This window comes from Campylobacter concisus, assembly GCF_902460545.1.
Taxonomy (GTDB): domain Bacteria; phylum Campylobacterota; class Campylobacteria; order Campylobacterales; family Campylobacteraceae; genus Campylobacter_A; species Campylobacter_A concisus_AE.
In genome coordinates, this window is record NZ_CABPUE010000001.1 from 227,894 (window position 1) to 285,564 (window position 57,671).

Annotated in this window: 57 protein-coding genes and 1 pseudogene (1 of these 58 cut by a window edge); 14 read left to right on the plus strand and 44 right to left on the minus strand. The window is 37.3% G+C overall.

From position 1 onward, the window contains the following. The 4 genes and pseudogenes from FZ949_RS01100 to ftsZ form a co-directional block, all read left to right on the plus strand. A pseudogene (locus FZ949_RS01100) lies at window positions 1-202 on the plus strand (class II aldolase and adducin N-terminal domain-containing protein); the annotation flags it as partial. A 139-nt stretch (window positions 203-341) separates the two neighbouring features. Continuing rightward, window positions 342-1,799 carry a peptidylprolyl isomerase gene (locus FZ949_RS01105; protein WP_103579682.1) on the plus strand — a complete coding sequence of 486 codons (1,458 nt, stop codon included), beginning with the start codon at window positions 342-344 and terminating at the stop codon, window positions 1,797-1,799. A gap of 6 nt (window positions 1,800-1,805) precedes the next feature. Beyond that, window positions 1,806-3,233: a cell division protein FtsA gene (gene ftsA, locus FZ949_RS01110; RefSeq protein ID WP_021090773.1), complete on the plus strand. Its 1,428-nt coding sequence runs from the start codon at window positions 1,806-1,808 to the stop codon at window positions 3,231-3,233. 14 nt (window positions 3,234-3,247) lie between these two features. Then, window positions 3,248-4,387 carry a cell division protein FtsZ gene (gene ftsZ / locus FZ949_RS01115; protein WP_103579683.1) on the plus strand — a complete coding sequence of 380 codons (1,140 nt, stop codon included), beginning with the start codon at window positions 3,248-3,250 and terminating at the stop codon, window positions 4,385-4,387. An 88-nt stretch (window positions 4,388-4,475) separates the two neighbouring features. Here ftsZ and FZ949_RS01120 read toward each other — a convergent pair whose 3' ends face one another. The 16 genes from FZ949_RS01120 to rpmH form a co-directional block, all read right to left on the minus strand. Next, on the minus strand, window positions 4,476-4,769 hold the full coding sequence (locus tag FZ949_RS01120; protein WP_021091019.1) for a metal-sulfur cluster assembly factor: 294 nt from the start codon (window positions 4,767-4,769) through the stop codon (window positions 4,476-4,478). A gap of 3 nt (window positions 4,770-4,772) precedes the next feature. Then, window positions 4,773-5,963: a peptidase M50 gene (locus FZ949_RS01125; RefSeq protein WP_103579684.1), complete on the minus strand. Its 1,191-nt coding sequence runs from the start codon at window positions 5,961-5,963 to the stop codon at window positions 4,773-4,775. Between the two features lies 1 nt (window position 5,964). Continuing rightward, window positions 5,965-6,303: a hypothetical protein gene (locus FZ949_RS01130; RefSeq protein ID WP_021090578.1), complete on the minus strand. Its 339-nt coding sequence runs from the start codon at window positions 6,301-6,303 to the stop codon at window positions 5,965-5,967. 73 nt (window positions 6,304-6,376) lie between these two features. Further along, entirely contained in the window at window positions 6,377-7,417 is a 1,041-nt protein-coding gene (gene msrB / locus FZ949_RS01135) for a peptide-methionine (R)-S-oxide reductase MsrB (RefSeq protein ID WP_103579685.1), read from the minus strand. 80 nt (window positions 7,418-7,497) lie between these two features. Beyond that, complete coding sequence (gene purH, locus FZ949_RS01140) at window positions 7,498-9,030, minus strand: bifunctional phosphoribosylaminoimidazolecarboxamide formyltransferase/IMP cyclohydrolase (protein ID WP_103579686.1); 1,533 nt, start codon at window positions 9,028-9,030, stop codon at window positions 7,498-7,500. Window positions 9,031-9,051: 21 nt separating this feature from the next. Then, complete coding sequence (locus FZ949_RS01145; RefSeq protein ID WP_103579687.1) at window positions 9,052-9,624, minus strand: hypothetical protein; 573 nt, start codon at window positions 9,622-9,624, stop codon at window positions 9,052-9,054. Continuing rightward, window positions 9,625-10,359 (minus strand): TerB family tellurite resistance protein, encoded by a 735-nt coding sequence (locus tag FZ949_RS01150; RefSeq protein WP_103579688.1) that lies wholly within the window; start codon window positions 10,357-10,359, stop codon window positions 9,625-9,627. It abuts the gene before it with no gap. Between the two features lies 1 nt (window position 10,360). Next, window positions 10,361-11,422 carry an SDH family Clp fold serine proteinase gene (locus FZ949_RS01155; protein WP_103579689.1) on the minus strand — a complete coding sequence of 354 codons (1,062 nt, stop codon included), beginning with the start codon at window positions 11,420-11,422 and terminating at the stop codon, window positions 10,361-10,363. Window positions 11,423-11,424: 2 nt separating this feature from the next. After that, window positions 11,425-13,614: a phosphoribosylformylglycinamidine synthase subunit PurL gene (gene purL / locus FZ949_RS01160; RefSeq protein ID WP_148790023.1), complete on the minus strand. Its 2,190-nt coding sequence runs from the start codon at window positions 13,612-13,614 to the stop codon at window positions 11,425-11,427. A 272-nt stretch (window positions 13,615-13,886) separates the two neighbouring features. Next, the gene (locus FZ949_RS01165) at window positions 13,887-14,474 is read right to left on the minus strand and encodes an NAD(P)H-dependent oxidoreductase (RefSeq protein WP_148790024.1); all 588 of its coding nucleotides are present in this window, start codon (window positions 14,472-14,474) and stop codon (window positions 13,887-13,889) included. A gap of 42 nt (window positions 14,475-14,516) precedes the next feature. Beyond that, on the minus strand, window positions 14,517-15,842 hold the full coding sequence (mnmE, locus tag FZ949_RS01170; RefSeq protein ID WP_148790025.1) for a tRNA uridine-5-carboxymethylaminomethyl(34) synthesis GTPase MnmE: 1,326 nt from the start codon (window positions 15,840-15,842) through the stop codon (window positions 14,517-14,519). Then, the gene (locus FZ949_RS01175; RefSeq protein ID WP_148790026.1) at window positions 15,839-16,900 is read right to left on the minus strand and encodes a Jag N-terminal domain-containing protein; all 1,062 of its coding nucleotides are present in this window, start codon (window positions 16,898-16,900) and stop codon (window positions 15,839-15,841) included. The genes mnmE and FZ949_RS01175 overlap by 4 nt, the downstream gene beginning before the upstream one ends. Next, window positions 16,900-18,453 carry a membrane protein insertase YidC gene (yidC, locus tag FZ949_RS01180; RefSeq protein ID WP_148790027.1) on the minus strand — a complete coding sequence of 518 codons (1,554 nt, stop codon included), beginning with the start codon at window positions 18,451-18,453 and terminating at the stop codon, window positions 16,900-16,902. Before yidC ends, FZ949_RS01175 begins: the two co-directional genes overlap by 1 nt. 1 nt (window position 18,454) lies before the next feature. After that, a complete protein-coding gene (gene yidD / locus FZ949_RS01185) occupies window positions 18,455-18,796 on the minus strand; it encodes a membrane protein insertion efficiency factor YidD (RefSeq protein ID WP_087576887.1) in 342 nt (113 codons plus the stop codon). After that, window positions 18,793-19,128 (minus strand): ribonuclease P protein component, encoded by a 336-nt coding sequence (rnpA, locus tag FZ949_RS01190; protein WP_072594909.1) that lies wholly within the window; start codon window positions 19,126-19,128, stop codon window positions 18,793-18,795. The genes yidD and rnpA overlap by 4 nt, the downstream gene beginning before the upstream one ends. Beyond that, window positions 19,116-19,250 (minus strand): 50S ribosomal protein L34, encoded by a 135-nt coding sequence (gene rpmH, locus FZ949_RS01195; protein WP_002940373.1) that lies wholly within the window; start codon window positions 19,248-19,250, stop codon window positions 19,116-19,118. Before rpmH ends, rnpA begins: the two co-directional genes overlap by 13 nt. A gap of 122 nt (window positions 19,251-19,372) precedes the next feature. Between rpmH and FZ949_RS01200 the strand changes: the two genes are divergently transcribed. After that, window positions 19,373-20,026: a uracil-DNA glycosylase gene (locus FZ949_RS01200; RefSeq protein ID WP_148790028.1), complete on the plus strand. Its 654-nt coding sequence runs from the start codon at window positions 19,373-19,375 to the stop codon at window positions 20,024-20,026. Then, window positions 20,023-21,273 carry a hypothetical protein gene (locus FZ949_RS01205; RefSeq protein WP_148790029.1) on the plus strand — a complete coding sequence of 417 codons (1,251 nt, stop codon included), beginning with the start codon at window positions 20,023-20,025 and terminating at the stop codon, window positions 21,271-21,273. Before FZ949_RS01200 ends, FZ949_RS01205 begins: the two co-directional genes overlap by 4 nt. 44 nt (window positions 21,274-21,317) lie before the next feature. Here the strand turns inward: FZ949_RS01205 and FZ949_RS01210 are convergent, their stop codons facing one another. The 14 genes from FZ949_RS01210 to FZ949_RS01270 form a co-directional block, all read right to left on the minus strand. Continuing rightward, window positions 21,318-21,707 (minus strand): YbgC/FadM family acyl-CoA thioesterase, encoded by a 390-nt coding sequence (locus FZ949_RS01210; protein ID WP_148790030.1) that lies wholly within the window; start codon window positions 21,705-21,707, stop codon window positions 21,318-21,320. 9 nt (window positions 21,708-21,716) lie between these two features. Beyond that, window positions 21,717-21,869 carry a hypothetical protein gene (locus FZ949_RS09245; protein WP_180998610.1) on the minus strand — a complete coding sequence of 51 codons (153 nt, stop codon included), beginning with the start codon at window positions 21,867-21,869 and terminating at the stop codon, window positions 21,717-21,719. Between the two features lie 10 nt (window positions 21,870-21,879). Next, window positions 21,880-23,052, minus strand: coding sequence for a Cj0814 family flagellar-dependent secreted protein (locus tag FZ949_RS01215; protein ID WP_148790031.1), 1,173 nt, complete (start codon window positions 23,050-23,052; stop codon window positions 21,880-21,882). 116 nt (window positions 23,053-23,168) lie between these two features. Then, window positions 23,169-23,693, minus strand: a complete 525-nt coding sequence (locus FZ949_RS01220; RefSeq protein WP_103580548.1) for a threonine/serine exporter family protein — start codon at window positions 23,691-23,693, stop codon at window positions 23,169-23,171. Further along, window positions 23,686-24,468 (minus strand): threonine/serine exporter family protein, encoded by a 783-nt coding sequence (locus tag FZ949_RS01225; RefSeq protein WP_103580549.1) that lies wholly within the window; start codon window positions 24,466-24,468, stop codon window positions 23,686-23,688. Before FZ949_RS01225 ends, FZ949_RS01220 begins: the two co-directional genes overlap by 8 nt. Beyond that, the gene (locus FZ949_RS01230) at window positions 24,452-24,931 is read right to left on the minus strand and encodes a DUF4149 domain-containing protein (RefSeq protein WP_103580550.1); all 480 of its coding nucleotides are present in this window, start codon (window positions 24,929-24,931) and stop codon (window positions 24,452-24,454) included. The genes FZ949_RS01225 and FZ949_RS01230 overlap by 17 nt, the downstream gene beginning before the upstream one ends. Before the next feature lie 10 nt (window positions 24,932-24,941). After that, complete coding sequence (prmC, locus tag FZ949_RS01235; RefSeq protein ID WP_103580551.1) at window positions 24,942-25,754, minus strand: peptide chain release factor N(5)-glutamine methyltransferase; 813 nt, start codon at window positions 25,752-25,754, stop codon at window positions 24,942-24,944. Continuing rightward, window positions 25,744-26,946: a M48 family metallopeptidase gene (locus tag FZ949_RS01240; RefSeq protein ID WP_103580552.1), complete on the minus strand. Its 1,203-nt coding sequence runs from the start codon at window positions 26,944-26,946 to the stop codon at window positions 25,744-25,746. The genes prmC and FZ949_RS01240 overlap by 11 nt, the downstream gene beginning before the upstream one ends. Window positions 26,947-26,957: 11 nt before the next feature. Then, window positions 26,958-28,331, minus strand: coding sequence for a sodium-dependent transporter (locus FZ949_RS01245; protein WP_084108281.1), 1,374 nt, complete (start codon window positions 28,329-28,331; stop codon window positions 26,958-26,960). 176 nt (window positions 28,332-28,507) lie between these two features. Further along, window positions 28,508-28,951: a hypothetical protein gene (locus tag FZ949_RS01250; protein WP_107953367.1), complete on the minus strand. Its 444-nt coding sequence runs from the start codon at window positions 28,949-28,951 to the stop codon at window positions 28,508-28,510. A 106-nt stretch (window positions 28,952-29,057) separates the two neighbouring features. Further along, the gene (locus FZ949_RS01255; RefSeq protein ID WP_107953365.1) at window positions 29,058-29,858 is read right to left on the minus strand and encodes a 3'-5' exonuclease; all 801 of its coding nucleotides are present in this window, start codon (window positions 29,856-29,858) and stop codon (window positions 29,058-29,060) included. Beyond that, the gene (gene rpe, locus FZ949_RS01260; protein WP_107953363.1) at window positions 29,855-30,502 is read right to left on the minus strand and encodes a ribulose-phosphate 3-epimerase; all 648 of its coding nucleotides are present in this window, start codon (window positions 30,500-30,502) and stop codon (window positions 29,855-29,857) included. Before rpe ends, FZ949_RS01255 begins: the two co-directional genes overlap by 4 nt. Before the next feature lie 9 nt (window positions 30,503-30,511). After that, window positions 30,512-31,834 carry a hypothetical protein gene (locus tag FZ949_RS01265; RefSeq protein WP_187424697.1) on the minus strand — a complete coding sequence of 441 codons (1,323 nt, stop codon included), beginning with the start codon at window positions 31,832-31,834 and terminating at the stop codon, window positions 30,512-30,514. Between the two features lie 47 nt (window positions 31,835-31,881). Beyond that, window positions 31,882-32,628: a hypothetical protein gene (locus tag FZ949_RS01270; RefSeq protein ID WP_107953360.1), complete on the minus strand. Its 747-nt coding sequence runs from the start codon at window positions 32,626-32,628 to the stop codon at window positions 31,882-31,884. 173 nt (window positions 32,629-32,801) lie between these two features. On the opposite strand from FZ949_RS01270, the gene rpmB reads away from it, so the two are divergent. From rpmB to FZ949_RS01285, 3 genes are all read left to right on the plus strand, one after another. Next, window positions 32,802-32,993, plus strand: coding sequence for a 50S ribosomal protein L28 (rpmB, locus tag FZ949_RS01275; RefSeq protein WP_021090707.1), 192 nt, complete (start codon window positions 32,802-32,804; stop codon window positions 32,991-32,993). Window positions 32,994-33,016: 23 nt separating this feature from the next. Further along, window positions 33,017-34,147, plus strand: a complete 1,131-nt coding sequence (locus FZ949_RS01280; protein ID WP_021090478.1) for a potassium channel family protein — start codon at window positions 33,017-33,019, stop codon at window positions 34,145-34,147. Between the two features lie 115 nt (window positions 34,148-34,262). Beyond that, window positions 34,263-34,463 (plus strand): HP1242/YdcH family protein, encoded by a 201-nt coding sequence (locus tag FZ949_RS01285; RefSeq protein ID WP_103580558.1) that lies wholly within the window; start codon window positions 34,263-34,265, stop codon window positions 34,461-34,463. 25 nt (window positions 34,464-34,488) lie between these two features. Here FZ949_RS01285 and epsC read toward each other — a convergent pair whose 3' ends face one another. From epsC to yajC, 13 genes are all read right to left on the minus strand, one after another. After that, window positions 34,489-35,040, minus strand: a complete 552-nt coding sequence (gene epsC / locus FZ949_RS01290; protein WP_103580559.1) for a serine O-acetyltransferase EpsC — start codon at window positions 35,038-35,040, stop codon at window positions 34,489-34,491. A 4-nt stretch (window positions 35,041-35,044) separates the two neighbouring features. Then, window positions 35,045-35,950, minus strand: coding sequence for a cysteine synthase A (gene cysK / locus FZ949_RS01295; RefSeq protein ID WP_103580560.1), 906 nt, complete (start codon window positions 35,948-35,950; stop codon window positions 35,045-35,047). 118 nt (window positions 35,951-36,068) lie between these two features. Next, window positions 36,069-36,737: an endonuclease III domain-containing protein gene (locus FZ949_RS01300; RefSeq protein ID WP_148790033.1), complete on the minus strand. Its 669-nt coding sequence runs from the start codon at window positions 36,735-36,737 to the stop codon at window positions 36,069-36,071. Beyond that, window positions 36,734-37,498 carry an ATP-binding protein gene (locus FZ949_RS01305; RefSeq protein ID WP_002942073.1) on the minus strand — a complete coding sequence of 255 codons (765 nt, stop codon included), beginning with the start codon at window positions 37,496-37,498 and terminating at the stop codon, window positions 36,734-36,736. The genes FZ949_RS01300 and FZ949_RS01305 overlap by 4 nt, the downstream gene beginning before the upstream one ends. Continuing rightward, entirely contained in the window at window positions 37,495-40,440 is a 2,946-nt protein-coding gene (gene mfd, locus FZ949_RS01310) for a transcription-repair coupling factor (RefSeq protein WP_103580562.1), read from the minus strand. The genes FZ949_RS01305 and mfd overlap by 4 nt, the downstream gene beginning before the upstream one ends. Further along, window positions 40,421-41,623, minus strand: coding sequence for a Mur ligase family protein (locus FZ949_RS01315; RefSeq protein ID WP_103580563.1), 1,203 nt, complete (start codon window positions 41,621-41,623; stop codon window positions 40,421-40,423). The genes mfd and FZ949_RS01315 overlap by 20 nt, the downstream gene beginning before the upstream one ends. Further along, a complete protein-coding gene (locus tag FZ949_RS01320; RefSeq protein WP_103580564.1) occupies window positions 41,620-43,194 on the minus strand; it encodes a GGDEF domain-containing protein in 1,575 nt (524 codons plus the stop codon). The genes FZ949_RS01315 and FZ949_RS01320 overlap by 4 nt, the downstream gene beginning before the upstream one ends. Then, on the minus strand, window positions 43,175-43,714 hold the full coding sequence (gene lptE / locus FZ949_RS01325; RefSeq protein WP_148790034.1) for an LPS assembly lipoprotein LptE: 540 nt from the start codon (window positions 43,712-43,714) through the stop codon (window positions 43,175-43,177). The genes FZ949_RS01320 and lptE overlap by 20 nt, the downstream gene beginning before the upstream one ends. Before the next feature lie 3 nt (window positions 43,715-43,717). Next, window positions 43,718-46,183, minus strand: a complete 2,466-nt coding sequence (gene leuS / locus FZ949_RS01330; RefSeq protein ID WP_103580566.1) for a leucine--tRNA ligase — start codon at window positions 46,181-46,183, stop codon at window positions 43,718-43,720. Window positions 46,184-46,191: 8 nt separating this feature from the next. Further along, window positions 46,192-46,530, minus strand: a complete 339-nt coding sequence (locus FZ949_RS01335) for a DUF6394 family protein (RefSeq protein WP_021090699.1) — start codon at window positions 46,528-46,530, stop codon at window positions 46,192-46,194. A gap of 9 nt (window positions 46,531-46,539) precedes the next feature. Beyond that, window positions 46,540-47,511, minus strand: coding sequence for a protein translocase subunit SecF (gene secF, locus FZ949_RS01340; RefSeq protein ID WP_103580567.1), 972 nt, complete (start codon window positions 47,509-47,511; stop codon window positions 46,540-46,542). Window positions 47,512-47,513: 2 nt separating this feature from the next. Further along, entirely contained in the window at window positions 47,514-49,094 is a 1,581-nt protein-coding gene (gene secD, locus FZ949_RS01345; RefSeq protein WP_107956174.1) for a protein translocase subunit SecD, read from the minus strand. Continuing rightward, window positions 49,094-49,372, minus strand: coding sequence for a preprotein translocase subunit YajC (yajC, locus tag FZ949_RS01350; RefSeq protein ID WP_107953385.1), 279 nt, complete (start codon window positions 49,370-49,372; stop codon window positions 49,094-49,096). Before yajC ends, secD begins: the two co-directional genes overlap by 1 nt. Between yajC and FZ949_RS01355 the strand changes: the two genes are divergently transcribed. Continuing rightward, window positions 49,348-50,640 (plus strand): apolipoprotein N-acyltransferase, encoded by a 1,293-nt coding sequence (locus FZ949_RS01355; protein WP_107953351.1) that lies wholly within the window; start codon window positions 49,348-49,350, stop codon window positions 50,638-50,640. The two genes, yajC and FZ949_RS01355, sit on opposite strands and share 25 nt — an antisense overlap. Before the next feature lie 42 nt (window positions 50,641-50,682). Here FZ949_RS01355 and metK read toward each other — a convergent pair whose 3' ends face one another. Then, complete coding sequence (metK, locus tag FZ949_RS01360) at window positions 50,683-51,888, minus strand: methionine adenosyltransferase (RefSeq protein ID WP_021090477.1); 1,206 nt, start codon at window positions 51,886-51,888, stop codon at window positions 50,683-50,685. 138 nt (window positions 51,889-52,026) lie between these two features. Between metK and sstT the strand changes: the two genes are divergently transcribed. The 4 genes from sstT to FZ949_RS01380 form a co-directional block, all read left to right on the plus strand. After that, a complete protein-coding gene (gene sstT, locus FZ949_RS01365) occupies window positions 52,027-53,394 on the plus strand; it encodes a serine/threonine transporter SstT (protein ID WP_410369076.1) in 1,368 nt (455 codons plus the stop codon). 87 nt (window positions 53,395-53,481) lie between these two features. Continuing rightward, window positions 53,482-55,203: a M3 family oligoendopeptidase gene (locus tag FZ949_RS01370; protein WP_103580570.1), complete on the plus strand. Its 1,722-nt coding sequence runs from the start codon at window positions 53,482-53,484 to the stop codon at window positions 55,201-55,203. 1 nt (window position 55,204) lies between these two features. Next, window positions 55,205-55,654 (plus strand): hypothetical protein, encoded by a 450-nt coding sequence (locus FZ949_RS01375; protein WP_103580571.1) that lies wholly within the window; start codon window positions 55,205-55,207, stop codon window positions 55,652-55,654. 51 nt (window positions 55,655-55,705) lie between these two features. Then, on the plus strand, window positions 55,706-57,671 hold the 5' portion of the coding sequence (locus FZ949_RS01380) for an ATP-dependent helicase (RefSeq protein ID WP_103580572.1). Its footprint extends 104 nt past the window's final position; only the first 1,966 of its 2,070 coding nucleotides appear in the window; the start codon lies at window positions 55,706-55,708; its stop codon lies off the right edge, out of view.

Below are 57,671 nucleotides of genomic sequence, written 5' to 3' on the forward strand. Positions count from 1 at the left end.
ATATGATGACTGGTATGAACGTGCAGAAACTGAAATTTATAGATATATGCTAGAAAAAAACACAAATATTATTATCGTTAAAGGATATGGCATTTACGCATACAGTAGAAGCCCTCAGCTTCTTGCAAAAGAGATAGCTTTGCTAGAAAATAGCTGCAAATTGCTTCATTTAACTAGTGGTTATAGCGATTATAGTATTTAAAAATTTTGCTAACAATACTAAAAAATTGTTAGCAAAATTCTTCACAAAGGTATTTTTAAAGCCCCTATTTTAAGCTTATTTAAGGCAATTTTATATAATATATCATACAAATTTCGTTAGTCTTTTAAAGGAAAATTTAATGTTGTCTTGGATGCAAAAACATAAAAAATACCTAGTTGTTACCATTTGGGTAAGTACAATAGCCTTTGTTGGAGCAGGCTTTGTAGGCTGGGGAGCATATGATTTAAACAGCAATCGAGCCACTTCGGTAGCAAAAGTAGGACACAGAAATATAAGCATTCAAGAACTACAACAAAAATACGATAATTTGTATCAATACTACAATAATCTTTTTGATGGTAAATTAACACAAGAAAAGGCTAATGAGTTAGGATTACAAAATGCTGCACTTCAGGCTACAATTCAAGAGAATTTACTATTAAATTTTGCAGACGATATAGGTCTTAGTGTTAGCAAAGATGATATTTTAAAATATATAATCGCTGATCCAACATTTCAAAAAGATGGTGCTTTTGATAAAAATTTATACTACGATATTTTAAGAAGAGCTAGAATAAATCCAACTGATTTTGAAGAAAATTTAAAACTAACAATACTACTTGATAAGCTTAGAACTATTTTAAATTTACCAGCCAATAAAGAAGACATTGCAATGATGGAAGCAAGCTTTTTTATGCAAGACAAATTAGCAATACAGATAATAAATGCTAGTCAAAGTGATATAAAAATAGATGAAAAAGAGCTAAAGAATCTTTGGGAAACAAATAAAAACAACTATATGACAAAGACTATATACGGTCTAGAAACATACTTTATAGAGTCAAATAAAAATGATGTAAATCAAACTACTTTGAGTGACTACTATAACGAAAACAAGGAGAGATACAAAGGCTCTGATGATAAAATCAAATCATTTGACGAAGTAAAGACTGAAGTTATAAAAGACTACAATATCGAGAAAAGCAAGACTGATGCTTTAAAAAAATATACCTCTATCAAAAAAGCTGAGCTTGCAACAAATGAATTTGTTAGTATAAATGAAGATAATGCAACATTCTCACTTGATGAAATAAAAGGGGCAAAAGTTGGTGAGGTTATAAAACCATTTACATATAAAGATGGATATTTAATAGTTAGAGTAAAAAGTATAACTCCTCCACAACCTATGAGTTTTGAACAAGCAAGAGCAATGGTACTTGAAATTTATAAAGATAAAAAGAAAAAAGAAAACTTAACAACTATAGCAAAAGAGTCTTTACAAAATTTCAAAGGAACTGATATAGGCTTTATCAGTAGAGATATAAATAGCTCTATCTCAGAACTAAATGAAAGTGAAACCAGAGCTTTTGTTTCTCAACTTTTTGAAACTAACAACAAAAAAGATTATGTTATATTAGAAGATAAGGCCGTTATATACGATATTTTGGAACAAAGGTTGCTTGTAGATAATATAGATAACAACTATAAGCAAATAACACAGCAAAACGTTACAATGCTTAAAAATAATGAGTTAATAAAAGATTTAACAAACAAACTAAAAAAATACTATGAAATTAAAGAATATATCAAAAGGTAATTTATCTTGAGTACAAAAATTTTAGGTATAGATATCGGCTCTTTCCAGATTTGTGCAGTAATAGCACAACATGATGAAAATGGTATTAAGATAATTGGAATTGGAACTGAAAAAACGCAGGGAATAAGAAAAGGTGTTATAACTAATATTGAACAAGCTGCAAAGTCAATAAAAAATGCATTAATAGAAGCACAAAGAGTTGCAGGAACACGCTATGAAAAGGTCATAGTTTCTATTTCTGGTGCGTATACAAAAAGCGTTGACAGTAGTGGTGTAGTGAATATACCAAATCATGAAATAGGTATAAAAGAGATTGAGCGTGCTATGCAAATGGCCGATCATACAGCTGATATACCTCATGAATATGAAAAATTACATGTTCTTCCTTATAATTTTAAAGTAGATGGACAAGAACACATTGAAGATCCAATAGGCATGAATGGTAGTAGACTGGAAGTGCAAACACATATTGTTACAGTACAAAAATCATCTATTAGTAACCTAAGAAAAGCCGTAAATTTAGCAGGCGTTCAACTAGATAACATAGTCCTTTCAGGATATGCTTCTGCGATAGCAACATTAACAAAAGATGAGAAAGAGCTTGGTGCCGCACTTGTTGATATGGGTGGTGCTACTTGTAATCTTGTAGTGCATTCTGGAAATTCTATAAGATACAATGAATTTTTACCTGTTGGCTCAGCAAACATTACAAATGATCTTTCTATGGCTCTGCATACACCACTTCCAAAGGCAGAAGAGATAAAATTAGGTTATGGTGCTTTAATAAATAAGTCAGTTGATCTAATAGAGCTTCCGATCCTTGGAGATGAAACAAAAAGTCATGAAGTTTCACTAGACATAATATCAAATGTTATATATGCCAGAGCAGAAGAAACCCTTATGGTACTTGCTAAAATGCTAGAAGATAGTGGCTATAAAGATAGCATTGGTGCTGGAATAATACTTACTGGCGGTATGACTAAGCTAGAAGGTATTAGAGATCTTGCATCTGCGATATTTGACAAAATGCCAGTTCGTATAGCAAAACCAAAAGAAATGGATGGATTATTTGAAATTTTAAGAGATCCAGCAAATTCTTGTGCTATAGGACTTTGTTTATATGGTGCTGGTAATTTTAGTCCATACGAGATTGATTCTGAGAAAAAAATGAGATATCAAGGAGAAATAGCCTCAAAACCAAAAGCAAATTTTAGAAATGTTTTTGTAGAAGAAGAAAACGTACAAAATTTTGGACAAGAGGTGCAGGATCCAAATGAAAAAGAGGATAGTTTTTCTGATAAAGATTTTGAATTAGAGATAGCAAATAAATCAAAAAATAAAGAAGAGCTTGCCAACATTGCAGATATTAGTAAACAAGAAAAAAAGCCAAATGCTTTTGCAAAATTTTGGTATAGTATTACACAATTATTTTAAGGAGAATTTCAAAAATGAGTAGCTTCACAGTAGAAGAAAATAAAAGCATCTATGGTGCAAAGATAAAGGTCGTAGGTGTAGGTGGAGGTGGTGGCAATATGGTCAACCATATAATAAGAGTTAATCCAAATTTAAATATAGATCTTATTGTTGCTAATACAGATGCTAAGGCTCTTGAAAATTCTCTTGCACATACAAAAATACAGCTTGGAGAAAAGACAACAAAAGGTCTAGGTGCAGGCATGAGACCTGAAATAGGAAAAGCTGCTGCTGAAGAGAGCTACGATGAAGTAAAAAGTGCACTTGAGACATCAGATATAGTTTTTATCGGTACAGGACTTGGTGGTGGAACTGGTACAGGTGCAGCTCCAGTAGTTGCTCAAGCTGCAAAAGATATTGGTGCACTAACAGTTGCTGTTGTTACTATGCCTTTTATGTTTGAAGGAAAAAAACGTAGAAAATTAGCTGATTGTGGCCTTGAAGAGCTCAGGAAAGAAAGCGATTCTATTGTTGTCATACCAAACGATAAACTCCTAACATTAATTGATAAAAATGCTGGCATAAAAGAAAGCTTCGAAATGGTCGATGAAGTGCTTGCAAGAGCCGTCAATGGTATGAGTACGATCGTACTTGACTCAGGAAAAAGCGACATAAATCTAGACTTTGCTGATGTTAGAACAATTATGAGCCATAGAGGACTAGCTTTAATGGGTGTTGGCGAAGCAAGTGGCGAAGATGCAGCGCAAGAAGCTATAAAAAATGCTATACAATCACCACTTCTTGATAACATGACAATAAATGGTGCATTTGGTATTTTAGTTCATTTTAGAATAAGCCCTAGTTGCCCACTAGCTGATATCAATAATGCGATGAGTATTATTCATGAGGCAGCAGATGAAGATGCTGAAATTATATTTGGTACAACAACTGATGACAAAATAGAAGACAATAAAGTTGAAGTTACAATAATAGCAACAGGTTTTCAAAGCTCACAAAAAGAAGCTGAAAAAAAAGATGAAATACAAACTTCTAATACAAGCGATATCATAAAAAAAGAGCGTATATTAAGACTTAAAAAAGTTAGTGGTGGATATGACGAAGACTATATGTCACAACTTGATGTGCCATCATTTATGCGCCATCAAATGGACTAATAAAAAACAAACTCCTTAAAATTTCTAGAGAGCTTTTGCTCTCTAGCTTACAAAAATTTATAAACTTTCAAATCTAAAAACTTAAAATTTAAACTCCAAGTTGTGCTTTTACAAAATCGCTTGCCATTTGTATATTCCACTCAGGCTCCCAGACAAGATCGATCTCGCACTCTTTGACACCTTCTATATCAAGCACGGCAGTTTCTACCCAGCCAAGTATCATTTCATGTAGCGGGCAAGATTTGGTTGAAAGCGTCATAGTAACTTTTGCTTTGCCATTTTCATCGCAGCTCGCATCGTATATAAGTCCGAGCGAAACGATATCAAAGCCAACTTCTGGATCAACGATATTTGACAGTGCGTTATAAATTTTTTCTTTCATTTTTTATCCTTTAAAACCAGTAAATCTAAAAATATTTATTATATTTATCGATAGCAAAACTATACTAAGAGCTATAAAAATCATACCAGCTTGCACTAAAATTTCTAGTTCAAAGCAAGTTGAGAGAAGATAGCAAAGAAGCGAGATAGCATTAAAAGCTATACCAAAATAAGCTATCTTTTTTAGTATCATGGCATCAAGAAGTGGCACTTTTACCTTTCCGACAAAAGGTGCTACGTAGTGATACCATATGAGAAATGGTGCGATCTTGTAAAGATGAGCTACGATAAAAGCAAACAAAAAGCCATATATTAAAAAATATGCAGCTAAATTTAATTTATCCAAAGCTATAAAAACAGCAGCACCAAGCAAAGCCACCAATGAAAGTACGATATTTACATTCCAGTAATCATACGCCTTTCTAACGCGCTTTTTTAAAATATAAAGTGCTTGAGCTATAAAAAGTAAAGCCGCCACACATATTGACAAAATAGACAAATTTTCATTAAAAGCTAGCAAGATGCCACCCAAAATATAGCATGCTAGTGAGGCCTTGCTAAGTGTAAATTTTAGATCGTGAGCCAATGCAAACATAGGTAAGAGTACACTAGCAGCTCCAAGTATCACAAGAAACACAAAACCTAGCACAAAATAAACGTGAAATTTTAGTGTCATCTCAAAATCAAGCATCAATGTGCCACTAAGTATCATAAGCAAGCAAAAACCAAGCGTTATTCCAATTACCAAAAAGATAGCTGAAACAAAAAGTGCAAAGGCTGCAAAGCTCTTTTTTTCATTATCCATAAAGCTTAATGCGTAAGTCGTTGCAAAAAAAGCGAGTGAGCAAAAAAGCAAAACTCCACTAATTTGTAAAATTTTAGCCTCAGTAAATAACATCCCGTAGCACATTCCCAACAATGATAGACAAAAAATAGCCAAATTTAAAATAGCACCTTTTGCGGTAAAAAATGGCTTTTCTAAAATGACTGAGGTTAGCTGATAGAGCGCTCCGATGATAATGCTCATCACAAAGCCAACAAAAAATATATGCAAAAAACCAGCTGTGTTTAGTGAGCTAATCGCATCAAAATCTGCATAAAAGAATGCCGGCACACTTAATGCCAAAAACAAAATTCCAGCAATAAAATATCCACCAACTAGCTTAAATGGTGGTGCGTAAGTATTTAAAAGCATCTTAGTGGCAAAGACTCGTATCTACGTCTTCTATGTTTGCGCCGTCTTTTAGGCTAAAAATCATCTTTACAGCCCCACCATCTATATCTTCACGCTCTATGTCAAAGCTCTTATCTATCTTTGGTATAAGACCAGCTGGAAATTTATGATTTAGCATCATAATTTTTGTGTTTTTATCAGCAAATTTAATAGCGATTAATGCATTGACCATTGGCTCTGGCGGCACGCAAGGACGTGAGTCAAAGCCAACAAAATTTACACCATTTTCATTAAATTTATAAAATGGCACGGTTGCACCATCGACATTAAACTGCTCTGCGTTTTTGAAAAAATCGCTCATTTTTTCTCCTTTTAATTTTGGAGAATTATACTCTGATTAAACTTTTCAAACTATTGATTTGCTTCAACAAAAGCTATTTTACGTAAGGTATAAATTCCTCATATCCAAGTCTAGCCATATCTTCAAGCGGTATAAATTTAAGGCTCGCACCGTTTATGCAATATCTTAGCCCGCCCTTATCGCTTGGGCCATCGTCAAAGACATGACCAAGGTGCGCGTCACTATTTTGCGACTTAACTTCGACTCTTTTCATCATAAAAGAGTTGTCCTCCTTATATGAAAGAGCTGTTGTCGTGATAGGCTTTGTAAAGCTAGGCCAGCCACATCCTGCATCAAATTTATCTGCACTTGAGAAAAGTGGCTTTCCGCTCGTTATATCTACATAAATGCCTTTTTGATCAAATTTATCATACTCGCTGCTAAATGGCCTCTCAGTTGCAGCTTCTTGCGTCACGGCATACTGCTCGCTACTTAAATTTTTCTTTAGCTCATCTTTACTAAGCGGCTTAAATTTCGCCTCATCGTAAAGCGGTTTATCGGCTAAACCTAGATCGATATGGCAATATCCAAAAGGATTTTTATCAAGATAGTCTTGATGATACTCCTCGCCTAAGACGAAATTTTTAAGTGGCGCCACCTCAACCACAATCTTATCTTTAAATTTCTTTTGCTCTATTTTCATAAAGCTCTCTATCGTTGGCAGATCACTTTCGCTCACATAGTAAATTCCGCTTCTATACTGCCTACCAACGTCATTGCCTTGTTTGTTTAGCGAGGTCGGATCGATTACCCTAAAAAAGTGAGCCAAAATTTCAGCCAAAGCGACTCTATTTTCGTCGTATTTTACATAAAGTGCCTCAGCATGATCACTCTCATGAAGCTCGCGGTAGCTAGTATTTTCGCTCTTGCCATTCGCGTAGCCTACCTTTGTATCCACTACGCCAAATATCTTTTTAAAATATCCCTGCATACCCCAAAAGCAACCGCCTGCTAGATAAATTTCTTTCAAATTTTGCCCTGCCATCGTCTGCTCCTTTATAAGCTCATCTTTTGCCATCAAATTTAGACCAAAAAACACTGCCGCCATTAAGATAAATTTTAAGATCTTCTTCATTCTATCTCCTTTCATTTTTAAAAGATTATATGAAAATTAAAGTTATAAAGTGTGAAGAAAGGGGCAAGCGCCCCTAAATTTTAGTGCAAGAAGTGCCTAACACCAGTAAAATATAGTGACATGCCGTGTTCATCGGCAGCCTCTATCACCTCATCATCTCTGATGCTGCCGCCTGGTTCAATGACACATTTTACGCCGACTTTGCTAGCGATGTCGATGCTGTCTCTAAATGGAAAGAACGCCTCACTAGCAAGCACGCAGCCGCTTAGATCGATCTTTAGCTCTTTTGCCTTTGCCACAGCCGCACGTGCAGCATCCACACGGCTTGTCATACCCATACCAATAGCCACCATAGCGCCATCTTTTACGTAAACTACGCAGTTGCTCTTCGTTAGCGCAGCCACTTTCCAAGCGATCTGAGCATCTTTTAGCTCGCTACCAGTTGCAAATTTCTTGCTCATTTGCTTCATATTTTCAAGCTCTTCGTCCTTTACATAGTCTCTTTCTTGAAATACAAATCCACCATCAACGTGTTTAAAGTCAAATTTATCATTTGAGCGAACTAAAAATTTATTGTCTTGAGTAAAAATTTTGATACGTTTTTTGCTCTCAAATACTTTAAGCGCAGCATCATCAACATTTGCAGCGATTATTACCTCAACATAAATTTCATTTATCTTTTTAGCTAGTTTTTCATCAAGTGTGCCATTTATTGCGACCACGCCGCCGTATGCTGAGACCGGATCGCACTTAAGCGCAGCCTCGTAGCTCTCAAGCAAAGTATCTTTTACAGCAAAACCACAAGGATTAGCATGCTTGATGATAGCCACAGCTGGTGCGTCATCAAAGCTAGTTGCAAGCATCAATGCACCATTTATATCGGTCATATTATTAAAACTAGCCTCGCCTTTTAGAGCTCTAAAGTTGTTTGTAAAGAAATAATCAAACTCATAAAGTGCGCCTTTTTGGTGTGGATTTTCGCCGTATCTAGTGTCAAAAACCTTGCTTCCCATGATAAATCTAGCATCGCCAAAACCGCCATTAAATCTATCATTCATATAGTTTGCGATCATGCTATCATAAGCCGCTGTATGCTCGAACGCCTTTATCATCAGCGATCTTCTAAACTCAAAATCATCGCTTTTCTCTTTTAGACGATTTAAAATTTCATCATAATCAAGCACGCTTGTAACAATAAGGACATCTTTAAAATTTTTAGCCGCACTTCTTACCATAGCTGGGCCGCCGATGTCGATATTTTCGATGATCTCAGCAAAGTCATCAGTCCTAATCGTAGTCTCTTTAAATGGATATAAATTTACGCAAACTAGGTCTATGCCCTCGATGCCATGCTCTTTTGCCTGAGCCACGTGCGTAGCGTCGTCACGTTTGTGTAAGATGCCGCCATGTATCTTTGGATGAAGCGTCTTTACCCTACCCTCAAACATCTCAGGTGAAGCTGTAAATTCACTAACTTCAGTAGCTTTGACACCCTCGCTCTTTAAAAGTTTATAGGTGCCACCAGTTGAAAGTATCTGCCAGCCAAGCTCTTCCAGCCCCTTTGCAAACTCTACAATGCCCTCTTTATCGCTAACGCTAAGCAATGCTCTCATTTTTTCTCCTTTATTAAATTTTTATCTTTTTGTTAAACACATACCTTTTACTAGCAGAAGCTGCCCCATTTTTATATCTTTTGCGATATTCTTTATCGATAAGGCTTCTAGCGTAACCATAACATTTGCAGCTGCATCTATATAATAGTCTTTTCTCTCTACAAAATTTTCACGCTTTTGACCAACAATATCAACGCTAAAGGCATAGCTTGAAATTTGATTGCCATCAAAATAACGCGCATCTAATACGCTTAAATTTACAGACTCCTCTTTCTCAAGCGCCTCGCATATTGGCTTTTTTGAGCTAAATTTCATCATCTTTATGCCGCGATCATACGAAAAGATATACTCACTAATTTCATTTAATTTTTTTGCTTGAACTGACATAATGTCGCTCTTGTTGCCATCTTTATCGACAAATACTATACTCACATTGCTATCTTTAACATCGTAGTTGCTGATGACTAACCTTTGATCTTGATAAAGCTCGCTTTGCGTAAGCTTAAATTTTATCTCTTTTCCATCGACATTTACCACTTTAAAATCATTACAAAAGCCAGCCACCGCTAGCAGCAAAATAATAAATTTCTTCATCTAAACTCCAAATTTCTCTTTTAATCGCCCATAAGCCTCGTTTATCTCCTGAAGCTTTTTAGTTGAGCGCTCGATCACCTCTTTACTCTCGCCCCTACCCATTAAAATGTCGGGATGATACTGCCTTACAAGCTCTTTGTAACGGGCTTTTACTTCATCAAAGCTTGCATTTTTGTTAAGTCCTAAAACCTCAAACGCATCTTTTTCTTGGACTACTTTATCAGTATTTGCCTCAAATCTTGAGCCATAAAAACTATCAAATTTAAAGATGATCTCATCAAGCGTTTCTTTATCAATGCCAAATCCATAAGCGATATTTCTTATAACATCTTGCTCGCTTTTGTTAAATTCTCCATCTATGTAGGCTAAATTTAGAAAAAATGTGAGCCTAGCGATGCATATATCGTAGTTTAGATTAAATGCTCTCTTGTAGTTTCTAGCGGTTTCATAGGCGTTATCTATATTTTCTTTTTGGCTCTTATAAACCTCTTTTAGATACTCACGCACACCGCTAACGCCGCTAACTTTCTGGCTTAGATCATCTAGCACTTGAGTGATCAGCCTAGCCTCTAGCTCGCTAACTCTGCCGTCACTTTTAGCTACTTTTGCAAGCAGTGAGACTAGAAATTTAGCCTCATCTACATCTGCTTGTTTCTTGCGGTTACTACCTATTTGGACATTCATAAAGAGAAATATCGCACCGCCTAATATCAGTAAAAACAGGACTCCAGACATATTACCACAAGTGATAGATAGTATTTTTTATTTTGCCATTTACTAGTTCGTTTTTACGCCAAGAGCTCTCGTCATTCATCACATTCCAGCGGCGCTCTTCAGGGCGGTAGAACCAGTCTTTATCTATCTGATAGTAAATTTGCTTGCCATTTGTTTCAATGATATTTGCGATATTGTTATCGTGGTAGCTATTTTCATCGTAGTCAGTAAAAGCCCGCTGTCCCATCTCAGAGTAAAGTAGCGTTAGCTCCTGAAGCATTTCATTTAGATCATCATCCATCTTTTTTACATGAAGGCCGATCTCGTGCGCCTCTCTAAAGAGAATTGGATATTCATGAGCTGGATAGTCGCCATTTAGCCTTTCAGAAATTTCTACGATCTTTTTATCGTCCTCGATATGATACCTAAGAAGCTCGGTGCAAATCTTAAGCGATAGCGAGCTAGCACGGTCAACCGCACCAAAGACTAGCGGATGAATATATTCATAAAGCGAGTTATAAGGGTTTGTGTCGTTTGGCCTATCTTTATCTTGTTCTTTCCAAAGCTTGACCACACGACTAAGTTCATCCATCGAAACGCTCACAAGCTCATTGCCTTTGTTTGTCGGACTAAGCTCGTGTTTGAGTGAGGTATCGACAGGCGTTAGATAGGCAAGTGGGCCCATGACGATCTCATTTGCGCCAAGTGCCATCATGGTAGCAGCTGAGGCGCAGTTTGCAGGTATTAGAGCTATTAAATTTTTGCAGTAATTTCTAAGTGTAGTGATAATCCTAAGAGCGGCGATACCGCTTCCGCCGTCACTTTTTATAAAAAGATAAGCAGTATCTATCTTTTTACCCTTTAAAATTTCATACATAGCACTCGCATCGTTGCCGCAAACGCTACCAGCATTTGAATTATAGTAAGTTATCAAGGTAGCGTTTAGTCTTTTTTCGATTGATTTTATTAAATTTTGTGTCTTACTAAAAAGCACTGGCGGTTTTGCTACGCCCCGCTTTTCAACTTGTTCTGTTTCCTTTTGCTCATTTTCAGCCTCAGCGACCTTGCTCTTTTTTAAAGCCATTTTTAATCCTCTTTTCTAACGATTTTTGCAAACTCATTTAGATAAATTTCTCTTATCTCATCCACGCTCTCATCGATATCATTTAGTTTAAATCTCTTGCCACCACTAACGCCGATCTTTTCAAATTTCACACCAAATTTAGCCGCAAGCGCTTCAAATTTAGCCTCGTCTTTCACTCCTACGACTGCTCTTGAAAAGCTTTCATCAAAGATGAAATTTGGCTCTTTAAATTTCACTTCGCAATTTACACCGATGTTTGAGATGCTAGCCATTTTTGCTAGCGTGATAGCAAGACCGCCTACGCCTACGCTATTTGCAAACTCTAAAATTTGCTCTTTATTTGCCTCTATCACTAGGTCCCAAATGGCTCGCTCAGCTTTGTAATCAACCTCTTTTAGCTTACCGCCAACCACATTAAATAGCGCCTTTGCATAAAGAGATGCTGCAAATTCTCCACTTGTCTCGCCAAGCAAGTAAATCGCCCTGCCCTCGCTTAAAAATGTACTTTTTAGATTTAAGTTCGCATCTTCGTTTACGCCAACTGTGACGATGGCTGGTGTCGGATATACGCTCACACCGTCAGTGTCATTATAAAGGCTCACGTTGCCGCTAACAACTGGTGTATTTAGCTCACGGCAAGCCTCTTTTATGCCTTCACATCCCTCTTTAAACTGCCACATCACCTCTGGATTTTGTGGATTGCCGTAGTTTAGGCAGTCGGTGATCGCAAGTGGCATAGCGCCGCTCATCGCTACCTTTCTACCAGCTGCAGCGACGGCTCTTGCAGCGCCAATTTTTGGATCAACGAAATTTGCTCTAGGATCGCACTGAGCAGCCATAGAGACGGCTTTTTTAGTGCCTTTTACTCTAATACTTGCAGCACCCAAGTGTCCAGGCTGTTTTATCGTGTTTGTTTGGATATTTGCATCGTATTGATCATAAATAAAGCTTTTATTTAGCACTTCTGGCTCTTTTAAAAGCTTGAAAAATGCGGTTCTGTTATCAACATTATTTGGAATTTCTAAATTTGCTATCTCATCAAGATATTTTGGACGTGCAACTGGACGATCAAGCACTGGAGCTGCCTCACTAAGTGGGCCGATAGGGATTTCGCCTGCAAGCTCACCATGCCAGTAAAGCTGCATCACGCCGCTACTTGTGACCCCGCCGATGATCTCGGCATCAAGATCCCATTTTCTAAAAATTTCAAGCACTTTTTGCTCATAGCCCTTTTTGGCGCATATTAGCATACGCTCTTGAGACTCACTTAGCATTAGCTCATAAGGCGTCATGCCAACTTCGCGCATCGGTACGCGGTCTAGGTACATCTTCATACCACTGCCACTTCTGCCTGCCATCTCAAAGCTAGAGCTTGTAAGCCCTGCTGCGCCCATGTCTTGGATACCGATGATGTAGTCTTTTTTAAAGAGCTCTAAGCACGCTTCCATGAGCAGTTTCTCGGCAAATGGGTCGCCCACTTGCACAGTTGGACGAAGCGATTTATTTTCATCATTAAAGCTATCGCTAGCCATCACAGCGCCACCAAGTCCGTCTCTACCGGTCTTTGAGCCCACGTAAATGACTGGGTTGCCCACACCTTCAGCCTTACCATAGAAAATTTCATCACTTTTGCAAAGTCCAAGCGCGAAGGCATTTATTAGGATGTTGCCATTAAAGCTAGGATCAAATGTAGTCTCGCCGCCGATCGTTGGGATACCCATGCAGTTGCCATAGTGCCCTATGCCTGCGACACTTCCTTTTAGCAAATATCTATGCTTTTTAGCTAGCTCGCTCTCGCCTCTTATCTCGCCAAAACGAAGCGAGTTCATATTCGCAACGACTCTTGCGCCCATCGTAAAGACATCTCTTAAAATTCCACCAACGCCAGTTGCAGCGCCCTGAAACGGCTCGATAAAGCTTGGGTGGTTGTGACTCTCCATCTTAAACACAGCCGCAACCCCGTCGCCAACGTCGATGACGCCAGCATTTTCGCCAGGTCCTTGGATGACCCAAGGCGCCTTTGTCGGAAAGCCATTTAGGTATTTTTTGCTTGATTTGTAGCTGCAGTGCTCGCTCCACATCGCCGAAAATATGCCAAGCTCTAGTAAATTTGGCTCGCGTCCTAAAATTTTTAAGATCTCTTCATACTCTTCGTCGCTGATTTTATGTGCTTGTATGGTAGCTTTATCCATTGATGTAACCTTTTAAGAATTTTAAGCCATTTTACAATCTTGCTTATAAAAAGTTACTAAAAAGCCTTTTGAAATTTAGCAAGATAAAGCATTGTTGAGAGAATTTTGCCTACTTTGATAAGGCCTTTTTATATTAGCATTTTAAAATTTATGCCAGTGTTTTATTTTAACTAGCATAGCAATAAAAAGTGGCAAAATTTTCAAACCTAGCTCGTAGCCATTTTATTGCCACTTTTATTTATATTTGCAGTTTTGTTTCTATATTTAAATTTCTATTTCGTATTTTTAAAAACTTTTTCAAGATGCGCTTCGTACTCTTTTAGGTATCTTGGCACCTCTGGCATCTTGATAACATCGTAGCATACAAAATACGGAAGTGGTTTCATGCCCAAAAACTCATTTGCCTTTCTAAAATGAAAGTAAACCCCGTCGATCCCACGTGCATCAAAAAACTCATTTGGATCGCTAAATGCCTCAGCTGGGGCATTCCAAGTAAGGCTTAGCATAAATTTCTTCTCATTTAGCAAGCCGCCCTTGCCGTAGTTTTTAGTTGGATCGACCCTGTGTCTGCCATCGCTAGTATAAAGCTTGCCATGACCTGCAGTAAAGACCTCGTCGATATATTTTTTCACTATCCAAGGCTCACCCATCCACCAAGCTGGCATCTGCCAAACTACTGCGTCCATCCAGAGAAATTTCCCAACTTCAGCCTCTATATCATAGCCTTGATCTATCACAGTTTGCTTTACCTCGTGACCCATTTTTGCGAGCTTCTCGCATGCAAGGTCGTGAAGTGTTTGATTGAGCCTGCCATCTGAATGGCCAAATTTTTTGCCGCCATTTAAAAGTAAAATTTTCATATTCTCTCCTTTAAAAAACGAAAATTTTAACCAAAAAAACTATCATTTTCCTAAACAAAAATGGCTAAACATCTCGTCTAAAATTTCACTTCTTTCAAATGGCTTTGTGATGCTTGCAAGCGCCTTTATCGCACTATTTAGCTCATAAGCAAAAATTTCTAGCTCCTCTTCGCTGAGTCTCAAAAAGGCTCTTTTTAAAGCCTCACTAGCCTCTTTACAGCTTAAAATTTGGCGGTTTGAGCTTAGCATGATCTCATCAGTATCCTGTGTCTTGAGGTAGCTTTCAAGCTCTTTTAAAACTACGCTCGTATCAGTTTTTGCTGAAATTTTGATAGCGCCCTCTAGTTCTATATCAAATTTAAACGCTAGATCGCTTTTGTTTAAGATGAAAAAAGCTTTTTTATTTGAGCTAGAAACGAGTCTAATTATCTCTTTGTCTTGCTCATCGCTTGGGTTTGAGCCATCAAAAACAGCTAGGATAATGTCAGCTTCGTTTATGGCTGAGATTGAGTAGTTTATGCCGATTTGCTCGATCCTTCCAGCATCTTTTCTGATGCCTGCGGTGTCTATTATACGAACTAGATGCGAGCCGATCTTGAAATTTTCTTCTATCCTGTCCCTAGTAGTGCCAGCCTCGTCGCTAACGATCGCTCTCTCGTATGCCAAAAATGAGTTTAAGATAGAGCTTTTGCCAACATTTGGCTTACCAACGATAGCGATCTTAAAGCCATCTATCAGTCCTCTTCTTTGCTCGCTAAGAGTTGCTATGCGCTCTAGCTTCTTGCTATTTTTTAAAAGCATCTGCTTAGTCTGCTCTAGTAAATTTGCTGGCAGATCATCATCAGCATAGTCAATCATCGTCTCAACAAAAGCAAGAGTTTTGACCGCTTCGCCCCTGATCTCGCCTACAAATTTACTAAGATCACCTTGCATCTGGCGGGTCAAAATTTTAGCAGCGATCTCGCTTTTTGAAGTGATGAGCCCTTGCATAGCCTCAGCCTTGGCTAGATCCATCTTGCCATTTAAAAATGCTCGCTTGCTAAACTCGCCTGGCATAGCAAGCCTAGCACCAGCCTTTATTAGTTCATTTAAAATTCTCTCGCTCACCATCATGCCGCCATGAGTTTGAAACTCGACGATATCCTCGCCTGTGAAGCTTGATGGAGCTTTAAAATATATAACGATGCCCTCGTCTAAAATTTCATCATCAAGGGAGTAAATTTTGGCAAGTTTTGCGTATCTTGGCTCTAAATTTGAAAGTTTAAGAAGTTTTAAAGAGGTGGCCAGAGCGTCCTTGCCACTAAGCCTTACGATAGAAACTGAGCCGATGCCATAAGCTGTGGCAAGGGCTGCGATAGTTTCACTCATTTTTTGAAAAAGTCATTTACGACGACAAATTTGCCGTCATTGCCGCTTTTTATGCCGACATATTTATCTGGGAATTTCTCGCGAAGTTTCTCAAGCGCGATCTTAACCAAAACCCCATCAAGTGGCTTTGTTTGGGCTCTACCGCTATTTTGCACACGCTCGATCACGCCATTTAGATATTGATCCATCATCGCTTCTTGATTTTGCAAAAATTGCGCGATTTCAAGACGGATAGCAAGGTTGTATTTTGAATTTAGCCAGTTATAAAGCATGTAAGATATCGCTTTATACCTATAACCTTCTTTACCTATAAGTAGAGCCGCGTCAGCCCCATCAAGCTCTATAAGCACAGTTTCATCGTCAAATTTGCTAACTTCAATTTTACTAATATCAAAACAACTTGCCTTAAAAAGACGGTTCATGCCATCTTTGATCTCAGGTAAAATTTTATCAAAGTCGATTGTTGCTTTTTCTTTTTTTTCTTTTTGTAAAGCTTGAGCCGCACTCTCTTCATCAGTTTGGTTAAAATTTTCAATAATAGAATTATCTAAAATATTTTTAGGAGCATTTTTGCTAGCTTGTGACTCCTTTATTTCTTTTGGCTCATCAAGTCTCTTTATTACATATCCTGGTTCAGCCTCTTCTTCACTCTTTTGAGCAAATGCATCTTTAGCTAGAGCTTCATTTTTTTCATTCAAATTTGACTTTTCATTTTTATGGTCTTTTTGCTCAAATTTAGTTTCGCTTTTTTCATCTCTATGTTTTTTAGGACCTCGCTTTTTATCACTATGATCGTGTTTTTTAGCTTGCTTTTTATCTTCTTTTATAGCCTCGTTCTCATCATTTTTTTTAACAAAATTTTTATCATTTTTTGGCTTGTGTTGTAGTTTTGGCTGATTTTCTAAATTTGCTTCAATGATCGCACTTCTTTTAAAAAATCCCAAAAAACCACTGCTTGGATGCTGTAAAACTTTTATATCAAGCTGAGTTACTGAGCAGTTAAGTTGCTCAGCTGCCTTTTGAAATGCCTCTTGAAGGGTATTTGCTTCTATTTTCATTAAGCCTTTACCTCCGCAGCTTTTTTATGTTTTTCAAAAAGTTTGTTTACAAATACTTGCTGAACAACCGAGCAAACGTTATTTACAAACCAGTAAAGTGTAAGACCAGCTGGAAATGTCACGAAGAAAAATGTAAATATAAGAGGTAAAAATTTCATCACCTTTTCTTGCATAGGATCAGTAAATGTCGTCGGTGTAAGCTTTTGCTGTAAAAACATCGTAAGACCCATCAAAATAGGCAATACAAAATATGGATCCATTACCGAAAGATCGTGTATCCAAAGTATCCAAGGAGCACCTTTTAGCTCGATCGCATTTAGTAAGACGCGGTAGATTGCAAAAAATACCGGAATCTGAAGCAAGATTGGCAAGCAGCCACCCATTGGATTTGCACCATGCTTTTTATAAAGCTCCATCATATGAACTTGCATTTTTTGCTTATCATCTTTATATTTTGTCTGAAGCTCTTTTACCTTTGGAGCAAGCTCTTTAAGCTTATTCATAGATAACATACCCTTGTATGTAAGCGGGAATAAAACTATCCTTATAACAAGTGTTAGAACAACTATAGCCCAACCCCAGTTGCCAATGTAGTTATGCAAGAAATTTAAAAATGCAAACATTGGTTTTGCTATAAATGTAAACCAACCATACTCAATGACGTCGTTTAGTCTCTCGTCCATCGAGCTTAAAATTTTATGCTCTTTTGGTCCGATATATGCGCCTAATTTTAAATTATCATTTGCCTTTACAAAAAGAATAGGATTATTGTTAGAATCTTTGTCTAGGGCTACTTCAAATGGCTTTTCAAATGAGTAAAATAGCGTTGTATAGTATCTATCAGATGCGGCTGCTATTGTGGTATTTGCATAGTTTTTAACCTCTTTGGCGTCACCATCTTCTATAATATTTAGGCTATCATCCGTGTTTCTAAGCATTACACCGTGAACTGTATAGCTATCTATCGCGATATTTGGTCTAAAGCCAGGAGTAATGAAATAATCAACACTTTTACTTAAAATTACTTCAACTTCATATCTGCCATTTGGGTAAAATTTGATATTTTTTGTGACTGTAACTCCATCTAAATTTTGAGTAAGTTTTATCATTTTAGGCTCGCTGCTAGCATCTATCTCGCTAGCGTCACTACTATATGCAACCTTAAAAGCATCGGCATTTAGCATACTATCGTTAAATCTAAGCTCAAGTGGCAATGGATTTTGCGAAACAAGTTCGATTTTGTTACCATCTTCAGTTTTGTATTTCTCTTCAGTTAAGTAGAATTTTGAAATTCTTCCTAGCTTATCTATTTTTGCTTCGTAGCTTTGACCTTTGATAGTAGCGATTATCTCATTTGAAGCCAAATTTTCATTTGATTTTGGTGTATTTTGATTTATATTTGGAGCTTTATTTTGATCTATTGTTTGAGACATTGTAGTTTGGTTTTGCTCAGGTATCACTCTTTTTGGCATAAAAAAATCATACACTATAAAAAAAACAATAGATAAAAGTGCTGCAAGAAGCAACCTTTTTTGCATAGACATCTGTTCCATTTTAATTTTTTTCCTTTAATTTATCTAATACTTTTACGACATAAAATTTACTATTCTGACAAGGGACAAACCAAAAATTTACATTTCTGGTATCACTTTTTTGAGATATAAAACATAGGTTAAATTTTTTGTAGATGATTGGGTAGTTGATACCGCCTTTAAAAAGCTGATTGCATTTTAAAATTCGCATGAAGGTTGCAAAAAAAGCAGAAAAAAAACTATTTGTTTGAAATTCCCAAATCGCATATTGTGAACAAGTCGGGTAATAGCGACAGCTTTTTGGTAGAAGTATGGAAATATATTTTTGATAAAAAGCGATAGCTTTAATCGCAATTTTTTTCATTTTAAACATCCCATTTTTTTTGTAGACCAACTTAAATTTTTACAAATTTTTTCAAATGAAATTTCTGTAATTCCATTTTTTGCGATCATAATATATGTGCCATCTTTTAATTCACTAGAAATGTTAAAAAAAGCGGCTCTCAAAAGTCTTTTAGCTCTATTTCTAACTACCGCTTTTCCTACTTTTTTACTAGCAACTACTGCTATTTTTTTTTCATTTGTTGGTTTATAAAAAACAATGCAAGCATCACAATGCCACTTGCTAGCCTCTTTATAAACTTGAGAGAATTCTTTTGAGCCGCTTAACGACTCAAAACCAGCTAAGCAGCCAATCTTTTTCTACCTTTGGCACGTCTAGCATTTATTACCTTTCGGCCATTTTTAGTTTTCATTCTTAAGCGAAAGCCGTGAGTGCGTTTTTTAGGGGTTTTATGAGGTTGATAAGTCCTTTTCATTTCTATCCTTAAAGTTAATATAAAAAGTGGGATTTTATCAAAGCAATACTTAAATTCCTTTGAATAACTTAGCTTAAAAAGCCACAACTCAAACTTTAAGCAAATCAAGTTATAATCCAAAAATGAATTTTAATAAAGACAATAGGCTTTTAAAAAAATTATTTTTCTTAAAACTAATTGGCTATAAGTTTATTGATAAGAATTTTCTTAGTCTAAGCAATTATCATGATTACAACAATATTGATGAGCTAAACCGCGAAGTAAAAAAATGTTCTCTTTGTTCTTTGCGAAATAGCTCAAAAGGCGTAACAGCTGGCATCGGCAATGAAAATAGCAAAATCATGTTTATATTATTTTCTAAAAAAAGTGGCTCTTATGAAAATAACAGTAAAAAATTTTTAGAAAATGCCATAAAAAATAGTTTAAATTTAGATATAAAAGAAATTTATATAAGTTCTCTACTTCGATGTGAAATTTCACAAAGTGATGATAAAAGTCCGATTTTAAGCCGTTCTATTGAACTTTGTCGTCCTTATTTACTTGAAGAGATTAGGCTGATAAAGCCAAAGATAATCGTGACTTTAGGAGAGAAAGCCTTTATGCATTTATATCCGAATTCATTGTTAAAAGGCGGATTTTCAAGTATAAGAGGTAGCATTTTAAAAAATGAAAACAGTCTTATTTTACCAACGTTTTCACCAGAGTGGATAAGCAAAAATCCTAGTTTTGAAAATATTTTTATTGATGATTTAAGAAAGATCAAAGGAGTGATATGAGAAAAATTTTACTTTTTTTAGCCATTTTTTCAACTATTTTTGCATCGCAAGATGAGATAAATTTTGAGAGTAACGTTACAAAAAACCAAAGTCTATCAAGCATACCTCCAGCAAAGATTACTTATATAAATTTAGAACCAGAATTCTGTGATAATGCCTGCTTAAATGAGCTTATTAAGGCTGATTTACTGGCCAGCTTTATGGCGAGATTTGAGCCAGCAAAAATAGACGATAACGCTCTTTTGGAGCTTTATATCTCTCTTGGTGGTGAAGCTATTTTAAAAGTTAATAAAAGCGGCAAAATCGCTGTAATCATCCCACAAAAGATTATAAAATCTTATGCAAATGTTGTATCAAACGCGGTCTTAAGCTATATCTTAAAGCAAGACGCAGATATCGAGATCAAATTTATAAATAGCAACGATGAAAGCCCACAAAGTCTTACAAATGCTATGCAAATGGCTAGAGCCCAAGGCTTTAATTATTTTATCGCAGCCCTTACATCAAATGGTGCAAACATTATAAATTCGCTAGTTCTATCAAATGAGCTTATCTACATTCCAAGCGTTCATAGCTCCTTTATCATAAATCCAAAGCCAAATTTGATCTTTGGTGGCATTGATTATAAAGAGCAAATTTCAGCTTTACTGGCCTACTCGAATGAAAAGATAGTTGCATTTGATGATGGCAGTTCATTAGGGCAAAAGCTAAATGAATATGTCCGCATGCAAAGTACCGATTATCATGAAGCCTCTATTGTAGGCAAAGATATAAATTTAAACGACACTTTAAGTAAAAAATCCAAGTTTGATGACGCAAGTATATTTTTAAACATCCCAATCGTCAAAGCTTCTCTTGTAGCAACGCAGATGAGAGGCTTTGAGATAAAACCATACGCACTTTTAAGCACACAGATAAATTTTTTACCAAATATCTTTAATGCCATCGCGCAAAGAGATAGACAAAATCTTTTCATTGCAAACTCACTAAATCCTATTAACGACTTATTTTTGGGGCTTGGTGATCTTTTTGATGTAGATTTTAGATATTCGCAAATCGGCTATTCAAGTGCTTTTGGTGCCGAGTACATATACACAAATTTTATAGATAAAAGTGCTGATAGAATTTTTACCGAAAGAGTTGAAAACTCTCAAGTTTTATATGGAGTTAAAATTTATAACGTAAAAGGCGACCACTTTAACGAAGCAAATCAAGAAATTTTACTCGATCAAAATAGCTCAATGTAAAAGCACAAAGTGGCTAAAGTTAAATTTCTAAACTTAGCCACGATCTAAAATTTAGAATTCTCCAAAAATTTCTTTATCTCATCATTTATCTTAGCAAGCTTCTCTTCTTTCATAAAAGCTAAAGTGATCGTCGCTCTAAAGAGTAGTTTTTCGGCATTTTTGTCATCAAATTTATAAATTTCTTGCTCCAAAACAAGGCTAGCTTTTTTAAGCTCTAAAATTTTAGTTCTAACAAATACTTCATCGCCAAGCACAGCAGAAGCTATAAATTTAGCCTCAAGCGACGAAACTACAAAGTATCCGTCCTCTTTTGTGAAATTTAATCCAGCCTGAAAAAATGCTTCACTTCTAGCTCGCTCGCAAAATTTTATGTAGTTTACGTGATAGACTATGCCACCCGCATCTGTATCTTCGTAGTAGATTCGTATTTTCACGGTCGCTCCTTAGGCTTTTAGATCAAGCCCCATTTTACCGATTTTTCTTAAAAGCTCCATTATATCCGCCTCTTTTTTCTCATGCGTCTTTAGACTTTGCCCATGAGTACTACTAAAATCATAATTTACGTTTGCGTTAAATCCGTTTATGCCGCTTACCATATTAATCCTTTTAAGCCTTTATATCCACGCTCTTAGCGTTAAATTTCATTATCGCCTCAAGTTCTTCTAAATTTTTTCTAGTATTTTGCTTTAACTCTTTGTCGTATTTTCTATTTTTATCCAGCATCTTTTGCGTTCGCTTTTCTTGCTCTATTAGCTTTTCTAGGCGTTTTTGCGCCTCTTTCATATCCTCTTGCATTATTTCAAAGAGGCTTTTTGATTCTTTGCCGTCGTCACTGACGTTTATCTCGCCGACAAATTTTAAACTCCTTGCAAAATCTACGAAATCTTTTAAATCTTGAGGCAATGAATCCACTAAAGATTGCGAGTATTTATCGTATTTATGTCCATGCAAGTCGGTAAAGGCTTTAATTTTTGCTTGATACTCTTGTGAGGATATGTTTTTATCTAACCCGTTAATCTTGCCGTGATAGGTGGTTTCACCTTCTATGGCGTGACTATTTTTGTTTAAAATGCCGACCAAAAGCCCGCCTTTGGTTATATTGCCGTCTTTATCGGTATATTTGTCTTTTGTAGTATCAAAATACATCCCGCTGTTTATATCCTCTTTGCCGCCGCTGTTGCTGTTTAATATATCGGTAGATGGTTTTAATCTCTTATGCTCTGAGTAGTAACCGATCGTGGAGCTATTATAAAAAGTAGTCGTTATGCTAGTTCGTTCATTTCTTTGAAAGCTACTATCGGCTCCCATATAGTCTGATATTTTGCTATGAAGCTTTAATACCTTGAGCGTTTTATTGTCGTATTCGTATCCTTGAGGAAATTTGGCAAGGTCTTCTTTGCTAAAACTTTCTTTGGAATTTAAAACGTCCTCACCGACTACTTGGGATAAAATTTTATATGCATTGCCGACTGTTTTGGCTATATCTATGTTTTTAAAATCGGCTTTTAAAATTCCCGAATTAGTATTTACGTTCACGAGCGATTTTAAGGTATCTGAGTGGATTTTGTAGTCCTTTGGGATACCTGCGGCTTCGTTAAATTCGGACGTAAAATATCCGTCCTCATCAACTTTATAGCCTAAAACTTCGTTAAATTTGTGCTCGACTGCATCCGGCTGCGAGATTTCATTTTTATATATGTTTTGACTCTTTATGCTATGTTTTTCATTTAACTGAAAATTTTTAGTAACACTAGAAAACCCACCGATACCGCTTAACATCATAAATCCTTTTAAAATTTAGTTTTAAGCTATATCGGCAAAATTGAAAAAATATCTAGTAAAAATAATAAAAACTATCAAAAAGCCATACAAAATTTCTATGCCGAAAGTTAAAATTACTCGCGCATCTTTCTCGTCGCCAGATCGCACTTGGCGCCGCGAGTAATCATCAAGGACTGATCGTAAAATAAAATAAGTACCACCGAAACCCCGACGCCTAGGGCTAGCGAGACCGTCGTGGTCGTGATCGCATTATCGAAAAATATGATTAGGTATTCGTTTTTCTTAGCGATATTAAGCTCGTTTAGAAACGAAAATAGCGCCAAAATGCCCTTATACGCATAGACTCCCGGCACCATCGGCAAAAGCGCGGGAAACGCGATGATTTCAGCCGGCACTTTGAGCCGTTTGGCAAAGAGCATACCTAAAATTCCGCTTAAAAAAGAGACGATGAGGGTGGCGACGCTAATGTTAAAAAATCCCATCTGCATGATCCAAAAGCGGCTAGCGTGCGCAAACGCCGCAAGCAGCGCGCAAAATGCGAGAGTCCTTTTAGGCGGCGAGCTAGCGTAGGCAAAGCCAAGCCCCGCCACCGCGGCAAAAGCGCCGTCTATGAGAGTCGCGGTCAAAAGCTCAAACATGTAAAATCTCCGCATTGCTAAGCGAGAGCGTAATATATACGCCAACCGCGATGCAAAGTATCAAAATGCCCGTACTCACGGCTCTACTGATGCCTACAAGCGTGTTATCGTTTAGGATGTCAAAGACCGAGTTTATGAGAAAAACGCCCGGCATCAAAAATAGTATCGACGAGCCGATCGCCACGTCGCTAGTGTGCGTAAAGCCGTAAAATACGCCAAGATAGGCGATAAACGAGACCACGAACGAGACCAAAACGTACTGGATTTTTAAATTTACGCCCATTTTAGCAAGCGCAAATCTAAGGCTATAGCCCACGAGCGTCGCAAAAAATACGCAAGCCACCGAGCCAGCATCGCCGCCGAAAAGCTTGCAAAACGCCGCATTTGCAAGGCTAATCAAAATAAGCGAGCTTGTAAATTTATTTGCCCCGATGCGCATGACACCCTCAAACTGCTCTTTTGCCTTCTCTAAGCTTAAATTTTCATCCAAAATCCGCCAGCTAAGCGACGAAAGCTCGGAAATACGGTTAAAACTCACATGACCAAACGGGATCTTTTTCACGTAGGTTCGGCGCAGAGAGTTGTCGGCCGAGTCCATGACGCTAATAGTAAAATACTTCACGAAAATCGTCACGCTAACGTCGTGGCCGTAGTGTTTAGCTATGCGGTCTACGCACTTTTCAACGCGCGCTGTGTAGGTGCCAGCACTCACCATCGCCGTCGTGTAGTCAGCTAGAAAATTTGTTAAGACTTGAATATCAGGCTTTGCGTTCATTTTGGCTAATCTTAAATTTCACAAAAAATAAAATGATTTGCAAAACAAGCATGATTTTCATCACATATTCACTCGCACTATGCATTTTGGCAAATTCAGCCGTCTGTGTCGCGTCAATACCCAAATTTTGAGCATAAACTATAAAAGGCGTAAAGAAAAATACAAAGCTCAAAGCTAAAGCCAAATTTAAAAAAGCAAGCATTAGCATGCTAAATTTTAGTGAAAAAATAAGCTTTTTTCTAAGATCAAATAGCTCGCTAATCATTACAACTATGCTTATAAAAAGCAAAATATAATTAAATTTCAAAAATATCTTTGTCATCATTTGGCCACTCATAAAATGCGTAAGTACGCCATCTCCTATGATGCTTTGCGGGAAAAATATGACTGGCGCCACTAAAATACCAAGCGTTAACTCAGCTCCTATAAGTACTGCCAAAAGCAAAAAATAAACTCCTCTCAAACTCTCTCCTTTATATTTTTAACTTCGCACAAAAGCCTCTATCAAAGCCAGCTAAATCTTTGTAAAAACTATACTCAAAACCATTGGCCTCTAAGAATTTTTGCATACTTTCTTTTTGATCGTACCCCATCTCACAAGCAACGTTTTTGATATTACGATCTTTGGCTATGAGAATAATGTCTTTTAAGATTTCATCTCCTACTTCGCCTCCAAAGAGTGCACTTTCTGGCTCGTTTAGTACAAATTTACTGAGTTTATAGCTTCTTGCAATATATGGCGGATTTGAAACCAAAATATCAATATCTTCTAAAATTTCATCCACATAAGAGCAGTTTAAAAATTTGATCCTCCCACCTACATCAAATTTATCTGCATTTTTTTTAGCAAGTATCAAAGCTTTTTCATTGATGTCTGTTGCTACGATATTTGCCTTTGTTTTTAGAGCTAGCACGATACTAATAATTCCACTTCCTGTGCCTATTTCTGCGATCTTTGGTTCATTATATTCGCGTGAAATTTCTATTACTTTATCCACTAAAATTTCTGTTTCAGGTCTTGGGATCAGCACTCCGCTTTCCACGTAAAAATCAAGCCCATAAAAGCTAGCTTTACCAGTTATATATTCAAGAGGCTCATAGTTTTCATACCTTTTAACTAGAACAAAATAGCCGCTCTCATCAAATTCTTTTTTTTGATTTAAAAATATCCATTCAATGCTTACATCAAGATAGTTCATAAGCAAAATTTTAGCCACTCTGCTTGGATTTTGGCAAAGTGAGTTTAGTCTTAAACTAGCCTCTTTAAGAGCCTCTTCAATTTTCATTTTCTAGCTCGTTTATACGCTCAAAGAGGCTTGGGTGCGAATGATAGACGAACGCATAGAGCTGATGAGCCTTCGGGAAGGCCTTGTTTTCGCTGCCTAGCTTTTTTAGCGCGCTTATCATGTCGGCTTTGTTTGAGACCTCGCCAGCGAATCTATCGGCGCCAAATTCGTTCGCGCGGCTAAAATACGAGCTCACCGGCGAAAATAAAAACCCGAAAATCGGCGAAAAAAGCAGCAAAAACACGATCACTCCGCCGCCTCCGCTATGAAGCCCAAGCGCTTGATACGCCGCGTCAGGGATGTTGCCAAATATAAAAAACATCGCAAAAAGCATAACCGCGCTTAGAGCGATCATTTTTAGGATATCTTTGTGCTTAAAGTGTCCCAGCTCATGCCCTAAAACGGCGATTATCTCTTCTAAACTTAGTTTTTTAACGAGCGTGTCGAAAAGCACCACGCGTTTAGTCGCGCCAAGGCCGCCGAAATAGGCGTTTAAGCGGTTGTCGCGCTTGCTAGCGTCTATCGTAAAAACGCCGCTACTTTTAAACCCGCACTGCGCTAAAAGCCCTTCTATACGGCTTTTTAGCTCGCCATCTTCTAGCGGCTGCATTTTGTTAAAAATTGGCGCGATGAGCGTCGGGTAGATGAGATTTATAACAAGCGCGATGGCAAAGCTAAGCAAAAACGCCCAAAACCACCAAAAATCGCCCAAAAATCTAATGCAAAGCAGCACCAGCCACACAAACAGCGTGCCGAAAACCAGCGTTAGCGCGAGCGTTTTAAGCAGGTCAAGCGCGAAAATTTTAGGCGTTACGTTTGAAAAGCCGAGCTTTTTGTCTTTGACGAAGGTTTCGTAGATATTTAGCGGTAGTTCTAACAACGACGAAACGAGCAAAAATACCATGACCATAAAGACGTTGTCGCCTATATCTCCCGTTTTATAGGCATGCCCCGATATCGCGCCAAGCCCCCAGCACGCCCACATCATAAATATCGCGGCGTGATAAAGCAGACTAATTAGCTCGAATTTTTGATTGCTTATCGCTGCTGCGGCGGCGGTTTCGTATTCGCTCTGCGATAAAACGACGGCCGGCTTTTTAGCCTCTGCGCGGATAAAATTTATCTGTAAAACCGCCAAAATCGCCTTTGCGGCAACGTAAAAAAAGTAAATACCGAGTAAAAAATAAAACATATTTCTACGTCCTATTTTAAAAAATTATCGTAAAACGAGCTGATAAAAAGCACCAAAATGATAAACGGTACGACGAATTTGATATACCAAAACCAGACATTTATTAGTTTTGCATGTTTTTCACTACCTTGTAAAATTTCTTTTTTTGCATCATCTTTTAGCACCCAACCTACGAATATTGCACAACCAAATGAGGTAAATACAAAAAATATCGTTGCGCTTATTGCATCATATGCATCAAAAATATTCTTACCAAAAATACTTACATGACTTAGTATATTTGTGGCCATCAGTGAAGGTAAATTTCCTAAAATAAATATGCCTCCAAGGACTAAAAATATTGCTTTCTTGCGTTTTATCTTAAATTTTTCTTGAAGTGTCGTGATTATTACTTCATATATTGGTAGCGATGTCGTAAGTGCAGCGATCATTAATAGTGTAAAAAACGCAACCGCGAAAAAACCACCAAATGGCATATGAGAAAAAACAATTGGTAGCGATTTAAACACCAAACTTGGGCCACTATCTGGCGATACGCCGTAGCTAAAAAGAGAAGGGAAAATCATAAATCCTGCAAGCACGGCGATTACTGTATTTAAAATGCCTGTAATGATAGAAATTTTAACCAAACCCTCATCCTTTTTCACAAAGCTAGAAAGAGTGATCATCACACCAAATCCAAGCGAGAGCGCAAAAAATACCTGCCCCAAAACATCAACGAAAAGCTTTAAGTTTATCTTTGAAAAGTTGGGTGTTAAGTAAAATTTTACACCTTCTATTGCACCATCAAGAGTGATATTTTTAGCGATCATAATAAGCATTAAAATAAAAAGTAGCGGCATTAAAAATTTCGCTGATCGCTCGATACCGCCGACCGCACCTTGCACCAAAATAGCGTAATTAACTAGCACAAAAACAAGTGTCGCAAAGCTGATAGAAAGTGGATTGCTTACGATATTTTGCTCATAAAACGCACTTGTCTCCTCAAAACTAACCACATGTGAGAGATCAAGCAAACCAAATGAAATTTGGGCGATATAGTTTAGCACCCAGCCGCCAATAACCATATAGTAAGCCATAATACCAAATGCACCAACAAGCCCCATCCAGCCAACGATCTGCCACTTTTTGCTGATCTTTTTGCCATTTATCGATCCACCAAAAGCATCCACAGCGTTGCATTTTAGGCGTCTGCCGATCGCATTTTCAGCCAAAATCATCGGTATACCGATCACGATCATCGCGATACAAAACACTAGTACATAGGCGCCGCCGCCGTTTTGCCCGACCAAATACGGAAAACGCCATGTCGCACCAAAGCCGACCGTAGCTCCTGCAACAGCTAAAATGTATGTGAGCCTTGAACTCCAAGATTTTCTATCCATCTTTTTGCCTTTGTGAAAAATAGGGATTATATAAAAAAATTGATTAAATTTTGCTAGCAACAAGCGGTGTTAGGATGCAAGCCCGGTTCTTTGTTAATTTTAAGAATTTTTACGAATAATTTTTCTTTCACGTTTTGTTTTTATTGACAATTTTAGACAACTGCTTAAAAATAAATTTATTGGTGCAAAACACCAAATTCCACATATCCCTCCATCGCAATGAATAATATCCAGCCCTCCTTGGGACTACAAAAATAGTGATGTTCTGGGATATTTTCAACTATAAATTTTAAAAAATCGCAAAAATACTCGGGTGCAAATTTAACCTCTATATTTGTTAAGTTGTCGCCGATGTAGTTTATCTCGCCGCTTAAAATTTTACTTTTGATCCTTGGATTTAAGCTGAAGAATTTTTTAATGTCGACAAAATTTTTATATTCAGCCGTTTTGTAACCTTTTAAATTTTGCAAAACTGGCTTTGAGCCGATAAAGGTCAAATTTTGTTCTATAAACTCCGCTCCATCATTACTCACGCACCAATTTTCACCAAAATTTGATAAAAAAGCGAGTATCTCATCGTCAACTGAGATGAAATTTGAAACTAAATTTTTCTGACTCATTTGCCTCCTTTTTTGTAAAATTTAGCAAACTGCCCACAATCCTTTAAAAACAAAGATCGCATAAAAATTAATGATTAAATTTAGGATTATGGATAATTTTTTATCGCTAATTCACACACAAAACTGGCTCAGGTTTTAACTTCACGCTTGGAGCTGTTTTGCTAAAGCTTATGAGATCCTCTGTCGTTTGGATACTAAAAGGTAGCCGCGTGAGGCAGACTTTGAAAATTTCAGCCGCAGCTATTGCATCATTTAGGGCTCTGTGGTGGGTATTGTTTATGCCAAGAAGCTCTTTTAGCGAGCCAAGACCGTATTTTTGCGAAGCGATAGTGCGACGACTAAGATCGATGGTACAAAGCTTCCTATTTAGCAATATGCCAAGACCGATCTCATTTAGGCTATGAGAGATAAATCCGTAGTCAAAATTTACGTTGTGCGCGATAAAGACGCTAGTTCCAAGAAAAATTTTAAACCGCTCAAGTACATTTAGCAAATTTGGCGCACCGACTAAATCGCTAGCCTTTATGCCAGTTAGCTCGGTGATATTTTCAGGCACCATAGGAGCTGCTATAAAGCTTTCAAAACGCCCCATCTCAACGCCATTTTTCATTTTTATTGCGCCTATTTCGATGATCTGTCCACTCGTCGTACCGCCAGTCGTTTCGATATCAACCACGCAAAATTCCTGCTCGCTAATGTCTCGAAATCTCGTGCCAAGCTCGATCTCATTCTCTTCATTTCTAGTGATGTCAAGCCCAAGAGTTCGCCACATATCAAGGTCGCGCACGTCAATAATAGATGAAATTTCCTCGATATCGCCAAATCTTAAAATAAACTCATGATAGCTTAAATTTTGCCTAGCTAAAATTTCTATGCTATTTTCTAAACGCTGTTTTTTTGGTTTCAAAACTCAAGCTTTATGGCACGGATGGCTTGTTCGTAGGAATTTGATGAGAAGATGTAGTTACCAGCCACCAAGATATCAGCTCCGGCCTCCTCAAGATCAGGCGCATTTAGTCCGTTTACGCCGCCATCTACTTCGATCAGACACTTAGCGTTTTTTCGTTCTATCAGCTCTCGTAGCGCCCTTGTTTTTTTAAGCACGACTGGCATAAATTTCTGACCGCCAAAGCCAGGATTTACGCTCATCAAAAGCACCATATCGACTTCATCAATAATATGCTCGATCACACTAACTGGCGTATGCGGATTTAACACGATGCCAGGGCCAACGCCGTTTTTCCTGATGTGATCAATGAGCCTCATTGGGTGCTTCTCTTCTTCAATGTGAAAGGTTAGAAATTTTGGCTTTAGTGGCAAGAAAAGGTCGGCAAAAAACGAGTTATTTTCAACCATTAAATGTATATCAAGCGGCTTTGTGGCTGCTTTTGCAACAGCATTTACCACAACTGGTCCGATGGTTAAATTTGGCACAAAATGCCCATCCATAACATCAACATGCACCAGATCGCACCCAGCCTCGCAAATGGCTCTTATCTCAGCTGCCAAATTTCCAAAATCAGCCGATAAAATACTAGGCGCAACGTACATTTTTTCTCCTTATTTAGTTACAAATATAAAGCCAATTTCGTCATCTTTTGCATCTAGCCTATTCATGATGCCTACACTATTGTGATCAAAAAAAACATCATCGGATAAAATTTTAGGCAAGCTAACTTTTACTTTTATGCCTTTTTGCCAAAGATGAGTCAAAAATTTATCCGTAATGATACTAAAAATTTGAGAATATCCACTTAAATAATCATTTGAATCATTGCCTTCAGGCATAAAAATAGAGCAAATTTTGTCTAATTTATCTTTTTTTACTCCAAATAGCACTCTTGCGTAAATATCACCATAATACTGAACACAAATACGCAAGTAATCGCACTCATCCTCTATGTCAAGCGCACTAACTTTGGTATCAACACACAAAATTTCTTCTTCTGCTAATTGTGAGATAATTTTGCTCACAATTTGTGTCACATAAGATGAAATTTGAGCAACGCTCTTGTTGATATCTACTGGCTCTGCATCAAAGTCTCTTTTTTTAAGATAAAAAATAGTGTCGTCTTTGTAAAAGTCATTTAAATTTTTATAGATAAATATATTTGCATCTTTAAGGTATGTTACTAATTCGATAGATAAATTTGATTCGTTTATGCCACAAAGCGAAATAAATGCACCTGATCTTTTGCTAATGCTAGCAAGTTTGATTAGAAATTTTGCACCCCTTATATTTAAAGCGCCAGAAATATTTACCCATAAAATAAAAAATTTATATCCGATTTTTAGCATAATGTCATGAGCTGACATATCAAAATCTTCAATAAAATCTGAGTCCATAAAACTTTTTATGGCATAAACAACGACACCATCTTTTATAAAAGTATCTATCTGATTTTGTCTTAATCTCACATGATTTAGCTGCGACACTGCATAACTATATAAATTCTTTTTTTTATTAAACTCGGTTGCATCTCTAGCCTCAACCACATCAAATGAGCGATTTTTGAGATAATTGGCCAAATAGTGCTTATACTGCTCAGTTGAGTTATAAATGAAAACTTTGTCATTTGCGTTGTTTAGAAATTTATTTAAAAACAAGCTTGCGATATTTTCACTTTCAAACATCGAAATATTTAAAATATTTTTAACTGTTTTCATCATCAATTCATAAAAAATTTCATTGTAATCACAAATCGCAAATACTACGCCAAGCTTTTGCGCTTCTTCGCTTAAATTTTCAATTATTCTACCAAGCCAAATAGGACTAAAAAATGTAACATTTTTTAGTGAAAGCAGTATAGCGCTGATGTCTCGCGATGAAATTTGGTTTATATATTTTTCACTTAATTTTAATGGAACATTCTCTGCTTCCAAAAAACCAAAAGGCCTTATAATTGCCATAGAACCATTAAAAGTTAATTTCATTTTTGTAGAGCTTTTTTAATAAATATAATGGTTTGCATCTCTGGATAAACATTGATATCTAAAATTTTATCAACTCCAAAATCATAAAATTCAGGCCTACTGGACTCATAAGAGAGCAAAATCTCAAAAAAGCAAAGCATCTCTTTATCAATCTTGCTTAATGATTGCTTATTCATATTCATTGCTTTTAAAAAAATATCTAAAATATTAAAGCCATATTTTTTTTGCAAAATTTTATTATAGCTTACGTCAGAATACGAAATAACGTCTGACATGCAAGATGGATATTTTGAAAATAAATTCTCGCACACTATAATACAGGCCATAGAATACGGAGCAAGTGATAAATAGCTGTATCGTTTTTCTTTAAAAGAATTTAATACCTTTAGCCAATCTGATAAAATTTTGGCATTAAGCTCGATCAAATCGACGATTTTAAAATTAAATACCTTATAAATTTTTGGGGATTTTAAAAATATAAAATAAGAAAGCACTATCGCTCTAAAAGTATCAACGCCAAGCATATTTGCTATTACTACCAAATCATTACCATCATAAGGAATATCAAATTTTGCACGCTTAAAAATGGAGCTAAAATAAGTTTTAAAAGATGCTATATTTTGTAAAGTAATAACTGCTTCAGTTACATTACCAGCTAACAAAAAGTGCTCGACCTTTTCAAAAAGAGTTGGCATCTGTAAAACAAAATCAACATTTTTTTCGATCAACTCTTTACTAAGCATTTTTTATCACTCAAGATTTCTAAATATTTTTGCTATTTATAATTATAGGCAAAGGCGTTATTTTATCTAGATTATAAATAAAAATCAATTCTTTTAAAAAAGAATCTATTTAAGCATTACTTTTGTTTGTTTTAGATAAAATCAGCAGAAATTTTTGTTTATAAGGAAAAAAAATGTCAAAAAGATGTGCGATAACAGGCAAAGGACCGATGATAGGCAACAATGTGAGCCACGCTAACAATAAAACTAAAAGAAGATTCTTGCCAAATCTTAGAACGATTCGTGTTACACTAGAAGATGGTACTACAAGAAAGATAAAAGTTGCTGCTTCTACTCTAAGAACGATGAAAAAACAATCAAACTAAGAAAATAAAATGAAGAGGAATTTATGTCTTTTCTCTCAAGACTTTTAAAATTCCTCAACTGGTCAAACTCTACAAAACCAGAAATAAGCCTAGATACTGAGCTTTACGAACAATTAAAACCTTTTAGATTTCCACTAATTTCAGTCGTATTACTGTTACTTTTTGGAACATTAGGTTATGTCTTAATAGATAATTTCTCGCTAATAGATGCCTTTTACCAAGCTGGCATGACTTTTACAACAGTTGGTTTTACCGAAGTTGCTCCAATAACTCCAAAGGGCAGAATTTTTACTATCACATTTATACTTATTGGTTTTATTATATTTACACTATCGATTGGTATTGTGGTTGAGGTTTTAAAAAGAGGTACATTAATTAGCATTTTAAAGGAACGACGCATGCTTTATAGGATCGCAAGACTAAAAAATCACTTCGTTATTTGTTATCACAATCTATACACAATCGAACTTAGTGCTCAATTTCGCGAAAATCATATACCTTTTGTAGTGGTCGATGATAGAGAAGATATTGCGGAGCTAGCTCAAATTTATAAATATCCATATTTCATAAAAGCTCAGCCACATACACAAATTGCCTTTTTGAAAACACATTTATCAAGCGCAAAAGGACTTATAACTCTTAGCTCAAATATTGCTGATAATATTGCCCTTATAGCATCTGTAAGACTTTATGAAAAAGAGATAGGTCGCAGAAAGCCTTATCATATCATCACAAATGCAGAGACAGAAGACGATACGCAAAGATTAAAAAAATTAGGTGCTGACAATGTAGTAAGCCCATCTCGATTAGTCGCGCAGCGGTTAAGTGCTATGAGCGTAAGGCCAGACATGGAAAATTTATTAGAGCAGTTTTTGTATACAAAAAATTCACCTATCGATATAGAAGAAATTCTTGTTCCTGATTACTCTTGGATAAGATTTAAAAGGTTAAAAGAAACTCATCTACGAAATATTACAAATGCAGACATAGTAGGCATTAGAGATATAAATAATAATTTTGTACCAATGCCAAATGGCGATACATTAGTGGGGACAGGATCAAAGCTTTTAGTTATCGGTACCGTTGATGGAATACGTCTAACCAAGCGTGTTGTAAAAAGCAAACACAAACCTGAAGAATTCAAATACGTATAAAATAAATTTTTCTACTTGCTCTTTTTAAAAATTTAAGCAATGGCTTGGCACCTTTTTTATATCCAAGCATTTACAAAGTCTTGATAAAATTTCTCAAATTTTTATAGGAGCCGATATGTTACATGAATATACAGACCTTATAAATGAGCTAAAGAAAACCGATGCTCGTTTTGCTACTCTTTGCAAAAAACATGATGAGCTAAATAAAAAAATAGATGAGAATCTAGCAAAACCATCAGAGCTTGATGATTTAAAGAAAGAAAAATTAAAACTAAAAGATGAAATTTATGCTCAAATTTTAAAGCATAAAAAGTAAGAATAAATTTATATAATCTTTAAGATTAGATAATAAATTCTGGCTCAAATTTTGTCCCATTTACTCGAACTATTCTCGCTGGTATACCAACGACTGTCGCGTTTGCTGGGACATTTTTTAACACGACCGAGTTTGCGCCGATCTTAGCATTTTCGCCGATCGTTATGGCACCTAGTATCTTTGATCCAGCTGCGATAGTCACACCATTTTTTACAGTTGGGTGCCTTTTGCCACACTCTTTTCCAGTACCTCCAAGCGTTACTTGATGATACATCATTACATCATCGCCTATCTCAGCTGTCTCACCAATAACCACACCCATGCCATGATCTATGAAAAATCTCCTACCAATCTTTGCGCCAGGATGGATCTCGATGCCCGTTAAAAATCTTGCAATTTGTGAGATGAGTCTAGCTAGAAAAAAACGCTCTTTTTTATATAAAAAATGAGAAATTTTATGAAACAAAACCGCATGAATACCAGGAGTGTTTATAAGTATTGCCAAAAAGCAACACTTATGTACCGATGGGTCTTTTTCACGAATGGTTTGAACTAGCTCCTTTAGACTATCCCACATATTTTTATGCTCCGTAAAGCTCTGTGCTTAAGTATCTTTCGCCATTATCTGGAGCTATGAAAAGTACTTTTTTGCCAGCGCCAAGTCTTTTAGCTACTCTTTTTGCAGCCACGTAAGCAGCACCACCACTTATACCTATCATGAGTCCATCACTTTTTGCAATTGCTCTAACTGCGTTTAGTGCGTCATCGTTACTTACTTTTTCCACTTCGCTAACTAGGCTCATATTCATAGTATTTGGTAAAAATCCGGCTCCAATGCCTTGAATTTTATGCGGCCCTGGGTTGCCACCACTTAAAACCGGCGATGCTTCAGGCTCAACTGCGATGATCTTAGTATCATAGCCTTTTTCTTTTAAAATTTTTGCTACGCCACTTATTGTACCACCTGTGCCAACGCCAGCTACAAATGCATCAAGCTTACTAAAATCAGCCACAATTTCAGCAGCTGTTGTTAGTTCGTGAGCTTGTGGGTTATACTTGTTTTCAAACTGGCTTAGCATTACGTGATTTGGCTGAGCTGCTAGCTCTGTAGCTCTTGCGATCGCTGCTTTCATACCACCAGACGCTGGAGTAAGCTCAAGCTGTGCGCCATAAGCAGCAACGATCTTGCGTCTTTCGATACTCATGCTCTCTGGCATGCAAAGTATCACTTTAAAGCCAAGTGCAGCACCGCACATCGCTACACCAATGCCAGTATTTCCGCTCGTTGGCTCAACGATCGTATCGCCATGTTTTAGCGTACCGTCAGCTAGCATCTTAGTTATCATATTAAATGCAATCCTATCTTTTACAGAGCCACCTGGGTTAAAAAACTCTAGTTTTACGTAAATTTCGGCTTCATCAGCACCTGTTTTTATCTTTACAATAGGTGTATTACCAATCGTTTTAACGATGTTATCGTAAATCATCACTCCTCCTAAATTAAATAAGATAAATTTTGTGTAAATTTAGCACAGAATTTTAAAATAGATTATAAAAAGCCCCAATCTTTGGCAAATTTATAAAGAGTTGTTACATATTAGTAGTTTAATTTTTAATGCTGCTTAATATTTTTTGGCCATTTTGGCTTAAAATTTTACCTTTGAAATTCTCTTTGCAAAACTCCAAAATAAGAGCGTGATAGAGTTTTAAAATTTCAACCTCATCAAATTTCTCGCTATCAAGAAATTTATAAATTTCATCATAATCAAGCGAGCTAAACCACTCAGCCGCCTCGTCGTAGCACTCAAAAACATAGTCAAAATACGCCATTATCCTAAGTGCGTAAGCATCAACGACCATATAAGGCTTACCGCAAGCATATGCCAGTATCGCATCACAAGTCTCGGCTCCAACGCCTCTTACGCTTATGAGCCACTCACGGCTGGTATTTTCTTTAAAATTTTCAAAGCTCTCGAATTCATTTTTTATAGCCAGACAGAGCATTTTTAGCCGTTTTGCCTTTGTGTTATAAAAGCCACTTGGCTTTATAAGCGTAGCAAGCTCGCTGTTTTCAAGCGCGCAAATACCTTCTAAACTATCTTTACCGACATTTTTTAGATTATTTAGCGCCTTTTCTACATTTTTCCAGTTGGTATTTTGCACCAAAATAGCACCCAAAACAACCTCAAAAGTACCCTCGCCTGGCCACTTTAGCTCGTCTAAATTTTTGTTTTTGTGATTAAATAAGGTTAAAAATAAATCAGTTGAAGTCATTTTAAATTTTCTTTAAAAGTTAGATAAAACTGCTTTGCCGTTCTGCCACTTCTGCTAGCTCTTAGCGTGGCGAAATTTTTAGCAAGCGTATGAAGCTCGTCTTTGTCGCCAGTGTAGTCTTTAAAATAAAAATCAACCATTTTTAGATACTCGTCATAGTTGCCTTGATAAAAGCTAATCCAAAGACCAAAGCGATCTGAGAGAGAAATTTTCTCCTGAGCTGCGTCGCTGTAGTGGATTTCGCCGTCAATTAGTTCTGAGTTTTCATTTTCACTTTTAAACTCGCTTATTAGGTGGCGGCGATTTGATGTAGCGTATAAAAGGACGTTTTTTGGCGGCTTTTGGATAGAGCCATCCATGATAGGCTTTAGAAATTTATACTCATTGCTGCCATTTTCAAAGCTTAGATCGTCGCAGAAAATGATAAATTTAAACTCGCTCTTTCTGATCTCGTCGATGATGTCGCCAAGGTATTTTAGATCTTCGCAGCCGATCTCAATGATGCGAAGTCCCTCTTTATAAAATTTAGTAAAAACAGCTCTTACAAGGCTTGACTTGCCACATCCTCTCTCGCCCCAAAGAAGCACGTGATTTGCCTCGTCGCCAGCTATAAAATTTCTAGTATTTTTTAGCAAAATTTCTTTTTGTTTCTCTAGTCCATAAAGTGAGTCGATATCGACAAAATCGATATCCTCAACCGGCTTTAACATCCCTTTTGTGCTTTTATAAATCGCTGCGTACTTCACGCCCCAATCTATCATTTCTTATCCTTTCTTAGATAGACCAAAATTTCAGCCAAAACATCGTCGTCGTCCTTGCTACGTGACTTTAGCCTGATCTTCTCGTCATCATTTTTTGTTATTAGTATATTTTGTTCGCTGTTTGAGATCGTCTTTATGCCAGCTTTTAGAGCTAAAATTTTGATGATGATAAGGTCTAAAAACTGCTTTGTAAATGTATCTATCTTACCAAATCTATCCTCAAGCTCGCTTTGTATCTCATAGACCTCGGCTACCTCTTTGCACTTGCTAAGGCGCCTGTAAATTTCAAGTCTTAGCCTATCTTCTCTTATAAATTCTTGATTTAAAAAGGCGCTCACACTAAGCTTTAGATCGATCTTGTCAAGCTTTGCGGAGTCTTGATTAAGAAGCTTATTGATCTCATCTTCTAGCATCTTTAAATATAGCGAGTAGCCAATAGCCTCGATGTGACCGCTTTGCGCCTCGCCGATGATGTTACCGCCACCCCTTATCTCAAGGTCGTGATAGGCTAGCACCGAGCCAGCGCCCAAAAATGAGTTGCCCTCAAGTGCGACAAGTCGTTTTAGCGCGTCCTTACTAATGGCATCTTTATCTTCAACCAAAAAGTAGCAGTAGGCTTGCTTATCGCTTCTGCCCACGCGACCGCGCAGCTGATGCAGGTCAGCCATGCCAAATTTATTAGCATTTTCTACGATTATGGTGTTTGCATTTGGCAAATGAATACCACTTTCAACGATACTGGTGCAAAGTAGCAAGTCGTACTCGCCACGCTCAAATTTCATCATCTCATCTTCAGTGACTTTCGCATTTACCTTTGAATGCAGGATTAATATCCTAAGCTTTGGCAAAATTTTTCTTAGATCATTTGCTGTCTGCTCTATGTCTGCGATGTGGTTGTGAATGTAAAAAGTCTGCCCACCACGTCTTAGCTCACGCATGATCGCCTCTTTGACGACCTTTTCGTCCCACTCTCTAACACTTGTTCTCACATCTAGTCTCGAGCTTGGCGGAGTGGCCAAAATGCTATATGTTTTTATCTTGCTAAGCGCCATATTTAGGCTTCTTGGTATCGGCGTGGCGCTCATACTTAAGATATGTGAGTGCTGAGAAATTTCTTTTAGCTGCTCTTTTTGCTTAACGCCAAATTTATGCTCCTCATCAACGACGATCAGCCCTAAATTTTCAGCCTTTACACCAAGAAGCGCATGCGTTCCCACACAAACTATCGGCTCATTTTCTTTTAGCGCTTTTTGTAGGCTCGCCTTTTCTTTAGCACTTGAGAAGCGATCCAGTCTAAAGACCTTTATGCCAAATTTGCTAAATCTTTGGCTTAGCGTCTTGTAGTGCTGTGAGCTAAGAAGCGTCGTTGGCACAAAGAAAAACGCACTAAAGCCTGATTTTATGCAGGTAAATATGGCATTCATCGCAACTTCAGTCTTACCAAAACCAACATCACCACTAAGTAGCCTATCCATCACCTTGCCGCTTTTTAGCTCATCTTTTATATCATTTACCGCCTTTTGCTGATCATTCGTGTATGAAAAGCCAGCGTCTTGAACAAAATTTAGATAAGAGATATCCTCTTTTTGCAAAATTTTGCCTGCGATCAGCTCTCTTTTTGCCGCCATTGCTACGATCTTTGAAGCGATCGCGAAGAGTTTTTCTCTAACCTTCTCTTTTATCTTGGCAAAATTTGCCTTACCCAAGCGATCAAGCACCGCCATAGAGCCATTTTGAGCGATGTAGCGGTCTATCAAATTTAGATGTTCAACTGGCAAAAGAAGCTTATCGTCATTTTGATAAGCAATTACCACAAATTCCTTCGTTGCACCCAAAACCTTAATCTTTTCAAGCCCTAAAAATCTGCCTATACCATAATCTTCATGCACAACGTAGTCATTTACTTTTAGCTCATCCACCACGAGGCTTGAGCGCTTAACTCGTCTTTTTTTCTCAAATTTATTAAGTGAAACTACGATCTTATCGCTTGAGGTTAAATTTACTACAAGGGGCGAAATTTCAAGCTTTACATTTGCAAAACCATCAAGCTCATAGCCCTTAAAAAGTCCCTCATTTCTTGAAAGAACGGTTATGCTTTTGCTCTTATTTAGCTCAAAAAAGTCAAAATTTAAAGTAACCTCAAGATCTTTATAAACCTTTGGCTCGGGTAAAATTTCAATACCCTTAAATTTATCTTCAGGCACATCATAAATTTCAAAATCGATCTTTTTAACAAGCTTTGAGTTAAATTCTTTTAAATAGTCACTAAAGCTATCTATCGCCCAAAATCCAAGCGAATTTAGGTCATTCACCAAGGCATCGCTTTGCATATCCTCGATCTTTTGACTGACCTTTTCAAACTCGTCTTTGCTCAAATTTGCGATAAATGGCACGATCTCGGCTTCGCTTAACTCGGCTTTGTTGCTAATTTGTGTAGCGGTGTTGTAGTTTCTAATGCTCTCCACCTCATCGCCAAAGAGTAAAATTCTAACAGGATCGTCCATATTTACGCCGTAAATGTCAATGACTTCGCCACGAATGCTAAACTCTCCAACGCTCTCAACGATATCGACGCACTCGTAGCCAAATCGTATGAGCAAGTCGGCAAATTCGCTTAAATTTAGATTATCTTTTAGCTTGATCGTTGAGCTTTCTAGGTTTTTTTGCGTTGGAAGTGGGTTTAAAAGCGTACTAAATGGGCTTATGATGATCTTTTTGCCATCAAATTTATAGTATTTGCTAAGAACGGATGAAATTTCAAAAAGCTCTTCGTTAAAGCTTCTTAGATCATCGCCCTTTTTGGCTCTAAAATCAGGCAACCTAAATGCACTAAAACCAGCAAAACTAGCCGCATCAGCGCAGAGTGCCGCCTCCTTATCATCTTCACAGATAAGAATTTGCGGAGCGTTTACTAAAAGATACTCATAAACCTTTGCTTGCATAATACTCTTTTAAAAAGGCTTCAACTAGATGAAATGAGCCAAACGCTAGATAAATTTTGCCGTTTATGGCCTCTTTTACGTCGTTCATATCGCTTAGTTCAAAGTCTTTATATGAAATTTCTAGCTCATTTAACGCCTTGCTTATAAGTTCTCCGCCAAGCTCTCTACCTTCGCAGTGATAGTGATATAGTAGTACGTCACTAATGACTGGCTTAAGTACTGTTAAAACAGCTTTAAAATCTTTATCTAAGAACGAGTTATAGACCAAGGTAAGCTTCTTGCTGGCAAACTCACCTTGGCTAAATTTCTTAGCAACAGCCTTTGCACCAAGCTCGTTGTGACCGACATCTACATATAAATTTGAGGCGATCTTTTCACATCTACCTCGAAGCGTGAGAGCACCAAGCTTTTTTATGTCTATGCTGTTATCTAAAATTTTAGCAGCGGCGTAAGCTAGCGTTAAATTTGAGCGTAAAAATTCCGGTAAGTTATATTTGTCAGCGTATCTTGCTATCTCATATAAATTTTTAGCAGTTAAAATTTCTCTTGGAAAGCTTAAAGCTGCCTTTTTCTCGCTTGAAATTTCTTTTGCTATAGCGATACTTATCTCGTTCATTTCATCATTTAAAATAGCTCTTTTGCCCATAGCCTCAAATTTCGTACGTGAAATTTCTTCTAAGCTATCTCCAAGAACTGCCGTATGATCAAGTCCGATGGGCGTAAAAATACTTAACTCTTTTTCAAAGACATTTGTCGCATCAAGCACACCACCCATGCCAGCCTCGCAGACAAAATAATCGCAACCCTCAAAAAGTACCGCAGAAAGTAGCGTCATATACTCGAAATAGCTCGTTTTTACCTTGTACTCATCACTCAAAAGAGCTTGCAAACGCTCGTGAGCTCTCTCTAAAATTTCATCGCTAGCAACCTCACCATTTAGCCAAAATCGCTCATTAAATTTAAATATATGTGGGCTAGTATAATGCCCTACTTTTGCACCATTTTGACTTAAAATTTGCGCTAAAAAGCGACCAGTACTTCCTTTGCCATTCGTGCCTATTATGTGAATAATCTTAAATGGCTTTATATGCTCTTTTATAGTCGCATACGCTCTAATGATCCTGCCGTAGTCAATCTCTTTATAGTAAAGTGGTTTGCCATCAAGAAATTTAGCTAGGCTCATTTTTCCTCGATTATCTTTGGCATTACTTGATTTCTACCATTTTCTTTTGAGAGATAAAGCATCTTGTCAGCAGCTTCAAGCGTCATCGTCTCACTTAAATTTGCGCTTCTTGTCGCTATGCCGGAGCTTATAGTAACCTTGATACGCTCATTTTTATATATAAATTTGAAATTTTCTATCATGCTTCTTAGCTTATCTCCAAATTTAACACTATCTTTTAAGCCAGTGCTTGGAAGTAAGATTACAAATTCTTCACCGCCATATCTACCAACGAAATCAACCTTTCTAGCATTTTTCTTAAGTACTTGAGCCACTGCTGAAAGAATAACATCTCCAGCCTCATGCCCATAAGTATCGTTTATGCTTTTGAAATGATCAATATCAACAAAGCAGATAGAATAATCAGTCCCATAGCGTTTATATGCCTCTTCAATGCGTTGAATCTCGTTCATCAAAGCACGCTTAGTAGATACTTTTGTTAAAAAGTCCTCTTTACTCTCCAGCTTAGCTTCCTCAAGCTCTTTTTCAAGGCTGTTCACTCTATTTTGAAGCTCTAAGATAGTAGCTTGCCTATTGTGCATCTCGATACCAAGCTCTTTGCTCTCGATCTCCAAAGCACCAGCGATCTCAATAAGCATGCTTCTTACTTGATCAATGCTATTTGTATTTAAATTTACATTTTTTAGATCATTTTTAATGCTTTTTACTTTATCGGAACTACTTTGCGAACTAACAGCAATATCAGAAATTCTCTCACTTATATTTTGTAAAACATTATTTAACGAACCAACTTTTTCTATGATCTCCGTTCTGTCTTCTTCTATTCTGCGATCAACAAATGTCTTTACCTTTTCTTGAAATTCTTTGCTATTTAAGGTTTTAGGATTTTGCTTCAAAGTACTTCTTATCGTGCTAAGCTCTTCATCAAGATCCTTTGTAATAGAAGGCTCAAGAGTAAGGCTTAAAAGCTGAATCAAAACATCCTCTTCGCCATCTTCATCTTTTTGTGCAAGAAATTTCTCAAGTTCAGAACTCATTGTCTTTAAATCATCAAAATTTCTAACACCATAATATTTCAAAAATTCTAAAAAATCAGTATCGTAAGAGCTAACAAAGTCAAACCATCTAAGGCACATTTCTTCAAGATTTTTCTCATCATATCTTCTAGCAAGTAGCTGCATACTTTGCTCTGCTAAGCTTTTTGCATCTTTATTGTGAAGCATTGAGATAGCTTGTAGAATTCTTCTAGCAAATGCGTTTAGTGATTGTAATTTTTTATCATCAGCCATAAGTCCTGCTCCTTGTTGAGCACCTCTAGAGAGCCTAGCAGTCATAAAAGCGACAAACTCATCGACCGTCTTTATATGAAGGCTTAGGGCTTGATTTTTATATTCATCACCAAGCCTTGAGATATATTTTTCTATCTTTTTACTCTCTTCTGTTGTAAAGCCATATTTTTTAGAAATTTCATTATAGACTTCAGTGTAATTCTCTGGCGTTAGCATCAAATGACGATCTTTGATCTCATTTAAGGCTTCCTTGACTATTTGACTAACGGTTACTGCTGCCATTTCTATATCCTTTTACCACTAAACTTGCGATATACTCATCAAAGGCCTCTTTTGATGCCTCTTTGATAGCTTCGTATTTTTGAGTATCACTAAGAACGCTGTCAGCAAATCTTACATCTTTTTGACGTCTTGCGACACTAAAGTCATACTCGCCAGTGGCTGGAATATCAACCACGCTACCATCTTTAAATTTAGTCTTATAATTTAAGCTAAGATGTGCTTTGTATGACGTAATGTAGCCAAACTCATCATAAATTATTGCTTCGTAATTTAAATCTTTTACCGAAATAATTATTGAAGTATCAGCACTCTCTTTGCTTGATAAACTTTTATTTAGCCTTGCGACCATGCCCTCTTTTACAGCATCCTTTATCCAAACACTATTTTTTGGCTCTTCTTTACTGATAATCACATCAACGTAAATTTTATCGCCAACTAGATCATGCGTGATCTTTGAAACTGGTTTATACCCACACCCGCAGATAAAAAACGCAATAAAAAACGCTAAAAAATATCTCAAAATTTATCCTTTAATGACAAAATTTACTAATTTGCCTTTTATGTAAATCTCTTTTAAAATTTCTTTTCCTTCAAGCCATTTAGCTACGTTTTGCTTAGCTAGCTTTAAAATTTCACCCTCACTCTCACTCGCTGCCACTTCAAACTCAGCTCTTTTTTTGCCATTTACTGTAACTGCAAGAGCGATGCTATCTTTTACAAAAACCTCTTCTTTTACGTCTATCTTTATGAAATTTTTTCTACCAAAAAGCTCTTCACTAAGCTCATTTGCGATATGTGGCACGATAGGCTCTAGTAAATTTAAGATGATAAAAAAGCCTTCAGCACTTACATCTTCGTTATCCTGCGCATTTATGGCATTTAGTGCCTCCATGCAAGCAGCGATCAATGTATTAAAAGCAAATGTGTCACCAAAAACCTCGGTTGATTTTTTAAGTGCTTCATAAATTTTTAGCCTTGCAAATTTCTCATCTTTGTTTAAGCTTTCGTGGTCTATCTCAGGCAATTTATCTATCTTTTTAATAGTTTGTGCCTTCTCCCAAAGCCTATTTAAAAACCTAAATGCACCTTCAACTGCGCTATCGTTCCACTCAAGCTCTTTTTGAGGAGGAGCAGCAAAAAGGATAAATAGCCTTGCCGTATCAGCACCATATTTATTGATAATATCGTCAGGATCTACGACATTGCCCTTACTTTTACTCATCTTTTTACCATCTTTTAAGACCATGCCTTGAGTTAGCAAATTTTCAAATGGCTCATCGTCTCTTAGATAGCCTAGATCTCTTAAGACCTTTTGGAAAAATCTAGCATACAAAAGGTGCAAGATTGCATGCTCGATACCACCAATATATTGATCTACATTCATCCAATAATTCACACTCTTTTCATCAAGTGCTTTTTGCTCCCATGTCTTCTCGTCGCTCGCAAATCTAGCAAAATACCAGCTACTCTCCACAAACGTATCCATCGTATCAGTCTCTCTGATCGCATCTTGTCCGCATTTTGGACACTTTGTAAATTTCCAAGTTGGGTGCTTATCAAGTGGGTTACCCTCGCCTGTGATTTCAACATCTTCAGGCAGTGCGATAGGTAAATTTTCCTCTTTTTCAGGCACTACGCCGCAGCATTTGCAGTGCACTACTGGTATTGGCGCACCCCAGTATCTTTGACGAGAAATTCCCCAGTCTCTTAATTTATAGTTTGTGATCCTTTTACCTAAACAATCTTTTTCAAATTTTTCTATTATGAAATTTTTAGCTTCTTCTGAAGCAAGTCCATTTATAAGCTCAGAATTTATAGAAATTCCATACTCAGAGTACGCTTTAGAGCCGTCACTCTCACCATCAAGTGGCTTTACGACTGGTTTTATAGGAAGATTAAATTTACTTGCGAACTCGAAGTCTCTTTGATCGTGTGCAGGGACGGCCATGATAGCGCCACTGCCGTAGTCAGATAGGATAAAATTTGCAACCCAAACTGGGATTTTTTCATTAGTAAGCGGATGAACGACGTAAATTCCTAAAAATTCTCCGTCTTTTTCGCTCGCTTGACGCTCTCTTGGGCTTTGATTTAGGATTGTTTTTATCTTTGTCTTTTTGTTTTCATCAATTTTATCACTCTCAAGCAATGCTTTTACGATAGGATGCTCAGGAGCAAGAGCTGTGTAGCTAACGCCGTAAATCGTATCAGCTCTTGTAGTAAACACCTCAAAGCCGTCAAACTTACCACCTAAAACCTCTTTTGAAGCTTCATCAAGATAAAATTTAAACTCCAAGCCGTAGCTTCTACCGATCCAGTTTTCTTGCATTGTAATTACTTGATTTGGCCATTTGCCTTCAAGAAGTTTCAGATCATCAAGTAGCTCACTAGCGTATTTTGTGATGTTAAAGTAATATCCTGGAAGCTCTTTTTGTACAACATCATTACCACATCTCCAGCATTTGCCATCCTCCACCTGCTCATTTGCAAGCACAGTTTGATCGTATTCGCACCAATTTATAATTGCATTTTTTCTATAAACAAGCCCTTTTTCAAACATCTTTATAAAAAAGCTTTGCTCCCACTTAGTGTAAAGTGGATCAGACGTGGCTAAAATTCTCTTTTTAGAAAATGAAAAACCAAGGCTTGCAAGCTCTTTTTTCATATAGTCGATGTTTTCATAAGTCCAAATTTTAGGGTGAATTTTATGTTTTATGGCTGCGTTTTCAGCTGGCATACCAAAGCTATCAAAGCCAATAGGATGAAGCACGTTGTAGCCGCTTTTTCTATATGATCTAGCAAGTGCATCACCGATAGAGTAGTTTCTCACATGCCCCATATGTATGCGTCCGCTTGGATACGGAAACATACTTAGGATATATTTTTTCGGCAAGCTTAGATCGGCTTTTGGTTCAAATTCTTCATTTTTATCCCAAATTTCTTGCCATTTTTTTTCTATCTTCAAAGGCTCATATTTTCTCTTTTCAGCCATTTTTTCTCCTAAAATTCTTCTTGAGCTTTACTTGATTCTATTAAAACCAAGGCTAGTGAAAATATATTTGCAATGACTGCGCCAATAGCCAACGAATAGCTAAGTGTTATATTTTCAGAGACTTGCAAAATAACAAAAGCTGGTATAAGGTGTAAATCAGCAACTAGCGAGCTTGCAAAAAGTTCAGCTGAGAGTAAATTTTTAACACCGATCTTAAGTAGCGTTGAAACCAAATTTATACTAGCCGCCACAAAAAGCGCAATCTCGTTTTTATCATATAAAAATTCTGCCGTAGTCGTAAGACTCATCAATGCAAAAAATATGTAGATAACTTTTCCCCAGTTCATTATCCCTCCTTACACAACGCCTTTTTCAAACATAGCACGCTCTTTATCACGCTCTTTTTTGATCCTTTGCTTCTCAGCCTCTCTAGCTCTAAAATGCTCGATGCTAAATTTAAACCAGATAAGAAATGGTGATGAGATGTAGATCGAGCTGATCGTTCCTATAACGATACCAACGATAAGGATAAATGAAAATCCATGTATCATATCTCCACCAAATAAAAATAGCACGAGAACCGTCATCATTGTAGTTGCTGAAGTTAAGATAGTTCTTGAAAGCGTAGCAGAAACTGACTCATTGATAACGCCCTCGATATCAGTTCTCTTACTCTCTTTGATACCCTCTCTTATCCTGTCAAAAATGATGATCGTATCATTTAGAGAGTAGCCAAGTACTGTTAATACAGCCGCTAGTGTGTCCAAATTTACATCGATATCAAATAGCGAAATAGCACCAACAGTTATAACGATATCATGAATTTCAGTTGCGATCGCAGCTAGCGCAAAACGCCACTCAAATCTAAATGTGATGTAGATTAATATGCCAATTAGTGAAATTCCAAGAGCCATCAAGCCTTTTTCTCTAAGCTCGTCACCAACCTTTGGTCCAACAATATCAACACGTCTTACTTCAAAATTTCCAGTATCTTTTAAAATTTGCTTTATCTCAGTGCCGATGTCACCAGTTAAATTTGAGCTTGAACCTGAAAATCTAATAACAGCCTCATCTTCACTTCCAAACTCAGTAACTGAAGCATTTTTTAACACTTCATTTGTGCCAAAAGCATCACGAATTTTATCAAGTGGCGCTTTGGTGTCATATTTTAGCTGGATAAGCGTACCACCAGAGAAATCAATGCCGTAGTTTAGGCCTTTTGTAGCAAGTAAAACAATAGAGCCAACAAATAAAAATATAGAAAATGCTAGTGAAGCAAATCTAAAACGCATAAAATCATAAACTTTTGCCTTAGTAAAAATTTGCATCATTAGCTCCTTTTATAACCAAACCAAAGTCTGGTATTTCCACTTTTTTCTATCTTGTCCATAGCAGCGTCAAACATGCCATGAGTACCAAGTATAGCTGTTAGCATCGAAGCCATGATACCTATCGCCATTGTCACAGCAAAGCCTTTAACTGGGCCAGTACCATAAGCATAAAGCACAGCAACTGTGATAATGGTAGTTAAGTTTGAGTCAATAATCGCACTCATAGCGTGCTCATAACCCTTTTGCACGGCCGTTCTTATCGCCACGCCTTCACGCAAAAGCTCACGTATACGTTCATTTATGATGACGTTTGCATCAACCGCCATACCGATCGTTAGTACGATACCGGCCATACCAGGAAGTGTAAGCGTCGCTCCAAAAAGCGCCATAACAGCGACCAATATAACAACATCCGCAACTAGTGCGATATTTGCAAAAATTCCAGAAATTCCATAATAAACTAGCATAAATAGCACGACCAAGATAGATCCAGCAGCAAGAGCTACCATGCTTTGATTGATGCTCTCTTGGCCTAAAGATGGACCGACACTTCTTTTTTCTAGCATCTTAACAGGTGCTAAAAGTGCGCCACTTCTAAGCGCGATCGCTACGTCGTGAGCCTCGTCAAGTGTGAAGCCACCGCTGATCTGGCCGCTGCCACCACCTATTCTTTCATTTATAACAGGAGCTGAATAAACCTTGCCATCAAGCACGATAGCAAGCCTTTTGCCGATATTTGCACCAGTAAAATCACCAAAAATTCTAGCACCTTCTGAATTTAGTGTGAAATTTATGATTGGTAGGTTATTTTGCTGAGAAAATGCAACCTTTGCATCAGTTAGCATCGAGCCATCAAGCACAGGGATATTTTTAACGACATATTTTACGCGGTCATTTTTAGCATCTTTAAAGATCACGTCACCATAGCTTTCAGCCTCGGCCTCGCTCATGGTATTAGCCTGATCTTGTCTTTTATCATCAACTGCCATAAGCTGCAAGTGAGCAGCCTTTGCGATAAGATCTCTCGCTCTTTGCTCATCCTCTTCGGTTTTTATGCCAGGAAGCTCGACTAGGATATTATCTTTGCCTTGTCTAGCGACTGTTGGCTCAGCTAAACCAAACTGATCAAGCCTGTTTCTAATGGTCTCAACAGCTTGTGAGATCGCATATTCGATCGTACCAAGCCTCTCTTGCTCTGTTAGAGTGATATGATAGTTTAGACCATCTTTTTTGATATCAAGCCCTTTTATCTCAGCAAGCGCCTTATCAACCTTTGGAGCCTCGTCACTATCAAGTAGTGCAAAATCAACGCTATCTTCTTTTATCTTAAATTTATCAATGAGCACATCTTCTTTTTTAGCATAATAATTTATGCTTCCAGCGATTGACTTGATCTTAGAGTGGATGGCTTCGTTAGTTTCAACACCAAGAAGCATATGAAGACCACCTTGAAGGTCAAGGCCAAGTGAAATTTTAGCCCCATTTTGAGTCTGAAAAAAAGATGGCACCGAAAAGCCAAAACCAAAAACTATGGCTAATATTAAAATAATCAGCCTATATGTAACTCTTGCGTTACGCATTATTTATCTTCGATCTTTTTAGCTACAAACTCACGTGCTATGCGAACGATTACATCATCGTTAAGTTTAACTTTGATAAAATCATTTTCGGCTTTAATCACTTCGCAGATAAGTCCGCCATTAGTTACTATCTTATCGCCTTTGTCAAGAGCTGCAAGCATTGCTGCGTGGGCTTTTTGTTGTTTTTGTTGAGGTCTGATAACCAAAAAGTAAAATATGGCGAAAAGCACAACAAAAAATAGTAATGGTGAAGATGTTAAAAAATCAGCGTTTTGCATGGATTTCCTTATTTGTAAGATTTTTAGATGGGCATTTTAGCACTAAAATTATAATAAAAGCCTTTGTCGGTGCTTTTTTGCTCTCCAACTTTATTTTTTTAAGCCTCTTCGAGAATTTGCTCTTAAATTTCATCTCGCCGTTTCTAACTTTAACCGGAATTTACATCATCATAAATTTAAGCAGAGCTGGTTTTTTCGCGGCTGGATTTTTCACTGGGATTTTGTGGTTTTATTGGATCAGCTTTAGTTTTATCTACTATGATTTGATCTGGCTCATACCTTTTGTCATTCTCTTTGTAGCATTTGTTTATGGGCTTTTGTTTTGGATAGCCTCTTTTCCCAGTTTTGTCATGCTAAGGGCTGTTTTGCTATTTTTAGTAAGCTATATTCATCCATTTGGCTTTAACTGGTTTAATCTTGAAGCAACGCTTGTTTTGGGTGTTTTTGAGCCAAGCACTAGGGGGCTTATATTTATATTTTTAGCAGCCATTTCTTTGAGTTTAAAAGATAAAATTTTAAAATTTATCCTAGCTTTTATCTGCCTCATCGCCGCTTTGCAGTTTAAAAGTAGCGAGGCAAAGACTCTACCATTTGACGTAGAGCTAATAAACACCGATATTGCTCAAAGAGTGCGCTGGGATAAAAGCTTGCGCATGAAATTTACAAATGAAAATTTAGACTTAATAAATAACGCCATAGCTGGGCAAAAACGCCTTATCGTCCTTCCGGAGAGCGCATTTCCATTATTTATGACAAATGAGCCACTGCTCGTTGATGAGCTAAAAGAGCTTTCAAAAAAGATAACCATCGTAGCTGGTGCGCTTGCCTATGAAAATAAGCAAATTTATAACTCCGCCTTTTTGTTTCAACATGGCACTCTTAGGCGAATGGATAAGAAATTTTTAGTGCCATTTGGCGAAGAAATTCCTTTGCCAAAATTTATGCAAGATGCGGTAAATAAGCTATTTTTTGGTGGAGCTAGCGACTTTAAAAAGGCTGAAAATTTTAGTGACTATGAGATAGACGGGATTAAAATCAGAAATGCTATCTGCTATGAAGCGACAAGAGAGGAGCTTTATAAGGACGAATTTGACGTGGTCGTGGCTATCACAAACAACGGCTGGTTTGTGCCAAGTAGCGAACCTGTGCTTCAAAAAGTGCTGATAAAACATCTCGCTACAAAGTATAATAAAGCGGTCTATCACAGCGTAAATGGCTCAAAAAGCGAGATCATTTTGCCAAAAAAAGCGTTGTGGGATGAGTTTTAAAGAAAAATTTAAAGTGGCTTTTAGATAAAGCCACTTTTTTGATTATTTTTTTAGTAAAGCCTTGAAGGTATCAACCGCATCAAGCTTTTCCCAAGGGTATTTTGCATTTCCCACTTGACCTTTTGCAGCTACTTTTGCGTATAAAAACGTATCTTTACTTGGTTTATCAAGTCCAAATTTATTTGTTATCCAGCGAGGCGTTAGAGCAAAGTGCTCGCTTACAAAATTTGAAAGCATATCGTCATTTACGCCATTTGCATGAGTTCCCATGGTATCAACACTAACTGAAGTTGGCTTTGCAACGCCGATTGCGTAGCTTATTTGGACGATACATTTTTTAGCAAGTCCAGCTGCGACGATATTTTTGGCTATCCAGCGAGCTGCATAAAGTCCGCTACGATCAACCTTTGTGTAGTCCTTGCTTGACTGAGCACCGCCGCCTATTGGACTATATCCACCAAAGCTATCAACGATTAGTTTTCTGCCTGTTAGACCGCTATCGTGAAGTGAGCTATGGTTTACATATCTACCTGTTGGGTTTATGTAAATGATCGTTTTTTCTTTATTATATAGCTCTTTTGGAAGACCGGTTTCGTCTATTAAATTTTGTATTAGTGCGCGAAGCTCTTCTATCTTCATGCTCTCCACGCAAGGAGCAGAGACGACAATAGTGTGGATACTTTGAGGTTTGCAGTTTTCAAAGTTATCTTTGCTACCGTAATCAATAGTAACTTGTGTTTTTATATCAACGCCAAGTTTATCAGGGTTTGCTTTGGCAAATTTATATACTTTTTCACAAAGCATTCTTGCGTAAGTTATGGCTGCAGGCATAAATTCTTTTGCTTCGCAGCTTGCAAAGCCAAACATAATGCCTTGATCCCCTGCTCCTATCTCACCACTGCTTTGATCAACACCTTGATTTATATCTGGGCTTTGTTGATTTAGGCAGACTTTGACCTCGATATCATCTGGATGCAAGCACTGCTCTTTTGTGAAATTGCTCTTTCCATCATATCCGATATGTGCAAGAGCATCTTTTACGATCTTTTCGTAGTCCTTATATGAGAGTTTTACCTTTGAGTTTATCTCTCCGCCTATTACTATGTTTTTTCCAGCCACAAAAACTTCGCTTGCAACACGACCATTTGGATCTTGTGTCAAAATAGTATCCACTATGCTATCAGCGATTATATCAGCACATTTATCTGGATGACCTGGACTTACAACTTCAGAGGTAAATAGATACATTTTCATCCTTTTTTCTTGACTAAATTTTGTGCAATTGTAACAAATCTATTTAAAAAGCTTATTAATCTTTATCAAATTCTTTATATTTAAAAATTGTTTAGCTAAAATCAACAAAAAACTAATTTATTAAGGTGTCAAATGAATATGCTTAAAAACATAGCAAGAAGATACGCCGATGGAAATTTGATAGTTCAAATTTTAGTTGGTATCATCCTAGGTGCCCTAGTTGGCTTTTACACACACTACGAAGCAGCTCCTTATAACAAGATCTCGGCTAAAATTCAAACTATTCAAAACGAGAGTGGTTTGAGCGTAGATGAAGTTATAAAAACTCGCCTTAGTCAAGATGAAGCCAAGCAGCTAAATGAAGCCAAAGAAAAAGCTAGTTCAGCCGATTCTATCGCAGCTTCAGCTTCAGTTTTAGGCGATTTATTCAAAGGTGCTTTAAAAGCTATCGCACCAATTCTTGTCTTTGTTTTAGTGGCAACATCCATCATTTTAAGAGATTTTGGTCATACAAAAGGTATGCAAAAGATCATTACACTCTATCTAATTGGTACGTTTTTAGCAGCCGTTGTTGCAGTTATTGCTAGTTTCTTATTCCCAGTGGAGCTTTCTTTAAAAGGTCTTGCAAGTGCTGATATGTCAGCACCTCAAGGAATTACCAATGTCTTAAAAGATCTCATTTATAAAATGGTCGAAAATCCGATAAACGCCCTTGCAAATGGTAACTATATAGGCATCATCACCTGGGCAGTTGGTAGCGGTATAGCACTTAGAAATTCCACAGCTGAGACCAAAAAAGTATTTAAAGACATAAGCGATGGTGTAACTCATATTGTTAAATTTATCATTAGACTAGCTCCATTTGGTATTTTTGGCATGGTAGCTATTAGCATTCATGAAACTGGATTTGAGGTGCTTGCAGGATATCTAAAACTAATTTTAGTTCTTGTTGGGGCAATGCTTGTTGTCGCATTTATCATCTACCCAGCCATGGTTTTTATATTAACTAGAAAAAATCCTTATCCACTTGTCATGATCTGCCTAAAAGAGAGTGCTATTTCAGCATTTTTTACAAGAAGCTCGGCCGCAAATATCCCTGTAAATATGGCGCTTTGCAAAAAGCTTGGTCTAAAAGAGGAGCTTTACTCTATCTCTATCCCACTTGGAGCTACCATAAACATGGGTGGTGCAGCAGTTACCATCAGCATCCTAGCACTTACTGCGGTAAATTCTATCCCATCTATCACAGTTACATTTGGCGATGCGCTACTTCTTTGCTTTATCTCAGCTCTTGGTGCGTGCGGCGCATCTGGTGTGGCTGGCGGCTCACTTCTTTTAGTGCCATTAGCGTGCGGACTTTTTGGTATCGGCAACGACATAGCAATGCAGTTTGTAACAGTTGGCTTTACTATTGGTGTTATCCAAGACTCAGTTGAAACCGCGTTAAATAGCTCATCTGATGTACTTTTTACAGCAGTAGCTTCAGAGACTTCAAACTAATCTTCATAAAATTTCAGCTAAATTTTGGCTGAAATTTTACTTTTATCCATTTTTTTGTAAAATGTCCCAAAAATTTAAAGGATAAATATGCAAATTTGGGATCTAAAAGCACTTTTTGCAAACGAAAAAGAGTGCGAGCAAAACGCACTAAATTTACAAAAAGAGTGTGAGAAATTTAAAGATAAATACCTAGAAAATTATGAAAATTTAAAAACAGACGAGTTTTTAAAGGCATTTAGTGAATATGAAAGCTTGATAGCTAAAATTTCAAAAGTAATGACTTACGCTTTTTTAAATTTTGCCAAAGATACAAGTAAGGGCGCATTTTACGCAAAGATCGATGAGATAGCGACAAAAGCAAATGAAAATTTGATATTTTTTGAGATCAAATTTAATGAGTTTGCCCCTAAAAAACAAGAAGAGATCATAAAAAGCTCTAAAAAATACGGCTACTATCTAAGCAACCTCGCCAAAGCAAAACCGCACCAACTTAGTGTTGCTGAAGAGAGGGTACTACTTCGCACTGCTAGCACTGGAGCTGAGGGCTTTTCAAGGCTCTTTGATGAGAGCATGAGCAAGATGAGGTTTAAATTTAAGGACGAGCTTTTAAACGAAGAAGAGATTTTAGCCAAGCTTCATGAGAGCGACCAAAGTGTGCGAAAACTAGCCGCCAAAAGCCTTTCAAACGAGCTTAGCAAGCACCAGCATCTCCTTGGCTACATATATAATATGATAAAAACTGATCTAAAAACGAGCTGCGAGCTGCGAAATTTCAAGCTTCCTGAAGAGCCAAGACACCTTGAAAATCAAATCACCAAAAAAAGCGTTGATTCGCTCATTGCTGTAACTGAGAAAAATTTTGATCTAGTTGCTAAATTTTACGAGCGCAAAAGAGAAATTTTAGGCCTTAAAAAGCTTTATGATTACGACAGATACGCACCTCTTAGTAGTGAGGGGGAGTATAAATTTGATGAGTGCAAAAAGATAGTTTTAAAGGCGTTTGGGGCATTTTCACCTAAATTTGGCGATATAGCCAAAAGCGCCTTTAATGACGGCTGGATCGACGTTTTTCCGGCACCAAACAAGCGAGGTGGCGCGTTTTCTCACTCTGGATCAAGCGACACTCACCCTTATGTTTTGCTAAATCACACAAACCAAAGACGCGATCTATTTACACTAGCTCACGAGCTTGGTCACGCCGTGCATCAAAAGCTCTCATATAGCGTAAGCTACCTAAACTCAGACACGCCACTAACCACAGCTGAGACGGCTTCAGTCTTTTGCGAGATGCTAGTTTTTGATCACATAAAAGACGGCCTTAGCAAAAAGGAGAAAATTTCACTGCTTGCTGGCAAGATCGAGGATATATTTGCCACGCTTTACCGCCAGATAAATTTCACCACCTTTGAGCGTGCCGTGCACGCACACGAGGGCGAGATCAGCCTAGATGAGCTAAATAAAATTTGGCTTCGTGAGAGCAAAAAGATGTTTGGCAAAAGCATCACACTAAACGACTACTACAAAATTTGGTGGAGCTATATCCCGCACTTCATCCACACGCCATTTTACTGCTACGCCTACTCTTATGCACAGCTTCTTGTGCTTGCACTTTTTGGGCTTTACAAAAGTGGCAAATGTGAAAATTTTGTCGAAATTTACACCGAGTTTTTGAGCCTTGGCGGCAGCCTTAGTCCAAAGGAGCTTGTAGGTAAATTTGGCTTTGATATCGATGATAAAAATTTCTGGCAGATCGGCATAAACGAGGTTAAAAAACTAGTAGATGAGTTTTTAGAAATTTCAAAGGATTAAGATGTTAGACGAAATTTTAGATGATGAGAAATTTTCACTTTTGATGAAGATGCACGTCTATGAGTGCATTGATTTTTTGCTTGAAAAAGGGGTAAATTTCTCAGTTATGGCAAATTTACCGCTAGTTAGCTTTGAGCCAAGCTTACCAGATGAGATAAGCAGAAGCTTTAGCATGCCAGTCATTATGTTTTCACTTGGTGGTTATACGCTTGAGAGTGCGAAACTAACGCAAGATGAGCTTAGCTTTGAGGCCGGCTTTGGTAGTGAAAATTTTGCTTCTGTGGTCTCCTTTCCACTCGGTGCGGTGGTTCAAATTTTGGTTGAAAATAGCCCGATCCTTGTAAATTTTTCTATTCATAAGCCAAAAGAGAAGCAAGCGGACCACACAAAAAAATCGGTTTCAGTCTTTTTGCAAAATCCTAAAAATAAAGATATATTTAAGAAAAAATAGTAATTTTAAGCATTTTTAGCTAAAATCAAAAGAAAATTTAAAAAGCAAAAAATGGAAAAATTACTATCAAATTTAAACGAATCTCAGCGTGAGGCAGCTACTCATATAGATGGTCCGATGCTCATACTTGCAGGAGCTGGCAGTGGCAAGACAAAGACCATCACAACTAGGCTTGCCTACCTCATCGGCGAGGTCGGCATAGACGCGGCAAATACACTAACTCTTACTTTTACAAACAAAGCCGCCAACGAGATGCGAAGTAGAGCCATGGCGATGCTAAGCCAAAGTGGCAAAAACTACTCACCGCTACTTTGTACATTTCATAAATTTGGGCTTTTGTTTTTAAAGCTATATATTGAAAAGCTTGGCAGAAAAAATAACTTCGTCATAATCGACACAGACGATAAAAAGCGCATCATCAAAAGCTTTGAAAGTCCAGTCGCAACCGCGATTTTGTCAAGTGAAATTTCAAACTACAAAAACTCACTTTTAAGCGTCGAAGAGGTCTATAAAAATGCAAATTTCTCGTCTTTCGATAAAAGCAAGGACAACTTTTACAAACAAGCAGCACAAATTTATGAAAAATATGAAGATTATCTCAAAACAAATAATCTTGTTGATTTTGACGATCTGCTAGGGCTTACATATAAAATTTTAGACAAAAACGAAGATCTTGCTAGAGAAATTTCAAACCGATACAAATACATAATGGTCGATGAGTATCAAGATACAAACGACCTTCAGTATAAACTGCTAAAAAAGCTCTGTCTATGCCACGAAAACATCTGCGTTGTGGGTGATGATGACCAAAGCATCTACGGCTGGCGCGGTGCGAAGATAGATAATATCTTAAATTTTAAAGATCAGTTTAAAGATGTAAAGATCATAAGACTTGAGAAAAATTACCGCTCAAGTGAGGCGATACTAAAGGCTGCAAATGAACTAATAGATCATAACCGCAACCGCCTTGGCAAGAAGCTTGTGGGCACAAAAGGCGAAGGCGAGGCCGTAAATTTGATAGAGAGCTTTGATGAGAGCGTTGAGGCTGGCAAGATCGCAAAATGCATAAAAGAGCTTTTAAGCAAAGGAGTGCAGGCAAAAGATATCGCGATCTTATACCGTATAAATGCACTTTCTCGCTCGCTTGAAGATGGGCTAAATAAAGAGCAAATCGCCTATAAAATGGTCGGCGGCGTGAAATTTTATGAAAGAGCCGAGATCAAAGATATCATAAGCTACCTAAGGCTGATAAATAATCCAAACGATGACTTTTCAATAAGGCGCATCATAAACCGCCCAAAACGAGGACTGGGCAAAGTGAGTCTTGATAAGCTTGAAAAAATGGCATTTGAGGGCAAAATTTCTATCTTTGAAGCTATCTCAAACATCTCTGATAACGACGAAGCCTTTAGCAAAAAGGTAAAATCAGCCCTTCTTGAGTTTGCAAGCAACCTAAAAGAGCTTCAAGAAAGCGGCTCGGTTTTTGACCTGATAGATAAATTTGAAGCTAAATTTGGCGTGAAAAAATACTACGAGAGCCTGCCAGATGGCGCTGAAAGAGCGGCGAATATCGACGAGTTTTACGCTGTTTTAAAAGATCAGATCAAGCAAAATCCAAGCTTTGATCTGGAGGAATTTCTAAACGAGATCACGCTGACAAGTGAGCAAGACGGCATCAGCGATGAGGCTATTAGTATCATGAGCGTGCATGCAAGCAAGGGGCTTGAGTTTGAGCATCTTTTTGTGATCGGCCTTGAAGAGGGATTTTTCCCGCTCATTGGCGATGGTAGCGATATTGAAGAAGAGCGTAGGCTTGCATACGTGGCGATAACAAGAGCTAAAAAGACACTTAGTCTAAGCTTTGCAAATTCGCGCTTTTATAAAGGCCAGCGCACGAGGTTAAATAAGAGTAGATTTTTAAGCGAGAGCGGTATCACGCATGGCTCGCTAGTGATCGAACAGAGCAATGAATTTAAAAAAGGTGACCTCGTTAAGCATAAAATTTTTGGTATTGGCA

Bases quoted from the DNA above. Each gene is read 5' to 3' on its own strand.
- FZ949_RS01105 (WP_103579682.1), top strand. From the start codon at position 342: ATGTTGTCTTGGATGCAAAAACATAAAAAATACCTAGTTGTTACCATT.
- ftsZ (WP_103579683.1), top strand. From the start codon at position 3,248: ATGAGTAGCTTCACAGTAGAAGAAAATAAAAGCATCTATGGTGCAAAG.
- FZ949_RS01120 (WP_021091019.1), bottom strand. From the start codon at position 4,769: ATGAAAGAAAAAATTTATAACGCACTGTCAAATATCGTTGATCCAGAA.
- FZ949_RS01125 (WP_103579684.1), bottom strand. From the start codon at position 5,963: ATGCTTTTAAATACTTACGCACCACCATTTAAGCTAGTTGGTGGATAT.
- FZ949_RS01130 (WP_021090578.1), bottom strand. From the start codon at position 6,303: ATGAGCGATTTTTTCAAAAACGCAGAGCAGTTTAATGTCGATGGTGCA.
- msrB (WP_103579685.1), bottom strand. From the start codon at position 7,417: ATGAAGAAGATCTTAAAATTTATCTTAATGGCGGCAGTGTTTTTTGGT.
- purH (WP_103579686.1), bottom strand. From the start codon at position 9,030: ATGAGAGCATTGCTTAGCGTTAGCGATAAAGAGGGCATTGTAGAGTTT.
- FZ949_RS01145 (WP_103579687.1), bottom strand. From the start codon at position 9,624: ATGAAGAAATTTATTATTTTGCTGCTAGCGGTGGCTGGCTTTTGTAAT.
- FZ949_RS01150 (WP_103579688.1), bottom strand. From the start codon at position 10,359: ATGTCTGGAGTCCTGTTTTTACTGATATTAGGCGGTGCGATATTTCTC.
- FZ949_RS01155 (WP_103579689.1), bottom strand. From the start codon at position 11,422: ATGGCTTTAAAAAAGAGCAAGGTCGCTGAGGCTGAAAATGAGCAAAAG.
- purL (WP_148790023.1), bottom strand. From the start codon at position 13,614: ATGGATAAAGCTACCATACAAGCACATAAAATCAGCGACGAAGAGTAT.
- FZ949_RS01165 (WP_148790024.1), bottom strand. From the start codon at position 14,474: ATGAAAATTTTACTTTTAAATGGCGGCAAAAAATTTGGCCATTCAGAT.
- mnmE (WP_148790025.1), bottom strand. From the start codon at position 15,842: ATGAGTGAAACTATCGCAGCCCTTGCCACAGCTTATGGCATCGGCTCA.
- FZ949_RS01175 (WP_148790026.1), bottom strand. From the start codon at position 16,900: ATGAAAATAGAAGCAAATACCCTTCAAGAGGCATTTCAAAAGGCAGCT.
- yidC (WP_148790027.1), bottom strand. From the start codon at position 18,453: ATGGAACAGATGTCTATGCAAAAAAGGTTGCTTCTTGCAGCACTTTTA.
- yidD (WP_087576887.1), bottom strand. From the start codon at position 18,796: ATGAAAAAAATTGCGATTAAAGCTATCGCTTTTTATCAAAAATATATT.
- rpmH (WP_002940373.1), bottom strand. From the start codon at position 19,250: ATGAAAAGGACTTATCAACCTCATAAAACCCCTAAAAAACGCACTCAC.
- FZ949_RS01200 (WP_148790028.1), top strand. From the start codon at position 19,373: ATGAATTTTAATAAAGACAATAGGCTTTTAAAAAAATTATTTTTCTTA.
- FZ949_RS01205 (WP_148790029.1), top strand. From the start codon at position 20,023: ATGAGAAAAATTTTACTTTTTTTAGCCATTTTTTCAACTATTTTTGCA.
- FZ949_RS09245 (WP_180998610.1), bottom strand. From the start codon at position 21,869: ATGGTAAGCGGCATAAACGGATTTAACGCAAACGTAAATTATGATTTT.
- FZ949_RS01215 (WP_148790031.1), bottom strand. From the start codon at position 23,052: ATGTTAAGCGGTATCGGTGGGTTTTCTAGTGTTACTAAAAATTTTCAG.
- FZ949_RS01220 (WP_103580548.1), bottom strand. From the start codon at position 23,693: ATGTTTGAGCTTTTGACCGCGACTCTCATAGACGGCGCTTTTGCCGCG.
- FZ949_RS01225 (WP_103580549.1), bottom strand. From the start codon at position 24,468: ATGAACGCAAAGCCTGATATTCAAGTCTTAACAAATTTTCTAGCTGAC.
- prmC (WP_103580551.1), bottom strand. From the start codon at position 25,754: ATGAAAATTGAAGAGGCTCTTAAAGAGGCTAGTTTAAGACTAAACTCA.
- FZ949_RS01240 (WP_103580552.1), bottom strand. From the start codon at position 26,946: ATGTTTTATTTTTTACTCGGTATTTACTTTTTTTACGTTGCCGCAAAG.
- FZ949_RS01245 (WP_084108281.1), bottom strand. From the start codon at position 28,331: ATGGATAGAAAATCTTGGAGTTCAAGGCTCACATACATTTTAGCTGTT.
- FZ949_RS01250 (WP_107953367.1), bottom strand. From the start codon at position 28,951: ATGAGTCAGAAAAATTTAGTTTCAAATTTCATCTCAGTTGACGATGAG.
- rpe (WP_107953363.1), bottom strand. From the start codon at position 30,502: ATGTACGTTGCGCCTAGTATTTTATCGGCTGATTTTGGAAATTTGGCA.
- FZ949_RS01270 (WP_107953360.1), bottom strand. From the start codon at position 32,628: ATGCTTAGTAAAGAGTTGATCGAAAAAAATGTTGATTTTGTTTTACAG.
- rpmB (WP_021090707.1), top strand. From the start codon at position 32,802: ATGTCAAAAAGATGTGCGATAACAGGCAAAGGACCGATGATAGGCAAC.
- FZ949_RS01280 (WP_021090478.1), top strand. From the start codon at position 33,017: ATGTCTTTTCTCTCAAGACTTTTAAAATTCCTCAACTGGTCAAACTCT.
- FZ949_RS01285 (WP_103580558.1), top strand. From the start codon at position 34,263: ATGTTACATGAATATACAGACCTTATAAATGAGCTAAAGAAAACCGAT.
- epsC (WP_103580559.1), bottom strand. From the start codon at position 35,040: ATGTGGGATAGTCTAAAGGAGCTAGTTCAAACCATTCGTGAAAAAGAC.
- cysK (WP_103580560.1), bottom strand. From the start codon at position 35,950: ATGATTTACGATAACATCGTTAAAACGATTGGTAATACACCTATTGTA.
- FZ949_RS01300 (WP_148790033.1), bottom strand. From the start codon at position 36,737: ATGACTTCAACTGATTTATTTTTAACCTTATTTAATCACAAAAACAAA.
- FZ949_RS01305 (WP_002942073.1), bottom strand. From the start codon at position 37,498: ATGATAGATTGGGGCGTGAAGTACGCAGCGATTTATAAAAGCACAAAA.
- mfd (WP_103580562.1), bottom strand. From the start codon at position 40,440: ATGCAAGCAAAGGTTTATGAGTATCTTTTAGTAAACGCTCCGCAAATT.
- FZ949_RS01315 (WP_103580563.1), bottom strand. From the start codon at position 41,623: ATGAGCCTAGCTAAATTTCTTGATGGCAAACCACTTTACTATAAAGAG.
- FZ949_RS01320 (WP_103580564.1), bottom strand. From the start codon at position 43,194: ATGGCAGCAGTAACCGTTAGTCAAATAGTCAAGGAAGCCTTAAATGAG.
- leuS (WP_103580566.1), bottom strand. From the start codon at position 46,183: ATGGCTGAAAAGAGAAAATATGAGCCTTTGAAGATAGAAAAAAAATGG.
- FZ949_RS01335 (WP_021090699.1), bottom strand. From the start codon at position 46,530: ATGAACTGGGGAAAAGTTATCTACATATTTTTTGCATTGATGAGTCTT.
- secF (WP_103580567.1), bottom strand. From the start codon at position 47,511: ATGCAAATTTTTACTAAGGCAAAAGTTTATGATTTTATGCGTTTTAGA.
- secD (WP_107956174.1), bottom strand. From the start codon at position 49,094: ATGCGTAACGCAAGAGTTACATATAGGCTGATTATTTTAATATTAGCC.
- FZ949_RS01355 (WP_107953351.1), top strand. From the start codon at position 49,348: ATGTTAAAAAATCAGCGTTTTGCATGGATTTCCTTATTTGTAAGATTT.
- yajC (WP_107953385.1), bottom strand. From the start codon at position 49,372: ATGCAAAACGCTGATTTTTTAACATCTTCACCATTACTATTTTTTGTT.
- metK (WP_021090477.1), bottom strand. From the start codon at position 51,888: ATGTATCTATTTACCTCTGAAGTTGTAAGTCCAGGTCATCCAGATAAA.
- sstT (WP_410369076.1), top strand. From the start codon at position 52,027: ATGAATATGCTTAAAAACATAGCAAGAAGATACGCCGATGGAAATTTG.
- FZ949_RS01370 (WP_103580570.1), top strand. From the start codon at position 53,482: ATGCAAATTTGGGATCTAAAAGCACTTTTTGCAAACGAAAAAGAGTGC.
- FZ949_RS01375 (WP_103580571.1), top strand. From the start codon at position 55,205: ATGTTAGACGAAATTTTAGATGATGAGAAATTTTCACTTTTGATGAAG.